Below are 57,671 nucleotides of genomic sequence, written 5' to 3'. Positions count from 1 at the left end.
AACAACTCAGCGACGATTGGAGCAACCTCTGAACTTTCACTGAGAGACCAATTAAGCCAGTTATCTAATACAATTTTCACATCCCCATTTTCTCCTGCCAAAATGAGTTCAAATTGACCAAATAAATAATCAGTAGCAGCAATCAGCATCGCTTCTTTATTTTCAAAGTAGTAGGTCACAGCGCCAGTTGTACAACCTACTTTGGCGGCTACTTTGCGAAAAGAGATACCTTGGCATCCTTCCTCAGACAGTAGCTCAATCACTGCATTAACAAGTTCATTTCGTTTTGAATCATGGTCACCAACAGGGCGGCCTCTTTTTTGTTTCGCAATGGCATTGTTGGGTTCTTGATCACTTTTGCTCATCTAAAGGTGTCCACTCGTTGCTTAGGTTTTGCCACACAGGCTAGTTTGTAATTTTTCATTAAAGTAACAGGTGTTGTTAAAAAAGGGTAGTCATGTGTTGATCTGTGCCGATGATCGATGTTGAGCTAAGTCACTAATGGATAATTGAATTCTTCTGTTTAGTTATGGGTGTTCGTTAACTTCATGATTTTAAATTGATAATTTTGTTGTTTGTCATTTTTATTCCTTACTCGTTTTCATGGTTCATAGTTCATTAATAATTAATATAACAGGTGTTGTGTTAATTAATGATCTTGTAATAGAATCCCCTTAATCAAGGCGAAGTACACAATTTAAACAGCAACATGTATTCGCCAGTAACTGTCAGTTTATTGTGGAGGAATACATGAATGACTTGTGCCAACGTTTAAGGTGGACCGCGCTTGTATTGAGTACTGCGCTTATTATGGCGGGATGCGATCAGCCACAACCACACGAGGGCGTAAAGGTTTCTAGACCCGTTAAGCTTTATACGCTAGGTGGTGATACGCCTCAGATTTTATACAAATATCCCGGCAGTGTTACTGCGGTAAATAAATCGACTCTGGCTTTTGAGGTGCCGGGTAAAGTCACTGATATAAAAGTGAAGGAAGGTGATCTCGTTGTTGCCGGGCAAGTATTAGCCCAACTTGATCCCAGAGATTATCAAGCTCAGTTTGAAAGCGCCAAGATTGAAAAAGATGCCAGTCACAAGGATTATGAGCGATATAAAAAAGCCCTAGAATCCAATGCTGTAACACCTCAGGCATTCGATCAGGCAAAGCGTAATATGGAAGTAGCACAAGCTGCATTCAAACAAGCAAAAAAAGCATTGGAAGATACGTCGTTACAAGCGCCTTTTTCTGGTCGAATTGCACGTAAAGACATTGAGAAGTTTGACACTGTCTACGCAAAACAACCGGTTATTCAACTGCATAGCGACTCTGCTTTGGAGATGGTTGTCGATGTACCAGAGGTTGATTGGGTAAAAGGAGGAAGAGTCGCTTCAGCCAAAGACATTAATCTCTCAGAACAGCTATTTGTTACCGTAAGTGCCTTACCGAATGAACGTTTCCCAGGCGTCATTACTGAGTTTTCTAGCGTTGCTGATCCCATCACTCGTACTTACAAAGTCACCGTTGAGTTTAATGTGCCACAGAATATTTCATTGGGTTCGGGTATGAGTGGTCATGTATTGTATCAACCCAAATCAACGGAGAACGCCAACATATATGTTCCGATAGAGGCGATTGTTGGTAACTCAGACAATAAAGCTTTCGTATGGTTATACGAAGCTGATAAGGGTGTTGTTACAAAGCAAACAATAGAATTGGGCGACATTACAGCGAAGAAAGTCTTGGTGAAATCTGGGTTAAAGAAAGGGGACCGTATAGCTGTATCAGGTGTTCACAGTTTATTCGATGGCTATTCCGTGTATCCGCTGGAGGACTGAATCGATGAATATAGCGTCTATCGCAATTGAGAAGCGAGTTGTTACACTGGTCTTGACCGTCGTTATGTTGATTACGGGTCTTATGGTTTTCAAAGATATGAGCCGATTAGAAGATCCAGAGTTCACGATAAAAGAAGCGCTGATTGTTACGCCGTACAAAGGGGCGACTGCTCTAGAAGTGGAGCAGGAAGTCACTGAATTACTAGAGAAATCAGTTCAGCAATTAGGGGAACTCGATAAAGTCACTTCTAAGTCTGAGCCCGGACTTTCTACGATCACGGTTTCAATCAAAGACAAATATAACAAAGAAACCCTACCTCAGGTTTGGAACAAACTTAGGCAAAAAGTGGGTGATGTTCAGCAATATCTTCCGCCCAGATCTGGGCCTTCTTTGGTTATTGATGATTTCGGTGATGTTTACAGTATCTTCATGGTCATTACGAGTGACGGATACAGTTACGGTGAATTGAAAAAATATGTCGATGATCTTCAACAGCAACTTCTTCTCGTTGACGGTGTTGGCAAGATAAACACTTATGGCGAGCGTACGGAAGCGATTTTCGTTGAGTTTAATCGAGACAGATTAGCGCAGCTAGGCATCTCTTCGAATGTAATTGCACAACAATTGAGTAGTAAAGGTGTTGTGGTAGACGCAGGTAATGCCAAGATCGGTTCCTCCTACGTTGCTATTTCGCCGACGGGAGGTTTGGAATCCGTCGCAGGTTTCGAATCGATGTTGATTACAGACGGTTCAAGCAAACAGTTCTACCTTCGTGATATTGCCAAAATAAAGCGAGGTTACGTTGACCCACCGTCGGCACTTATTCAGTTTGATGGAAAGTTAGGTATCGGTATAGGGATCTCAACCGTAACGGGCGGTAATGTCGTCGATATGGGTGAAGCTGTCCTGAGCAAATTGACTGAGCTAGAAGGTCAGCGACCTGCGGGAATTGAGTTTGGCTTCGTTTCTTTGCAGTCAGAAGCGGTAACAGAAGCCATTTCTGGTTTTATCGCGAGTTTAGTGGAAGCGGTAGCCATCGTAATCGCGGTATTGCTGATTTTTATGGGATTGCGTAGTGGCTTACTAATTGGTTTTATCCTCGTCCTTACCATTGCTGGTTCATTCCTATTTCTAGATCCTATGGGGGTGGCGTTAGAGCGGATTTCTCTTGGTGCTCTCATCATTGCTCTGGGTATGCTGGTTGATAATGCGATTGTGATCGTTGATGGCATTTTGATACGTATGCAGAAGGGGGAAAGCGCACGCAGCGCCGCCCCTATCGTCGTTAGTCAGTCGGCTTGGCCGTTATTGGCGGCGACATTAATTGCAATTTTGGCGTTTGCGGCAATTGGCACATCAAACGATGCCACGGGAGAGTACTGCCGTTCATTGTTTCAGGTAGTGATGGTGTCATTGTTGCTAAGTTGGGTTACCGCAGTGACGGTGACGCCATTGCTGTGTGTTCTTTTTTTAAAACCGCCTAAGCAAGCCTCGGAATTAAACGATCCTTACGCAGGAAGATTCTATTCCAAATACAAACGACTGTTGAAACACTGTATTCGTCATCGATATTTAAGCTCCGCATCCGTTTTGGCGATATTTGCGGTTTCTCTTTGGGGCTTCTCATTCGTTAGCCAGAACTTTTTCCCTGATTCAACACGCGCGCAGTTCATGGTTGATATGTGGTTGCCGCAAGGCACGCACATTGACGATACCAAGCAAAATGCGGGTTCAATTGAGCAGTATTTACGAGAGCAATCTCATGTCACTCATGTAACCACGATGACTGGAGAAGGCGCATTAAGGTTTTTGTTAACTTATGAACCTCAACAGCCTAATACGAGTTATGCTCAGTTTTTAGTAGACGTTGATGACTACAGAGCGATCAAAGAACTGATTCCAAGAGTTGAACAACAGCTAGCCGAGAAATATCCCAATGCTTTGATATACGCCTCTCCGTTTGCACTTGGTACCGCAGCTTTGGGCAAAATACAGGCGAGAGTTAGTGGGCCGGATCCGGAGCAGTTACGAACCATTGCTGACCAAATAACGGAGATATTTTCATCTGCACCTAATGCAAAAGCCATCCGCACGGACTGGCGACAGAAGATTAAAGTGGTCAAAGCGGTGTTGCTGGAAGAGCAGGCGAATCTTAATGGTATATCTCGAACAATGGTGGCTGAAGCAATTAAAGAGTCATTCGAGGGAGTAACGACAGGCGTATTCAGAGAAAATGATCTGCTATTGCCCATTATTGTTCGTGCAGACGATAGTGTTAGATACGATATTGGTAGCTTGGGAAATATTCAGATCTGGAGCCCTTTCGCTCAGCGAATGATCCCTTTAAGGCAAGTAGTACAGTCATTTGAATTGGTTTTCGAAGATGGCTTAATTCTTCGTCGTAACAGAGAAAGAACCATTACAGTGTTTGCTGACCCAGTCGATGGAAATGCCAGTCAACTCTTTGCTCAATTGCGCCCTCAAGTGGAGTCTATCCCGCTTCCCAAAGGCTATAAATTGGAATGGGGCGGTGAGTATGAAGAGCAAAATAAAGCCGAAGCTGGGATAGCAACAAGCATACCGCTGTTCATTCTGGCAATGATATTGCTGACCATTACTATGTTTAACTCGCTGCGACAAACGGCAGTGATATGGTTATGTGTGCCCCTTGCTTTGATCGGTGTGACCGTTGGTTTATTGGCAACGGATCAGCCATTCGGCTTTATGGCGTTATTAGGCTTTTTAAGCCTAATAGGGATGCTGATAAAGAATGCCATTGTTTTAGTAGAAGAGATCAACATAGAAACCAGAGCAGGGAAAGCCCTGATGGAAGCGATTGTTTATTCCTGTGTGAGCCGTTTGCGTCCTGTCGCAATGGCTGCGCTCACCACTGCTTTGGGAATGACGCCTCTTATTTTCGATGCATTTTTTGTGTCTATGGCAATCACTATCATTGGTGGGCTGGTCTTCGCTACCGTACTCACTATGGTTGTATTACCGATATTTTATGCCCTAGTTTTCAGGGCAGAAGATGGACAATAGGTTACTTAAAATACAGCTGGTCGCGCTACTTTGATATCGCGAACATCGTTCAAAGATGACATTGTAAAAAAGCCACAAATTGCTGAACGTTTGTGGCTTTTTGTAGGGAGTAATTATGTTGATGCTTAAAATAGGGCGATTGCCTTGTCGATAGGCATCAATTTTGAGAGATAAAGAGCTAAAAGCTGTAAATACGTTTATTGTGTTACGTAAGTGGACTTTTTGCTCTAGAACCCCGCCTATACTTACATTCGGGTGCACATAATCTGGGGTTCTAGTATGAGCTTACAACTCGCTTTCTTGCTTACCTTCATCGCTGGCGGGGTATCCGTATGGCTCTTGATGAGAGTTTCCAAAGAGTCTGAACGCGAAAGAATGGCTGTCATCAATAACAAAATTCGTTCGATTGGCGGAAGTATCGTTAGTATTGATTTGATAAAACGATCACGTTGTCCTTTTAGTTCTGAATATCAAGATCCTGATTTTGTTTATAAATTCTATAAAGTTACCTACGATATCGAGCTGGAAATAAAAGAGTGTTGGGCTGTTTTGGAGATGAAACAACGCCGCTATGGGCCCGGAAGTGCTATTCATTCGAACTGGATATGGCGAGATTTAGCATAACTTGCCGTACTGAACTAAAGAGAAATTATGAGCAAAATCTATTTTGTATGCGGCTTCATTGGGGCAGGCAAGACCACTTATTCCAAACAGCTTGCTGAAGCCCATGGTGCCTTTCGCTTTTCAATTGATGAATGGATGATTCCTCTTTATGGCGAACATATGGAGAGGGAAGTCTTTGATCGTCGTTTAGCAACACTGAAAGAATTATTTAAGAGCTCCGCGATGCAGCTATTTTCGCTTGGTGTACCCGTGATTTTCGATTTCGGTTTTTGGCGTAATACTGATCGCAGTAGCTTTATCGAGTGGGCTTCGAGCCTAGGGGTTGAGAGCGAAATGCACTATTTGGATGTTCCCTTTGAGGTATGTAAACAAAGAGCGACCGCCCGTAACTCGGAGTTGCAAGGTAAGTCTTACGAAATGACGCCGGAGATGTTGGATTTATTCTGGTCTTGGTTTGAAATTCCGACACCGGATGAAGATGTTGTTTGGGTTCATCGAGAGAATTAACCTCGTTTATCACAGCTGTGATTTGTATCCAGCTTAACCAATTATCAAGTTCTGAATTCCTTTGGTGTTCTAGAACTAGGTTTTTGAGCCTCTACAGATGAACATGACAAAATTGTCATCATCACTGCCCAGTTACTGACAGAAACAGAAGTATAAGATGAGTGTCAGTTAAAAAGACTATAGGCAGGAAAAAGTTATGACGGTTAAAAACAAAAGCAACCCTCGCCATTCTAATCATGGAGGGCATAAAGGGCATGGTTGGATGATGCTGGTATGCGTATTAGTGATGCTGGGTGTCGTTTTCTTGAGTTATTCCGATTCGACGGATGTATTTAGTTTTGCCTTGATGGGTTCAGCATTAATTCCTCTGATTTTGTGTTTGCTTGTGCATGGACTGATGATGAAGTTCATGATGTCAGATTGTTCAAAAGATAAAGCCTCCGATAGTGAGAGTGAGCTTAACAACAGTGAGCAAAATACTATTCAACAAGAGAAATCAGAGCTAAAAACTGACAGTAGCAGGTCGTTTAATGCCTGATTTGTAACAGAAGCACAGATACTCTGATATCAGGCAAAAGGGCATGAATGGCGTTACCATTCATGCCTTAAGGTTTCCTTGAATATAGCCTATTGGTCCAAAGATCTTGCGCAAGGCAAGGTTATTTTGAACTCAGTATGCTGGTCTTTCGATGTCACACTGATGGCACCATTATAGGCTTGGACGATCGATTGAGTGATTGATAGTCCTAACCCCGCACCGACACTCCCGACATGCTGGCGAGATTTATCTATTCTGTAAAAACGGTCGAAAAGATACGCGATGTTTTCCTCAGGGATAGTGTCGCCTTGGTTAACTACAGAGATCGTTATCTGCTCGTCGAGTTCTTGCACTTGAACTTGTATTGTCGACCCAACATAGGCGTGTCTAATCGCATTAGAAAGTAAGTTGCCAATGGCTCGCTCAAACATGTTTTTATCCATGTAGAGTCTCCCTTCTCCCGAGTTCACTAGCTTAACTGAGGCGTCGTCAGCCAATATTTCATAGTAGTCAATCAGATGGGAGAGCTCTTTTCCCGCATCAAGCACTTCATCATTACGATGAATCAATTTGTTCTCGGCCTTGGCGATGTAAAGCAGGTCGTTGATGGTTTTTGTGATTCGATTTAGCTCTTCCAGAGTGGAAGCAATGGCCTCTTGATATTCCTTCGGCGTACGACATGCACCAAGAATGACTTGGTTTTGCGTCGTAATATTGGTTAGCGGCGTTTTTAATTCATGAGCGATATCTGAAGAGAGCTCGCTTAATCGTCTGAACCCCATTTGTAGCCTGTCTAACATTGCATTATGTGTGTTTGCCAGACCTCGCAGTTCACTCGGCAGTGATTCTAGCTTAATACGAATATCCAACTGTTCTGGAGAGACTTGTTGAATATGTTCATTGAGTACCGCGATAGGTTTGAGGCCTCGATGCACAATCAGGCTGCTAAATGCGGACGAAATGAGAAAAGTAAAACCGAGTGACCAAAAAAGAATCCAGTTCAGTTTGTCTAAAAACAAAAGATGATGATTAATGCTCAATCCAAGCACGACTAAATAATTGCCCGTATTGAACGCAAATGCACGAAGCGCTAGGGAGTCTTCATCCCATTCGATGGCATTGCTTGGGTTATAGGCTTGTGGTGAATTTGGGATGAGGGGCTGTGTTTTCGGGAGGGTTAAATTCGAATTTTGATAAATGATATTTTCATTTTCAAACACCCACATCAGAAGAGGGCTGTTATTCGATTGTTCGAATAGGGCTTGTGGTGACTGATTAATTTCTCTGTCGATAGCATTGAATTTACTGGAGACATAGCTGAAATCTTGATTATAGAAATGACGCTCTATAGCGTATTGCAGTACCAATGCGAATGAAAAATAAGTCACTAAAGTTGTGCCGATAAACATCAATACAAGCTTATTTCTCATCGAAAAAGGTTGTGACAGTTTAAGCATTCTCAGCATCTTCCAGTTTGTAGCCCATGCCTCGGACGGTGTGAATAAGTGGCCTGTCAAATGGCTTGTCTACTTTATTCCGCAGACGTTTGATAGCAACATCGATAACATTAGTGTCACTGTCGAAATTCATGTCCCAGACAAGAGAGGCAATGGTTGTGCGTGACAGTACCTGACCTTGTTTACGCATCAACAGTTCGAGCAGCGTAAACTCTTTCGCCGTTAATGACATTGAATGCCCTGAGCGCGTGGCGACTCTTTTCACCATATCGAGTTCTAGATCTGCCACACGGAGCGTTTGGGAGGTGTTGGTCGAGGGAGAGTTTACATGATGGCGGAATACATTTTGGATTCTCGCCAGTAGTTCAGCAAATGCATAAGGTTTTACTACGTAATCATTCGCGCCCAATTCAAAACCACGTACACGGTCTTCAACCTGCTCTTTGGCTGTGAGCATGATAACGGGCGTATAAATTTCACTGTTACGTAGAGTATTAAGAACCTGCCAGCCGTCCAGTTTAGGTAGCATGATATCGAGCAGAATTAGGTCATACTCTTCACTTGTTGCTTGGTAAAGTCCGTCAACACCGTTGTGCACTAAATCCACAATGTATCCCGATTCAATTAACCCTTTTTGCAGGTACTCTCCAGCTTTGCGTTCATCTTCAACTATTAATAATTTCAAGCGTAATCACCTATTTTGTTGGGTGGTACAAGATCGAAAAAAGAGCATGAGCAAATAGCGTCATACTCTTTTCTATTGCGCGACGTTGTTTAGTTATTGCTATCACGCTCTGCGTAATGCACTTTTACGTTCACTCTGCCTATGTATTCGAGCTGACCAGTTTCGTTCATTCGTTCTTGCACTGTGATGTATCCACCTTCTTTTAGATGAGTGTTATTCGAACTAGTATCAAAACGGGAGAGATTCAGCGTTTTGTTCAATTTATTTGCTGGCATTTGTTTAAGAGCGTTGAGTTCTGACAGAGCCTCCTGATAAGCCTGCTGAGTAGAGGTTGCTGGTGCGACAGAAACCGTTCTTACCTCCTCACGAGAGATATAGTTCCCTCCGAGGAAAAGTGGTTGTGCGAATGCTGAAGCGCTAGTCATTGTTAATGCTGTAACAAAAAGGGCGGTTTTAATTGCTTTCATGTTGTTTACCTTTACGATTTGTTTTCAATGACTGCATTATTCTATATCGCCTCTGACTATCCCCTTTCAGGAATATGACAATTTTGTCATAAAGATCTATCCCCTCACGAGGCAGTTTTTTTGTCTTAAATGAAGAATGACTTTTCTCCCTGCTGATCAAGGAGAAAAGTCATGTGGAGAGGAGTTAGGGCTCTGAGTGATAACTAGTTCAGAGACACTTCAACATCGGAATGAATTTGGCAGGAGCATGCGAGTACGAATCCTTCGGCTATTTCTTGTTCCGTTAAGGTTTCGCTACTGGTGCGAGTGAAATCACCATTGGTGACTTTGCATTTGCAAGAGCCACAAATACCGCTGCGACAAGCCGCAATGACAGGCACTTTGGCACTTTCTAACGCATCAATAAGCAGGCTTCCTGTCACGATTTTAGTCTCGGTACCAAACGATGGCACAAATACGGTGGCATGCGCCAATGCCGCAGCTTTACTCTTGGTGTCTTCAACCTCTGGTTGCGTTGATTCAGCAGGCGTAAAGCTTTCTTGATAGAACAACGTCATATCCATGCCCAACGCTGCTAAGTTCTCTTTCATCGCTTGCATAAAGCCCACAGGGCCACACAAAAACGCCGTGCGAGAAGCGATATCCGGGCAGTAATTGGCAAGCGCCGCTTGGGTTAGACGTCCTTCCAAGTAATCAGTATTGGTTGCATCCTCCAACATAATGTCGAGTTTGAAACGAGGGTGGTGCTGCTCCATTTGCTGTAGTTCAGCGTGATAAATTAACTGCTCGGCACAGGTTGCTGCGTGAATGAAATGTATTTCTGTGCGATCTTGGCTGTCTGCTAACAGTGTTTTCGACATCGACATAACTGGTGTTATGCCGCAACCCGCACTGAGCAACAAGATCTTATCGGTATGGGGCTGCTCAATGTGAAATTGTCCAGCGGGTGGAAGTACCTGCAATGATTGACCCACTTGTAAATGGTCATTGAGATAATTCGATACTTTACCGCCAGCAACCCTTTTCACGGTAAATTGCATTTCGGTCTGGTTTGACAGTGAGCTGAGAGAATACGCGCGGTACTCAGTGTTGCCATCAATATCTACCCCTAAAGTCACAAATTGCCCTGCAATAAAACTAAAGGTTTTGTCTTGCTCTTCGCTGGTTAAGGTAAAACTGATGCAATCCGGCGTTTCCTGCCATCTGCTTTTACAGATTAAGCGTGCAGCGCCTTGGTTCGGCCATTGAAATTGTTCCATAGTCGTCTCTTCAATAAGCACAGGTGGGCGATACCCACCTGTTATTAAACACATTTACGCAGCGGCTTTTTCGCCAAGGATTTGCGCAAGATCTTGTTCAACAGTCGAGATGGCTCTTAGGTCGAATTTGTCCTGAATAATGGCCATTAAGTTGTCAGTAAGGAATGCTGGTTGAGTTGGGCCGGTGTAAATACCTTTCACACCCAAAGCGAGTAGGGTAAGTAAAACCACAATAGCCTTTTGTTCGAACCAAGATAATACCAGTGTCAGTGGTAGGTCATTGACACCACAGTCGAATTCTTCTGCCAACGCTAATGCTAACTGAATCGCTGAGTAGGAGTCGTTACATTGACCGACATCGAGAAGACGAGGAATACCGTTAATTTCACCGTGTTGCTCTTTGTTAAAGCGGAATTTACCGCAAGCGAGAGTCAGGATCAGGCTGTCTTCTGGCGTTTGTTTGGTAAATTCGTTGTAGTAGTTGCGCTCTGCTTTGTCGCCATCACAACCGCCTACCAAGAAAAAGTGACTGATATTACCCTGCTTAACTTGATCAATCACAGCCGGTGCCGCTTCCATTAAGGCATTACGACCGAAGCCGACAGTGATCATCTGTTCAATTTCATCATGCTGGAATCCGTCCTGAGCTAATGCACATTCGATCACTGTTGAGAAATCATCACCTTCTAAATGAGATACGCCCGGCCAGCCGACAATGCTGCGAGTGAATAGGCGATCGGCGTATTGACCGACTTCTGGATTCAGTAAGCAGTTTGATGTCATCACAATTGCACCCGGGAAGTTAGCAAACTCTTTTTGCTGGTTCTGCCAAGCGCTACCGTAGTTACCCGCTAAATGAGGATACTTGTTTAATTCTGGGTAACCATGAGCAGGTAACATTTCACCATTGGTGTAGACGTTAATGCCTTTGCCTTCAGTTTGTTGCAGGATTTTTTCTAAGTCATGCAGATCATGTCCAGACACAAGAATGCACTTGCCTTTCTTTGTTTTTACGTTGACTTGCGTTGGCGCAGGGTGACCGAAAGTTTCCGTTTCGCCTTTATCTAATAGGGCCATGATCTTGTAGTTCATTAGGCCAATTTGCATTGAGCAGTTAAGCAGTGCATTGAGATCTTGTGGTTCTGTACCTAACCAAGACATGATTTGATGATATTCAGTGTGGATCTCTACATCACTTTGTCCTAAAACACGGGCGTGTTCTAAGTAGGCAGCTGCGCCTTTTAAGCCGTACAAGCAGAGTAAACGTAAACCCATCACATCAGGGTCAACAGTTTCATGGCCACGGTTTACTGCGGCTAAAGGTGCAAACTTTAACAGTGCTTCACGATCCGTTGGAAGTTCAAACTGAGCCGCTGGGGAAAGCTCAGGAATTGATTTGTCAGCTAACGTTGCTGCGGCTCTGACTCGCTGTTCTATACTTTGTTTGTATTGATAAGCTTGGTTTGCGAACTCAACGATGCGCTTTTCATCAAAGTTTACGTTAGTCAGTGTTGCAAAGAAGGCTTTCGGTGCCCACTCGTCGATTTCAGTGTCGATAATTTGATATTCACGGCCAAGTTGAGCCCAGAATGAAACGCCTTGTAGCGTATAAACTAAAATATCTTGTAGATCAGAAACATCACTTGTTTTTCCACACATACCTTGCGAATACGCGCAACCTTTTGCGATAGGGGTTTGAATGGTTTGTTCACATTGAATACAGAACATAGTTGGGGCTCCAGTGATAAGTATTAAAATTGGCCGCTTAACGCGAAGGGTGCGCTAAGCGGCCTTTAAATTTCATCGCTGGTATTGCAGAGAGTATGCCAGTTTTTATCTTATTGATTTTATAATAATTTTTATTTTGTGAACAAAGTTGTTGTTGTTATAAATACATCGAACGTTGTTTTTAATACAACAACTCACATTTATTTGGAAGATTCACAGGCTTGTACGCCCAGTTTTTTACCCATTTTGAACAAGTTACCTCTGTCCATCTGCAAAAATGCAGCCGCCTGAGACCAAACACCGTTGTTCAGTTGCAATGCATGTTCAATAAGCTGCTTTTGAAACGCTTCTACCGCTTCACGCATGGGTACTGAAGAGTTGGGAAGTTGAGGCGAAGTATTGCTCTTCGTCTTTCCATTTGCGGTTTGTTCAGACAAGTCAAAATCGTTCATAAAGTGGAGAGGTTCAATCAGCTCTGATTGTGTTCTCATGGCGTGTAAGCCCGCACGCATTAAGGTATGTTCCAGCTCCCTGACGTTACCTAACCAAGACTGTTTTTCTAATAATTGCAGTGCTTTAGGATGAATGTGCAGTGTTTTCAGGTGGAACTGGCGGCGAATGTTATCCAGTATGTATCCCACTAAAACCGGAATGTCTCCTTCACGAGAGCGTAAGGGAGGCACCTGAATAGGAAATACATTTAAACGGTGGAAAAGGTCGGAGCGGAAACGTCCTTCAGCCACTTCTTGAGCGAGGTCTCGATTGGTTGCCGCGATGACACGAACATCTACGATGTGGTTTTTATCTGCGCCCACTCGTTGTACTTCACCTTGCTGAATAACACGCAGCAGTTTGGCCTGTAATAGTAACGGCAGTTCACCGATTTCATCGAGGAAAATGGTGCCACCATCGGCCAGTTCAAATTTACCCGCACGCGAAGTATTGGCACCGGTAAACGCGCCTTTTACATGTCCGAATAGTTCACTTTCAGCAATGGATTCGGGTAACGCCGCGCAGTTTACATAAACCATAGGCTTGTCACTGCGTAGGCTCTGTGCGTGAACTTGGTGAGCAACCACTTCCTTGCCTGTACCCGTTTCGCCGCTGATCAAAACCGCGTAATTCGAGTGCGCGACCATCTCAATGTTGGCTCTGAGTCGCTTAATCTGGGGGCTAACACCAACCAGTTTTCCGCCTTTGCTTCTCGCTTCGTCAATCAGCAATTGATTCACGGAATGTTGCTGACGATTGGCTTTATTCAATGCTTCAAACAGACTGATATTGCGAATGATCCCCGCAGCAAGCGCTGCAAAGGTCTCAATGGTTTTGTCTGGGATGCTGTTGAAAGCTCCGGGTTTTGCCGCGTCCAGCGTTAGCGCGCCAACCAAAGTATCGCCCACGTATAAGCTGCACCCCATGCAAGAGTGAACATCAATACTGTGGTGGATATCTTCACTAAGTAAGCCGTCAAAAGGGTCTGGCAGGCTTGAATTCTCAGGGAAACGCACCGGCTTACGGTTGGCTAAGATCATTGCCAAACGCGGATGGACATCAGGCAGAAAGCGGCGTCCGAATACTTCAGATGACAAACCGCTGATGGCAATCGGTACTAAGTGCTTTTCGTTGTCGAGTGTAAATAGAGCGCTGGCATCACAGGGAAGTAGTTGTTGCAGGGCATCAATCAATTTTTGGTAGTGCTGAGTGGAAGGCTCTCCCATATTCAGCTCTACCGCAATGTTCAACAGTACTTGTTCTATGGATGGTTTGATGACATGTGTGTCCATTTGGGCTTCTACGTTAAGACAAAAACGAACCGATGATGTGTTTATTACAACGCAGTTGTCAAGCGCTTAAAATGTAAGTTATTAAAAATCAATAAGTTAAAGTTGGCTTGATTCGTGCAATAACTATTACTTCGTTATTTAGATGTATTGTTAGGAATCGCGCGTTTATGCTCAACATCACCGATAAGAGTGCAGAAGATAAAATCATCCCCGTTCTGCGCTTAGGTTTCAGACCTTTCTTTTTATTTGGCAGTGTATATTCAGTTATCGCGATTGGCATTTGGGTATATGCCTTTCAACACGGTCAGCCCGCTCAGTTAAGAGTTCCCGCTTTGTGGTGGCACGTTCATGAAATGTTTTTTGGCTTTGCCATGGCGATTGTGGCTGGTTTCTTACTAACCGCCGTGCAGAACTGGACAGGTGTGAATGGCACCAAAGACAAATGGTTAGGCGTGCTTGTTACACTATGGATACTGCCGAGAGTGCTGCTTTGGACAGACGTTCCGCTTTGGCTTACCTCTTCCATTGAAGCGCTGTTTCTCGCTTTAGTTGCGTATGAGATTTCGTTTCGAGTGGTGAAAGCCAAAGGCTACCGCAATCTGATCTTCTTGCCATTTTTTGTCTTGGCCATTGCGGCGAACTACGCCAGTTACGCAACCATCAAGGGTATGCCTCCTTTCCCTTCAATTGCGGTCTGGCAGGCGATGCTGTGGTGGTTTGTACTGCTTATTTCAATTATGGGCGGGCGAGTGATTCCGTTTTTCACCGCACGTCGATTTAACTTCGAGAAAGCGAACACTTTGCTTTGGTTGGATGCCGCTGCCAATACGCCGTTGGTTATGCTGTTTGCTTTAAGCTTTTTCCCGTTAACCAGTGAACAAGTTAGCCCAGCTATCATGTTATTCGCAGCGGTGATGCAGTTGGCTCGTTGGCTACGTTGGAAGCCATGGACAACGCTAAAAGAGCCGTTAGTGTGGTCGTTGCATCTGACTTATGCCTGTATTCCTTCAGGGCTGCTTATCAAAGCGTTAGCGGAATTAAATTGGATTCCTAACGGCCTGTTTGTATCCCACAATATGTTACACGTGATCGCTATCGGAGCGATTGGCGGGCTTATCTTATCTATGATCTCGCGTGTGACTATGGGTCATACAGGGCGAATGATTTATCAAGGACCAAACATGTGGCTTGCGTTTGCAGCCATCGTGCTTGCTGCTTTTGTGCGAGGTTTTGGTGTCGCTTTCTGGCCGCAGCACATGTTGCTGATGGTGGATATCGCGGCAGCGCTTTGGATCATCGCATTCACTTTATTCATCCTGAAATTTGGCACCATGCTGTTACGCCCACGCGCTGACGGCCACCCAGGATAACCCCATCAACAGACAAACGTTCATAGCCATTAGTCTTGCTCAACTATTCTTATTTCAATACGACTAATGGCTTGATGCGTTTGTTATTCAACGTTGAGCCCTCAAGTTCTATAACTTGCTTATTATTAATAAATAGATAATTAAAAAAGAAATTGCATAGGAAATTTCAAATGAAAGAAAGTCAAAAGTCATTAGTGTTAGCCACCGTTCCTGTTTTACGAGAGAGTGGTGTCGCACTGACTACCTATTTTTATCAACGGATGCTCAAACATAATCCAGAGCTGAAAAACGTCTTCAATCAATCGCATCAAAAAACTGGCAATCAGCCTCAAGCGTTAGCTATGGCTGTGCTCGCATATGCTGAAAACATTAATGATCCTTCCGTATTATTGTCGGTTGTTGAGCGTATCGCGCACAAACACACCAGTTTAGGCATTCGAGCTGAGCAGTATGGCATTGTCGGTAAACACCTTTTAGCTTCAATCAAAGAAGTGCTGGGTGATGCTGCAAGCGATGAATTGATCGATGCTTGGGCTGCGGCCTATCAACAGTTGGCCGATCTGTTTATTGACGTGGAATCTAAGCTCTATCAGGCGTCTGTAGAAAAGGCGCAAGGCTGGACAGGTTGGCGTCCGTTCCGCGTGCGCAGCAAAGTGGCAGAAAGTGAAGAAATCACCTCTTTCTATCTTGAGCCGACAGATGGCGGCACACTACCGGTATTCAAACCGGGGCAGTACATCAGCGTTCGCGTGTTTGTCAAAGAAACGGGGCTGTATCAGCCTCGTCAGTACAGTTTGTCTCAAGCTCCTAATGAGGAGACATTGCGAATCTCAATCAAAAAAGAGTCTGCGGCAGAACACAAACCTGCTGGGCTTGTGTCTAACCATATGCACGGTGAAATCCAACAGGGTGATGTAATTGAAGTCTCTGCGCCGTATGGCGAATTTGTACTGAATGAACAGAGCGAGCGTCCAATCGTGCTGCTAAGTGGCGGTGTGGGTATTACGCCTATGATGGCAATGAGCAGCTATCTGAATAAGAAAGATGCTTTAGGCTCAGTGCATTTCATTCACAGTGCTCGCAACCCTCAAGTTCATGCATTTAAGTCGGTCACCGATGAGTTTGCTGAAAAAGGGATGAAGGTGAACTATTTCTATGATCACGGAGCCAATCAGGACAACGGCGTACAACAAGCTCCGGTTGAGTTAGCACAAGTTCTGCCTAAAGACGTTACTCAAGCAGATTACTATTTGTGTGGGCCAATGGCATTCATGTCTCATTACATGACGCAGCTTCGTCAACTCGGTGTACCAGAGACTCAAATATACGCAGAAGCGTTTGGCTCTGGTGGCGTAGCCTAAAATAAAAAATCCCCTAAGCTGTTGAGCTTGGGGGATTTCCAACCGATGACAATACAGAATGTAAACGTGTCTATTTAAGTTCTTCCTCAATGTCGGCGTTGACAATCACAATGTCATCATGGTCGCCGTCAATTTCATCGTCTTGGTAATTGCTGTCGTCCTCTTCGCTCTCTTCTTCTGCTTCAAACGAAGGTGTCATTTCTTCCTGAACACTTTCCACATCAACACGAGGGTCAAGTGCTACCGCAAGAGGGGAGGACACTAAGTCACCCGTTGCCATAATGTAGTCTTCCGATACGTATACTTCGGCCTTTTTCTGGCGAGAGTTGATGTATTGCAAACGGAAAAACATTACCAAGGTGCACACAGCCATAAAGCCGTAAAGCATCTCATTGCCAAACCACTGCATGATGGTGGAAGCAATTAATGGCCCGATAGAGGCACCAAGACCGAATGTCAGCAAAATAGTGGCGGACAATCCCACACGCTCACCTTGTTCAACACGGGAGTTTGCCAGAGCTGTTGCCAGAGGATATAAGGTGAATCCCAAAATACCGAACAGGAAAGTCATCACCAGAGATAAATGATCCTGATGTGGCAGAAGCGCGATAGCCGCCGTTAAGCCGCCGAGCAATACACAGTTAATTCGGATCAGGCTGCTACGGGAAATCATGTCTGAGAGCTTACCCATAGGCCATTGAGCCAACAAACCCGCCATGATGGTGGTGGTCATGTAGGTGGCGACTTGATCTGGATGCATACCAAGGTTGCTTGCGTAAGCAGGAGCAAGACCATAGAAAGAACCGACAATCATTCCGCCAATCGCTACTGTGGTCAGTGCCTGAGGCGCTTTTTTCCAGTAGTAAGTAATTTGCAGCGGCGCAGGTACCAATGGATCTGGGTGAATTCGTTTGGTCAACGCAATTGGCACAATACACAAAGCAAAACAGATGGCGATAAGCAGCAAAGGCTCTAAGCCTAGATCTGGGTAGAAGCTGATCGCGCCTTGGCCGAGAATCAAACCTAAGTAAGAAACAATCATATAGCTCGCAAATACTGCGCCACGTTGATTATTATCTGCCTGTTCATTGAGCCAGCTTTCCAACACCATGTACTGACACATCATCCCGACACCGACGATCAGTCTGAGGATAATCCAGATTGATAAGTCGTCCACCAATGCGTGTCCAAGAGCGGACGCCGTGACTATGCCTGCACTGGCGACAAAGGCACGGATATGGCCAACCTGAGCAACCAATCGGTGCCCGATTTTAGAACCTGCAACTAGCCCTGCGTAATACGCAGACATCATGGCCCCAATCCATAATTCAGGGACCTGCATTGCTGAAAGTCTGAGACCTAAATAGGTTGTGAGTAAGCCACTCGCCAAAACGGTGAGAAGTGTTGTGCCATATAGTGCTGTGAAAGTACGTAGCGGGTTTGTCATTAAAAATCCCTAAGGTGCCTACCTGCGTTGAGTTGAGTCGATTATTAGAATTTATGGAGGAAAAAGAGCATCTAGTTCTAAAGAGTCTAACGGTTATCCAACTGTTATTAAATAAGCAATTTTCTGATTTTATTTTCCTGAGTAATTAAATTGTCAGTAAAAAGTCATTGAATTTCTGCCCATTTCTCATTGTTGGAAATCAGTATTTATTTAAGTTCAAACTTTGCTATGAGCGGTAGATGATGCTGACGTTGCAAGAGTTGGAGAGCAATATGATTACTGCGCGTAGTTTCAACATTAATAGCACCACGCTTAAATTTAATAACGACGAATACCCGCTGGCGCAAATAAAACGTTCCAGAGTGAAAACGAATACGCTAAAAGATCATGTTGTCAGACTGATTATATTTGGCTTGATTGCTTCCAGTGTGGTTTGGATTGTCACTCCCAATTATTTCGGTATTTACGCAGGGCCGTTTTCGATTTTTGCGGGAATGGTTTTGGCTCTGTTATCGGTGAGGAAATACGAATTGCAAGTGGAGTTTGAGCATTCTGATGAAACAGGTTTGCAGTGGATTTCGATTGCCAAAACCAACAAACAAAGCGTCAAACTGATCTTCGAAGCACAAGCAGAAAAGATTCAACAAACCGTTCGTTAGCGACTGGAGCATTAGTTATAGAATTATTCCTGACAGTTTAAGAGCTTGGCGTTTGTATTCTATGCACAGTTTCAAGCTTACTCATCTAATAGGTACAAGGGCTTACCTGTTGTTCCACCCAATTTAATAGCATTCATTAATCAGTTGATGTAACAACTGAATCAACGGGCTATGCCGTTTAGTCTGCAAGCAGTAGAACGAGTAAGCTACATCAAAACTCACACCTTTGGGATAAGGGATAACAGAGAAGTCATCATCCAGATAGCGAGTGGGGCACTGTATTGCAGTACGCGAATTTGCAGCGATACTCAGCGCGGAAGCCAGTTTGTCTACCCGCACGCAATAAGTGATGTCCTGTTTGTGCTCTTTCGGCAGAATGTCTTCAAATCGATAACTGAATTCATTCCAGCCCGGAACATCAATAAACACAAAAGGAAGCTGTTTGGTTTCTTGCCATTGCGTTATGCCAAATTGTTTGTGAACGGCGGTAACAATTTGGTCCACTTTTAACGTCTTCTGATAGAAGTCTTTGGAATAGCTGTCGTTTTGTAAGTGCACACCACAATCAATATTTCCTTGAAGCAAATTCTCTAGGCTTTCCTGTTTCCAAGTAACAAAGTTGAATTTTGCTTTGGGGAAATACTTCATTAATTTGGGGTAGAGATGAGAAACAATATGGTCATATTCCGCATCGGCAATCGCGATAGTAATTAAGTCCTGATAAAGATGTGGCTGAAACTCAATCGGTTTATTGACCACGTTCACTAGCTGAAAATACGCTGATTCCAAATCGTCGTAGATTTCATCTAAATAATGAGTCGCTTCGAAGCCATTTTGCGTCTTAATAAAAAGACTATCTGAAAATTCGTTTCGCAGTTTGGACAGATCTTTGCTCACTGCGCTTTCAGACTTACCCAAAACTTTTGCGACTGTCCGCATACTTCGATGTTTTTTTAATAATATCAGCGTATTAATTAGGTTGAGGTTTACCTTGTTTTCCATTTTGTCACACCAAGTATTCCATGCATGATTAATTTTCACAGTCTACACTAATTTCATAATTTTTATGTAGATGAGTACGGCTATGGCAACGGAATCGGCTAATTTTAGTTATATAGAATCTCCAAAGTTACAACTCCCAAAGTTAGACAATGATGTCTACCGCTTTCATGCGGTTTCTAAACCTTCGGCGTCTCGCTGCAACTTAGACTGCAGCTATTGTTTTTACTTACATAAAGAATCGCTTTTAGAGCAACCGTCACATGCTGGTATGAGTGATGAGGCTTTGGCGTTATACATTAAGCAGTATATTGAAGCGCAAACTGGTGATGAGGTTGTGTTTACTTGGCAAGGTGGTGAACCCAGTCTAATGGGGTTGCCATTTTTTGAAAAAGTGATTGCGCTTCAAAATCAGTTTAAAAAGCCTGATCAAACCATACTCAATGATCTGCAAACCAATGGAATTTTGCTCAATGACACTTGGTGTCAATTTCTCAAACAGCATCAATTTTTAGTGGGTATCTCTATTGATGGTCCAAAACATCTGCACGATATCCACCGAGTAAATAGAGCTGGAAAATCGTCGTTTGATAAGGTTATGGCGGCGATCGAACTACTTAAAAAATACCAAATTCCTTTCAATGCTCTGTGTGTTGTTAACCAAGATAACGGAGCTTTTCCTCTGGAAGTTTATCGTTTTCTGCGTGATGAAGTGCAGCCGCAAGTTATTCAGTTTATTCCCTGTGTTGAACCCAAAGATTTTACCGTTACTGCTCCCAATAAATGGCAGTCAAAAGATCTCATCCAAATTGGTAATAAGAGCCTTGCACCACAGAATGAAACTAGCTACCTCACGGCATGGTCAGTCGGTGCGAGTCAATGGGGCGTATTCTTGACCACGATTTGGGACGAATGGTTCAAGCAAGATTTCGGACGAGTGTTCGTTGACCAATTTGAAAATGTTATCTCACAAATGTTCGGCTTTGGTGCACAGAAATGTGTGTCAGCTGAGTTCTGCGGAAAGGCGGTAGCCATTGAACACAATGGTGACGTCTACTCCTGTGACCATTTTGTCTATCCCGAATATAAGCTCGGCAACATCGCTGAGACTCATATGGGCGATCTTGTGTTTTCAAACAAACAGCAAGCTTTTGGTAAATCGAAAACATCGGATTTGCCTTCGGATTGTCGTCAGTGTTTTTTCCTCTCTTTGTGTTTTGGTGAATGCCCCAAAAACCGTTTTACCAAGACAGCGCAAGGAGAATCTGGACTCAATTATTTATGCCCTGGTCTAAAAAAATTCTACGCCAAAGTAGTGAATAGCCAGATTTCTCTCCAACAACGTCTAAGTGCCTAAGGAAACTTAATGAAAACAAAAATAAAGCCGATAGTGGCGATAACGAGTTTGTTGATTTCATCAGCAAGCTACGCTGCCCCTGCACATACTATCGATAGAACCGTCTTACCTATTCAGCAAACCGCGGAGTTTAACGGCAAGATAGGCAAAACGTACGATCAATCTAAGTCTGATTATCCTCAACCGATCAAAGCACCGGAAGGTGCGCCGAACGTAGTGGTCATCATGTTGGATGATTTAGGTTTTGGACAAGCCGGACGCTTTGGTGGCTTAATTCCAACACCTAACATCGACAAATTAGCTGCACGCGGTGTGACCTATAACAACTTCCACACTACGGGGATCAGCTCTCCAACTCGTGCCGCGTTGCTGACGGGACGTAACCATCACCAAGTCGGCTTCGGAACCATCACTGAGCTTTCAACAGGTTTCCCTGCATACAGTACAATTTGGCCTAAGTCAGTAGCCAGCATTGCAGAAGTTTTAAAAGACAATGGCTATAGCACCAGTGCATACGGTAAGTGGCACAACACGCCTGACTGGGAAACTTCACCCGCAGGTCCATTTGAGCAGTGGCCAACGGGTTTGGGATTCCAGCACTTCTATGGTTTCCATGGTGGTGAGACCAGTCAGTGGGAGCCGCAACTATTTAACGATACAACGCCAGTTGAACTAACAAAGAAACCGTCTGATGGCTATCAGTTGAATGAAGATTTAGTCGATAACGCTATTCACTGGATTGACCAACAGAAATCGATCAACCCAGACAAACCTTATTTCACCTATTTCGCTCCGGGTGCAGTTCATGCTCCGTTACACGCGCCTAAAGAGTGGATAGCGAAGTTCAAAGGCAAGTTTGATATGGGCTGGGATAAATACCGTGAAGAGGTATTTGCTCGTCAGAAAAAAATGGGAATCATCCCTAAAGACACTAAGCTGACACCACGACCAAAAGAGATCGAGTCATGGGATAGCTTGAGTGCAGATCAGAAACGACTTTATGCTCGCCATATGGAAGTGTTCGCAGGCTTCCTTGCATACACTGATTATGAAGTTGGTCGCTTGATCGACAAAATCGAAAGTATGCCAGATGCTGATAACACCATGATTATGTACATTGTGGGCGACAACGGTGCGAGTGCTGAAGGTACGCCAACGGGTACAACCAATAACGTAATGACACAAAATGGTGTGCCAGATACTGTTGAATCTCAGCTTAAATATATTGACGAGTTGGGTAACGAGAAGCATGAAAACCACTACCCTGTGGGTTGGGCATGGGCAGGTTCAACGCCTTTCCAATGGATGAAACGCGTACCTTCTCATTTCGGTGGTACACGTAACGGTTTAATCGTTTCTTGGCCTGCGAAAATCAAGAACACTGGCGCGATTCAAAGTCAGTTCCACCATGTGGTGGACATCACGCCAACAATTCTTGAAGCTGCAAAAATCCCAGCGCCGAAATCAGTAAATGGTGTAGAGCAAAAACCAATGGCTGGTACCAGCATGGTTTATTCGTTCAACAATCCACAAGAGAAGTCACATCGTACTGTTCAGTATTTTGAAACAGGTGGCCACCGCGCTATCTATAAAGATGGTTGGATTGCTGCATCATTCCACGGTGTGCCTTGGCAGCTAAGTGGTTCGGTCGGATTTAAAAACTCGACCTGGGAGCTTTACAATGTCGCGGAAGACTTCTCTGAGGCGAATGACCTAGCGAAACAGATGCCTAACAAGTTGAAACAGATGATCAAAGAGTTCGACCATCAAGCTGAGATCAATGAAGTGTATCCTTTGGATGACCGATTTGCAGAACGTGTGTCTAACTCTGAACGCCCTTCTTTGACTAAGGGTAAAACAAAGTTCAGCTATACAGCGAGTGCAAACCGTATTCCTGAAGGTTCTGCTCCGGATGTATACCAACGTGATCACCGCATTGATGCCTACGTAAATGTAGCAAAAGGTCAGAAAGCGGATGGTGTATTACTGGCTATGGGCGGAAGCTCTGCGGGTCTGTCATTCTATACTGACAATGGCAAGCTAGTGTACGGCTATAACTTCTTTGGTAAAGGTTACTACACCATCGAGTCTAGCTCTTCGATTCCTACTGGCGATGTAAAACTTTCTGCAGTTTACAAACAAGAGCCGTTCCGCTTCCTGAAAGACTTCAATGGTGGCACAGTCGAACTGTACATCAATGATAAGAAAGTGGGTGAAGGCAAAGTAGAAAAAGTGGTTCCAGCTCGTTTTTCTGCTACTGAAACACTGGATATCGGTGTTGATTTAGGTGCTCCTGTTATGCCTGTTTACACTGAAAAAGCACCGTTCAAGTTTAGCGGTACTATCAAGAAAGTGGATATGGAAATTGCTCCTACGCAGCCCATAATCCAATAAATACAGAAACCAAAATGCCAACCTTAACCGTTGGCATTTTTTTTATAAAAACGTTGAGACTCCACTTTATAAACTTGCCTTACATGCCAGTAAGTGCCATTTTTAGATATGCATTTTTTTGCATTCATTGTGTGTGTTTTCATTGATTAACAAATAATCGGGGGATTATTGAATGAACACCCGGAAGTTAACCCAAATTGCAGTTGCCATGGCGGCTGGCTGCATTACTCCTTTATTTCTCGTTTCAACCGCTGCAGCTCAAATATCTGAAAAAGACGTTCCTAAGAATCCATTAAAAGAAGCTTATTTTGGTGAACAACATGTCCACACAGGTGTTTCTATGGATGCTTTTATTGCGGGAAACAGACTCACACCTGATGACGCTTATCGCTTTGCTCAAGGCGAAGAGATCATGGTTAACGGTAGCATGCATAAAATTAAGCGCCCGTTGGACTTTGTCGCGGTGACTGACCACTCCGAATTTATGGGTGAAGCTTTCAGCCTCATGAACAAAGGTGCTCCGGGTTATGACAACAAGGTCGCTGTCGCTTTTCGTGAAGCGCCTGATCTTGAAACCGCATTACAACTTTACGGCAAATATGTTCTCGCTCCTTTAGCTGGCGGTGGAGACCCTCACCCTGAGTTCTTCCAAGGTATTGAAGCGATCAAATCCACATGGAAGAAAAACTTCGAAGCGACAGAGAAGAATTATAAGCCGGGCAAATTTACCACTATTCATGCTTATGAGTGGACTTCTGCTCCCGGCGGTTCAAACCAGCACCGAAATGTGTTTTTCCGTGATACCAATGTACCGGACATGCCCTTCTCCTCAAACGATGGTGCCGATCCGGAAATGCTTTGGGCGTGGATGCAAACCCAGCGAGATGAAGGTAAAAAAGTATTTGCTATTCCTCATAACTCCAATGAATCAAAAGGGTTATTGTTCGCAGAAGCAAGTCTAACTGGCGTACCGATTAACAAAGAATATGCGAAAACGCGCGCCAGCATGGAACCTCTAATCGAAATGATGCAGGTGAAAGGCAACTCCGAAGTGGTGCCGAATTTCTGGCCGAACGATGAGTTTGCGGACTTTGAAAATGCGACTTCAATCCAAAAATTCAATGGCCGTGGCTATGTGAAAGAAAACTTTGTTCGTTATGGGTTAGGGCGAGGCATTAAGTACAATTCTGAGCTGGGAATCAACCCATTCAAATACGGCTTTGTTGGTGGTACAGACAGCCATAACGGTACACCAAGTAATGTTGAGGAAGACAACTACACCGTGGGTAGCCATGGTTATGCAGATCGAAACGCTGAAGTTCGTTCGAAATCGATGCTCGAAGGGGAGATGTTGATTGCGGACTCTAATCCGGGTTCGTTAACCGCCGTTTGGGCGGAATCGAATACCCGAAGCGCTATCTGGGATTCAATGTTAGCCAAAGAAACCTACGCCACAAGTGGCCCAAGAATGAAGGTGCGTTTCTTTGCCGGTCAAGGTTTTGCCAGCAAATATGACAGCTATGAGACGATGGTTGCTGATGGCTACAAAAAAGGTGTGCCTATGGGTGGTGATTACAAAGGCAAAAAAGCACCGCAGTTTCTTGTTTGGGCGATGAAAGACCCAATTGGACCTAACCTAGATCGCATTCAGATTATCAAGGGTTGGTATGAAAATGGTGAAATGAAAGACACCATTTATAACGTGGCTGCTTCTGGCAAACGTTTGAAAAAAGATGGTTCGGTAACGCCAATTGACGCTCCAATTAACCTCAAAACTGGTGAATTCAACGCCAAAAAAGGTGATCCGGAGCTGATGACTGTATGGACTGACCCGAACTGGGATCCTAAACAGGAAGCATTTTACTACGTACGGGTGTTGCAACTGCCAACTGCACGCTGGACTTTATATGATGAGCTACGTTCAGGTGTGAAATATCCTGACGACGTTAAACGAGAGATTGTTGAACGCGCGTGGGCTTCACCAATTTGGTATGAGGCAAAGTAACAGCAGTATGATTAAAAAAATGATTAGAGAGCCGCTGGTTCACTTTGTTGTATTGGGTGGATTACTGTTCTCAGCTTGGTCTTGGGTTAATCCTTCGGATTCAGCAGAGAATGATCAGAACACCATTGTTATTGATCAAAGCCGTCTCAACCACTTAGAGACACTTTGGAAGGCACAGTGGAAGCGAGATCCAGCGCCAGAAGATGTGGCGGCGATTATTGATCGCCATTTGCGCCAAGAAGTCTTTTATCGTGAAGCATTACGTATGGGGTTAGATCAAGACGATGACATTATTCGCACTCGTTTAGCTCAGAAAATGGAGGCCGTTGCGAGTGATTTAAGCACTTTGATGAAGCCGCCGACTGAGGATGATCTCAAAGCGTTTTATAAGCAACGTTCAGATCTTTTTACTTTGCCTTCGGCGTTAGCGTTTGAACAAGTGCTGTATCTACCTTCTGAAGCGAATAAACAGCAGATGGACAGTACGTTGGTCAAACTGAATGCTGGTGGTGAAATACCACAAGATAGGTTGAGAAAACTGGGTGTTCCCGCTGAATGGCAGCTTACTTCTGTGCGGGCGTTAGATAATGCATTTGGTGGTGAATTCTCTGCATCTCTAATGGAGCAGCCTGTTGGTGAATGGGTGGGGCCTATCCATTCTGGGCTAGGATTTCATTTAGTGAAAGTGACTGAGAATGAGCCTTCACATGTCGCGCCCTATGAGGAGATAAAAGAATATGTAGCGCAGCAATATCAATACTACGCCGTAATTGATGCTCAAAAAAATATGTTTCAGGAGTTGTTGAATAAGTATCAGGTTCAAATCAGCGCTAACAATGTTCCTGAGCAAGTAATGCAGGAGTATGGCCAGCCATGATTTTACGCATGATGCTTAAATTTTTGGTTTGCTTTGCCTTGTATATTCCATTTGCACACGCGCATGAGATTCGCCCTGCTTATTTGCAAATTGATGAACAGAGCGCAAACCAATATGAGCTACTTTGGAAGGTTCCAACCAACAACGGTATGGTACAGAACATACGTCCGGTTTTTGATGCGGGATTTACGTTGACACCGATGCCCGGCGAAAACGTCATTAATGGTTTTGTTCTGTTTCGCTATCGTTTAACAGGGGAGACAAGCCTTGCTGGTTCTACGATTAGCATCGAAAACCTTAACCGCACTGCGATGGACGCGCTGGTTAACATCTCATTACTTGACGGTTCGCACTACAGTTTGTTGTTAAAGCCTCGCGAGAACTCAGCAGAAATACCAAAAGCAGAGACAGGTTGGCAGTTGGTTTTCTCTTACACTCGTTTAGGTGTGGAGCACATACTTGCAGGCTGGGATCATTTAGCATTTGTTGCGGCATTAATGTTGATTGTCAGTGGTTGGCCGATGTTGTTTAAAACCATTACGGCTTTTACTGTTGCACATTCGATTACTCTGGGACTTGCCACATTAAACTATGTATCTCTCCCGCCGCCACCTGTTGAAGCTTTGATCGCGTTGAGTATTGTTTTAATTGCTGCGGAAGCTATTCATCTCCGTAAGGGGAAACAGACACTGGCGAGTCGTTGGCCGTGGATTCTGGCTTTTACTTTTGGCTTGTTGCATGGCTTTGGTTTTGCTGGTGCGCTGAAAGAGATCGGCCTGCCACAGAGCGATATTCCATTAGCATTACTGTTTTTCAATGTTGGTGTTGAGATGGGACAGTTGTTGTTTATTGGAGCGTTGTTGTCTTTGATTGCGATTTATCGACGATTCCGAGACTTGCCACAAAGAGCGCCTGTGTTTACCGCTTATTGCATCGGAACACTAGCAACATTTTGGCTAATTGAACGTCTGGATATCATGTTTATCAGTGGGTAATCGGCTGAACAAGCAACTTATATAAACGTATTAAAAAACATAGGGCTGCATGATGCAGCCCTTCTTTTGTTCACAAAATCAATCGCTTATAAGATGTATAACTCAGAAGACGAAGCTAAACACCTTCTTTCACTATCAATCTGTTCTTATTGTCTCGGTTTGCCAACACTTGCTGGTGGTGATCGATGTTACCCATGGTTTTTGCCATACGGTCATACAGCACAACATTGACTGTCGCAGCAAGGTTCATGCAGCCCGTAGTCGGAACATAGACCACATGATGGGCTTTATCGACGACCTCTTGCGGCAACGAGCCGTCTTCTGGACCGAACACGTATATCGCTTTATCTGGGTGAGTGAAGTGAGGGAGTGGGACGGCGCCAAGCGCCAGCTCAACACATACGATCTCGACATCATCAGCAAGCGCTGAAGTGAGATCTTCCATCTCCACCAATCCAATTCGCTCATGGGCATGTTTGGTATCGGTTTGGAACTTTGCAGCTCGGTTATAGCGTGTTCCGTTGTAACGAACTTGAGTTGCGTTGTAGCAACCTGCTGCGCGCAATACCGCGCCTACATTGGTTGGGTTCTTAGGATTATGCAGTCCAATAATGGCTGTCGACTCTGTTGTCATTACTGTCTTTCTACTTCTGATTTCTTAAGGTGAGAGTTTACAACTCACGAGTTGGTCGAATTATGGCTCTAAATGGTCAGAAGTACTATTGCTGGTTGATGGTTTTCTTATAAATAAAATTGATTGCTTTCAGAGAAAGTGCGATGGTCGGTTTCATTGATTAGTAATGAGTTGCATATTAAATTTTTACTATTAAAAGGGAAAATGAGAAATGAACAAAGTAATCGTACTGGTGTTGTCTTTTATGTTTATAGGTTTTGCGCATGCGTATACTGATTCACAAATAGAAACAGCAGAAAAATTGTTAGTCACGATGAAAGTAGATGAACAAATGTTGGGTGGATTTGAAAGCATGCTTCCTATCGTCAATCAACTGGCTGACAATCTACGACTCAATGACGAAGAAACGGTTGAATTGAAGAACATTTATCGCGATTGGTTTAATAATGATTTAGACAGAGAAGGTCTCAAAAGACAGATTGCCGTTGTATATGCACAAACGTTTACTGTCGATGAAATGGAAGATGTTATTCGTTTCTTTGAAAGCCCAACAGGAAAAAAACTGGTGGAGAAATCGCCATCGTTGACGCAGAAAGGCGCTCAGTTGGGTATGAACGAAGCGCAAAATAAACAGCACTTATTGCTGGAAAAGCTGACGCCTTTCATTGAAAAACATCAGGCGAAATAGTCTAGTTAGTCATCAACAGAACGACATGGAGACAATATGAAGTCATTAGGAAAACTGTTCTTTTTCTGCGGAAAAATGGGTGCAGGTAAATCAACCTATTCCAAAGTTGTCGCTGCTGAAAACAGGGCGGTACTTGTCTCCGAGGACGAATGGTTATCTGCTCATTATCCTAGTCAAATTCAAACCTTTGATGACTACATTCAGTTTTCCACGGCAATTAAACCCTTCATCAAGATCCATATTCAAAGCATTTTGGAAGTAGGGACGAACGTGGTAATGGATTTTCCAGCCAACACAGCCCGACAGCGACAATGGTTTAGTTCTATGTGCTCAGAATTGGGATGTGAGCATGAGCTGGTTTACTTGGTCTCTCTGACAGTCAGTGTTTGTCTCAAATAGCAAAGCGACGAAAAGAGCAACCTGAGAGAGCACAGTTCGATACAGAGGCGGTATTTCATCATGTGACTCAGTATTTCGAACCCCCAACCAGCGATGAGAATTTGAATATCGTGCGAGTGGAAAGAAGCTAATTTAATCGCGTTTTTAATGGACTATTACGGGAGCAAAAATGCAGCTAGCAAAAGCATTTCAATACAAACAATGGGCAAACGCTGAGTTACTAGCGTTAGGTGAGCAGCAGTTTGACAAACTACCGCAAGATGACGCGATTTTCTTTGTCCGAATTCTCAACCATACCACTGTGGTCGATAGCCTTTTTATCAGTCGGATTCTGGGGGAGCCAGAGAAATACAGTGCTGATAATACCGTTGAAACACCTACGATCGCAGAACTTCGTCAGACAATGGAGCAGAATGATTCATGGCTAGTGAATTTCGCTCAGTCGCTGACGCCTGAAGAGCTTGAGAGAAGTGTCGTATTTAAATTTGTTGATGGTGACTTAGGAACACTGACGGTGGAAGAAATTCTTTTGCACTTGCTAACACACGGCAGTAATCACAGAGGTATGGCTTCCAGAACATTGGCAGCGAACGGTCTTGAGCGTCCGAAAGATACCTTCACTCGTTACCTGCATCAGGCCGAACCTTCACGCAGACAAAGCGAGTTTCAGTTCTAACTATCACACATCTAAAGGTTGAAGATGGTTCTGTCTTCAGCCGATAGAGAATCGAAACGGCACCGAGTCGGAAAGCTGATCTACTTTGCGGACAAATCATAACACTCTGAGTAACTGGCGCACTCTTCGCAACTTGGTGAGCGGCACACATAGTCGCCTCCGTTTTCACACAATTGGCGATACAAGAAGCGTTTCCAGCGCATGTTGTTGACGTTTTTGGCATGAAGTGACGGGAAGTAGTCTCGAAACAGAGCCGTTAGGCGAGGACGTTCCGGCATGCCTAAATCTCGCCATAAATGTTGGCTGCCCAAACAAGCACTGGCTAAGACGGTGACCATTTCGCTGCCAAAAGTAACGTCTGGATTAAGCGACTCAACTAACAGCTTTTCTAGTTCTTCCAACTCACCGATCCGCATATTCATCAGCTCTAATCGTAGCCGGAGTTTCTCTTCCGCCTCTCGTGAAAGAGGAAGGGATTCTAAGCCCATGGCTAACAATAGAGCGTCGTATCCGTTCTGGTTTAAACCCATGTAGAGAGGCAGGGCGGTTTCACCCCGTTTATAGCTCTCTAGTATTGGTTGCCAATACTCTTGAATGACGTTATCCATCATGCGTTGCCTCTCTAGTCTCTTAGATAGACTGACTACGTTAGCTATCAGCGATACTTTGCTGCTGTGACAGTTGACTTGCAACGATAGCAGGCATCAAGCTGCCTATCGGATTCAGCGGATTTCTAGATCTATCAAGAATCGCTTCCTCCACAGGGCAGATGCTTGCGCATTGAGGATTGTTGTAATGCGCAGAGCATTCATCACAGCGTTTAGGATGGATATGGAACTGATTGGCGAGCTCCGCATCTGGGTAGACGGCTTGATTTGGACACACCACCATACATGCATGGCAACCGACACATTTATTGCTGATGACAAAGCTCATAGTCCACCTCCTTGCTTTGGTTCGCGATAAGATCTTTCGCAATACTGTCCAGGCTTGCTGCGACAGACTGAAAAGCAAAATCGACATTGGGTTGAACGCCGAGTTTTTCTAACTCTCGCCATGGAGTGATCCCCATTCTGGCACTCAGTACCATTTGGCAGTCAGCGATGGACTGAATCAGAGCTTGTTTATCGATATCACCACCATCATCACAGTCATCTTTGCCATTACAGTACAACTCAACATGACGCGTTTCCTGATAGAGAAACTGCTGTGATTGCTCACTGAACAGGTAAATTTCAAAGCGTGTCGCATGACCAAAATGAAGTTGAATATGCTCACTTTCGCTACCATCACTGGCAATTGCGACACGGAATGTATTTTTGGTCGACGGCTTATTCATATTCGATAGCTTGCCCATATTCGCCTGATCGTGATCATTCGATTGGGAAGCGCTAGAGCATGGTGATTCACCGTTGCCTAACATTCCGACGGCATCTGCTCGACACTGTTGGCAGTGAGTCATTTGTGGCATGTGCCCGCCGCATTGCTCTCGGGCAAGTGCGACTTCTTCTTCGGTTGGTCCCCGTAGACCACTCAGACCAAAATAGGTGCCGTGACTTGGGTCTGAAATCAAAGGCATGATGTTGTGCAGCAGCGCGCCACGTTTTTTGACTTCTTCAGAGACGGCCGCCACGTGATGATCATTGATACCGGGAATCAGTACCGTATTTACTTTCACCAGCATGCCCGCTAGAGCAGCCATTTCAAGACCAAGCAACTGCCTCTCGATTAAGGTTTTCGCCGCTTCTCTGCCGCGTAATCGTTGATGATTGAAATAGATCCAAGGGTAGATTTTCTCACCCACTTCAGCGTCGATGGTGTTTATGGTGATCGTAAGATGGTGAACGCCTACTTCCGCTAGCTGATCCACATGATCGGCCAAAGCCAAGCCATTGGTTGAAATACACAACTGAACATCAGGCTGAGCTTGTTTCAATAAACGAAGCGTTGCGAAGGTCGCTTTGGGGTTGGCTAATGCATCACCCGGCCCTGCAATTCCCGCCACGGTTAAATTTGGTGCACGCTTTTTAATTGCGTTGAATTGTCGTAGCGCACTACTGCTGTCCATCACTCTTGAAACGACTCCGGGACGGGACTCGTTGCTACAGTCGTATTTGCGGTTGCAGTAGTTACATTGAATATTGCAGGCAGGCGCGACAGGCAGATGCATCCGAGCATACTGGTGCGCTTCTTTGGAGTAACAAGGGTGCTGCTGAATTTTTTCTTGTACCTGTTTGGTGAAGAAATGGTGCACCTTATCTTGGGTTGAATGTTGCGGCCCGACAGCGCGAGAATGACTTTCCATGTCTACCTCTTGTTTACTGCTGAAATCAAACGATACGGTTGTTCTGCAAGCTTCGTTCCGCTGTAAAAATACTTATATTCAAAGGGTTAGGAGAGTGGTTGGAGTGGTTTGTCTGCCACAATGTCTGAAAGCAGACAAACCTCCCCGCGGTTGTTCGCTCTCCTCGCTAAATTTGCTTCATTTCAATGTTCATGATCTGAATGCGATAGGCGATTTGACGCGGAGTCATATTCAGCAGCCTTGCAGCCTTTGCTTTTACCCATCCTGACCGCTCAAGTGCATCAATCACCATGTCTCTTTCATCTCCCGTTGGCATCTCTTGGGATGAATGAGGATAGTCCGGCATTGATGATCCGTTCATCGGCGAGGCATGTGCAGCCGTATGATGAGCGGATGGACTATGGTTATGAACGGGATGGTGAAGCGCAGGCTGAGCTGGCGCTTGGAAAACTGGCTGAGACTTGTTGAGAGAAATCAAATCTGGGCCAATCACGCCGGATTCACACAACACCGAAGCTCGCTCTAATGTATTTTCCAGCTCACGCACGTTACCCGGCCAATGATGAGACATCATCAGACGAATCGCTTCATCGCTCAGTGTCAGCTTACGTTGCTGAGCTTTACTCAGGTTTTGCATCATGTGCTCGGCGAGTTCAGGGATGTCTTGCAGACGCTCACGTAGTGGTGGCAAATACATAGGCATAACGTTAAGGCGATAGTAAAGATCCTCACGGAAATTGCCTTGCGCCACCTCCTGTTCAAGGTAGCGGTTGGTTGCCGCTATGATGCGCACGTTAACTGAAATGGTCGAGGTTCCACCTACGCGTTCAAACTCTTTCTCCTGCAACACTCGTAACAATTTCGCCTGAAAAGCCGGACTGGTTTCGCCAATTTCATCAAGAAAAATGGTGCCGCTGTCCGCCATTTCAAAGCGTCCTTTGCGTTGTTTCACCGCGCCGGTAAATGCGCCTTTTTCGTGTCCAAACAGCTCAGATTCAAGCAAGTTATCTGGTAAAGCTGCACAGTTCAGTTTTACAAAAGGCAAGTTGGCTCTTGGCGAGTTGTAGTGAATGGCATTGGCAACCAGCTCTTTACCTGTGCCGGATTCACCACGAATAAGCACGGTAGAATCCCAGCGCGAGACCAGCCTGATCTGCTCAAAGATCTGACGCATGGATTTAGTATGTCCAACCAGATTGCGGAAGCTGTAGTTATTGCGAACTTTACGTCGTAAGTTGTCGCGCTCGTCCACCAATTGTTGTTGGTGAGTTTCTACCTTGTATGCCAGTTGAACGTTCTTGGCGATCAAGTTGGCAATCATGTTTAGGAAATTGGTTTGTAAGGTAATCACGCCTTCAATAAACTTTAACGGTTGGGCTGACAATGCACCGATTACTTTGCCATTGGCGTCTTTCAAAGGGACGCAGATAAACGGTTTTTCGTAGTCATACAGTGCCAGCTTGTCCGCAAAGCGTTGGTCGCTGCCAAGATTATGCAGCACGATGGAGCTGCCTTGGCGTAGAACTTCGCCCACCAATCCTTCGCCGATTTTGTAAGACACCTGCTTGTGCTGCGCTGCCGAATTCGGTTGCGGAGAGTGAACCGATTTGATCAGTAGTATGTCTCGTGTACTGTCGAGAATGGTCAGCATACCGCACTGCAAAGCACATTCATCGTGTAGCACTTGCAGGATTTTATCGGACGATTCCACATAGTTGAGGCTGGTATTCAGCACACTGGAAATTTTGTACATGGCCGCCAACAATTGACGTTCCAAGTTCAATAAAGTCATTTCGTCTGTCATAGTCGATCACCATTGGCTGATGGGAAAAGTAAGACAGATGTGTGCGCCACGTAAGCGCTCACTATTGCTGACATTAATGGTGGCTGAGTGTTCATTGAGAACCTGCTGCACAATCGAAAGCCCGATACCTCGGCAGCCAGTTTGGTGTTTTGGTTTGGTGCTGAAAAATGGTTGGAAAATTTTGAGTCGTTGCGACTCTTCAATACCAATACCGCTGTCTTCGACAATCACCTTAATTTCACCGTCACTTTCGTACGTGCAGATGATGATGGTTCGGTCGCTGGTTTTCGCCGCCTGAATCGCATCAATTGCATTATCAATCAACTGTTTCAGTGCCAGAATCAGTCGGTGTGACATGCCGTTAATGGTTGAAAGACGGGGAGCCAGTATCAGTTCCAAGTTAGACGATGACTTGAGCAGTTCATCGGTGCTGATGTCACTGACATCACGAATTACCTGATTGAGATTAACCGGTTGAAACGCTTCGCTGGTGCGTTCAGGAATCGCTAGTTTGATGTCTTGCATTGCATCTAATGCAGTATCCATCGCTTCATCCATCGCCACTAAGCCTGGGCAAGCGGGGTTGGTACGTTTAAGAATACGAACCGCGGATTCAATCATGTTGAATGGACCTTGCAATTGATGCAGCGTACCCATCAGGGCTTCCTGCATGGCATGCACGTATTTGTTATCGCGCGCCATCAGTTTCATGGCGTTAATGCGGCGTTCTTCCACCAGTTGTTTTTCACGGGTTCTTTCTGAAATTGCGATAACGGTATAGTCGTCATCTTCAGGTAGGAAGTAGGAATCCACACTGCTGGCTGCTACTGGTGTTTTCACCAAAGCGTACTCAAACCAACGTTCACGAACGGGTTCATTGGATTCGATATAAACCCCTTTATAGCGGTTGTCCTTTTTACCAAGGAAATCTGCGACCGAGTCATGCCCGTAGTCGTTGAGCAAACTGTTGAGCAGAGCATCAATTGGAGACTGTCCAATGCTCTTTTCAATATTAATAAACTTCTGATTACTAAACAGAACACGGTGTGAGCTATCAACAAGTGCGATGGCGATAGGCGCAGCGTTAAGCACTGCCTGAAACATCGCAAACTGGTTTTTTTGCTCGGTTATAAGTTGGTGACGCTCGGTAATGTCTTTGTGAATCGCGTAGTAACAGACTTCGCCATGAGGGTGTGATAGTCGAGAGATAGAGATTTCAGCAATATAAGCTTCGCCACATTTTTTGCGGTTAACCAACTGTCCTTGCCAGTGATTCCCTTCCGATATGGTTTTCCATAAGTTTTCGTACACGCTTCTTGGTGTGGCTTTGTAAGAAAGAAGAGAAGAGTTTCTGCCGATGAGCTCACTAAAACTGTAGCCTGTGATGTCCGAGAATGTTTGGTTCACAAACAGAATAGTGCCTTTGTGGTCGGTGATGCTGATCGCGACTGGCGCATGCGAGACGATTTGTTCAAATGCTTGATAATCGAAAATAGGCGGAGTTGCGCCTTCTAAGAGTGTGTCTACTTGTCCCATAAGTGCCATCCTTTGCTCTGTTTGGTCCTTCGTCATAGGCAACAATGCATTTCTTATTCCATATAAAAAGCATGGGAATGGTTGGGCTCAGCTAACACCTCCTTGTTTGATTTAAGACAAACGAAAGAGAAATTTTGAACTTTGTCACCTTCCTGACAAAGAAAAAGTGGGCTTAAAAATAGCGCTTAATCGCGCGTTAACATCTGTATTTTCAGGGCTGTGTGAATCAATTTAGTGCAAAAAAGACGGCTGGCATAACGTATGCACCAAGCTAGGGAGAGGTCAAATGACCCTAGTAGAAAAGGAATGAAGTTATGTCTGAAGGATTGATTATTTTGCTCAGTGCCGCGTTCGTCAATAACGTGGTATTGGCTAAGTTTCTCGGTCTGTGTCCGTTCATGGGGGTATCGAGCAAGATAAGTAGCGCTGTGGGAATGGGGGTGGCGACCACATTCGTACTTACCATCGCGACGGTCTCAACTTGGCTGCTGGAGTTTTATATTTTGCGCCCTCTGGGGCTCGAATTCATGCGGATTATCGCGTTCATTCTTGTCATCGCTGCTGTGGTTCAGTTTACCGAGTTGTACGTAAAGAAAAGTTTCCCCGCGCTGTATCAGGCTTTGGGTGTCTATCTTCCGCTGATCACCACTAACTGCGCTGTATTCGGTGTTGCGCTGCTCGCTGTTCAGGATGATCTCTCTTTTATCGATACCTTGATGTTCAGTGTCGGTTCGGCAGCGGGTTTCTTAATTGTGATTACTTTGTTCGCAGGATTACGTAGCCAACTGGTACTCAGCCGTGTTCCCGCTGCATTCAAAGGTACACCCATCGCATTTATTACCGCAGGGTTTCTATCCATGGCTTTTATGGGCTTTTCAGGAATGGCTTAGGTCTGACCCAAGCTTAAGTAGCTGTTGAGCGAGGTAAAGGTCAAAGAAGGTAGCGGTCAAGGAGGACTGTCGATGTTAATCATAGCTTTGGTGTTTTTTGTCTGTCTGGGGGCTTTACTGGGTATCGCACTCGGTTATGCAGCCATTTTGTTTCGCGTAGAGAGCAATCCATTGGTTGACCAAATTGAAGCTATTTTGCCCGGAGGTCAATGCGGGCAATGTGGTGAGGCGGGTTGTCGACAAGCGGCTGAAAAAATGGTGGCAGGTGAACTCAATCCGAATGCGTGTCCTCCGGGTGGGTCGAATTTGGCAGTGTCAGTTGCTGAAATGCTGGGTGTATCTATTGATGTCGCTGACCAAGATAAGCCGTTAGTAGCGTACATTGCAGAAAGCGAGTGCACTGGGTGTAACCGCTGCTATAAAGCGTGCCCGTTTGATGCCATTGTCGGTGCTCCAAAGCAACTGCATACCGTTATCAAGGATGTGTGTACCGGATGTCAGTTATGTCAGAAAGCCTGTTCTCAAGGCTGTTTATCTATGGTTGAAGTTCAGCCAGATGCAGCGAGTTGGTACTGGCCAAAACCAACATTACCGGTCGCGGTGTAGGAGTAGATTATGTTGAGTTTAAGCGGCCATCCGTTTCGTGGTGGGATCCATCCAAAAGCTTATAAAGAGCTAACCAGTGATAAGAAAATTGATACTGGCTTTTGGCCTCGTAATGTTTTCTTGCCTTTGCAATTACGCAATGGCGCACGTTTAAAATCGCTGGTGGCTGTGGGTGAACACGTCTATCGCGGTCAGAAAATTGCAGTCGGGCATACCGATATGGTAGCTCCGGTTCATTCGCCAGTGAATGGTATTGTGACAGCGATTACTGAGCATTTGACTACCCATCCTGCCAAAGTGAAGTGCGATACCATCATCATTCGTGCAAACGAAGATCGCCAATGGGGAAAACCAGCATCCAGTGGCAGTATCACTAACCTCGACCCTGAAACAATTATCGAGCGAGTAAAAGACGCGGGGATTGTTGGTTTGGGTGGTGCAGGTTTCCCAACCGCCGCCAAACTGATGTTTGCACGCAAAGCGAATGTTGAAACACTCATTATTAACGGTGGCGAGTGCGAGCCCTATCTCACCTGTGATGATCTCACTATGCAGTCGTATCCGGCTGAAATCATTGCTGGCATAAAGCTAATGATGACCGCAAGCGGTGCGAAAAAAGCCATCGTCGGTATTGAAGACAACAAGCGCGATGCTTTTGATGAGATGTTCCATGCGGCGAATGCCGAACCGGATGTTGAGATCCGTCTGGTGCCAAGTGTTTACCCTATGGGTTCAGAGAAGCACATGATCAAAACCCTCACTGGTCATGAAGTACCGGCGGGTGGATTATCGACGCAAATCGGCATTCTGGTTAACAACATTGCCACCGCTCGCGCTGTGTATCACGCGGTGCGTTTTGAACGACCTTTGGTTTCGCGCATCGTGACGGTTTCGGGCAAAGGTATTGATCAGCCATGCAACATAGATATACCTATCGGCACACCCGTCAATGATGTGATCAACTATTGTGGCGGTTTAAGTGACAGTACCGAACGCTTGATCTTTGGTGGACCGATGATGGGGCAAGTGATCCCGTCACTTCAGGCGGCGATAGATAAAACGGTCGGCGGCATTCTCGCTCTGACAGAAGATGAAGTGATCGATGAATACAAACATCAGGAGTGTATTCGTTGTGGTCAATGTGTGCGTGCATGTCCGATGAATCTAATGCCGTTTCAGATGGCCGCGTACACACGAGTCTCTGATTTCAAACGCACTCAAGAACTTGGTGTACAAAACTGTTTGTCTTGTGGTGCGTGCAGCTATGTTTGTCCATCTTCCATTCCTTTAGTGCAGTACTTTATGCACGCCAAAGGCGTGATTAATTCTAATGCTCAGCAAGAGAGAAAATCAGCGCAAGTGAAAGCGCTCAATGAAGCTCGCAAGCAACGCTTAGAACAAGAGGCACTTGCTGTTGCTGCTGCGAAATCGGCACCACGTCCGTCACGGCCATCTCGCAAGGTTGCATCTTGTGAAAGCTCAAACACAGCAAAAGCTGATAAACCCTCAAGACCTACCAGAGTGGCTCGTAATCAAGTGGCTGACACGGTTAAAGATACTGAACAGACAACTTCAGAGAAGCCCGTTCGCCCAGCAAGACCACCCAGACCTCAACGACAAGCGAAGGAGGAGCAAGCATGATTAAGTATGACGCTGCGATAGGGCCATTTGCCCACAATGCGAATTCCAGCACTCGTATCATGTACACCGTGATTTTGACCTTGCTGCCAGCCTGCATTTTTGGCTTCTTTCAGTTTGGTTTAAACAGCGTGGTGCTAATGCTGGCAACCTGTGTTGCTGCTGTGGTCGCTGAGTGGCTATGTTTGATGGCGATGAAAAAGAACCCAATTGCCTGTATGGACGGGTCGGCATTGCTTACGGGCATGTTACTGACCATGAGTTTGCCACCCACTTTTCCGGTCATGCTTGGGGTATTCGGTGCTGTTTTTGCTATCGCTTTGGGTAAACATATCTATGGTGGATTAGGGCAAAACCTTTTCAATCCAGCGATGTTAGCGCGCGTGATGTTGTTGGTCTGTTTCCCTGTGGAAATGACGCTTTGGGCAGACCCAACTCCCATTGATTTAAGCCATAACTTGGTTTCAGTACCCGATGCTTGGTTTCATTTTGATGGTGTCACTTCCGCGACCGCTCTGAGCACCGAGCGCACCGAACCTATCGTATTTATTGACCTATTGCTGGGTAAGCAATCAGGCAGTTTTGGTGAAACTAACGCACTGTTTATCTTGCTTGGCGGTTTGTATCTGCTCTATCGCCGCATTATTCATTGGGCAATTCCAACCAGTTTTATGTTAGGGCTGGGCGCACCTGCACTGGTGGCGCATTTTATCTCTCCAGAGAGCTACCTTCCGTTTTGGGTTCAATGGACCAGTGGTGGCTCTATGCTCGGCGCGTTCTATATCGCGACCGATCTCGTTACATCACCAACCAGTGTTCGAGGTCAGATGCTGTATGGATTGGGTTGCGGATTCTTAGTCTGGTTAATTCGAACATTTGGTAGCTATCCCGAGGGTGTGGCATTTGCGGTATTGATGATGAATGCTGCCAGTCCGCTCATTGATTACTACATGCGTCCGAATGTGTTTGGTCGTCGTTCTGCGGTGGAGAAATCGTCATGATGGAGCAGATTGAAAAATGGAAAGAACAGGTTGGCTACCAAGCAGGTTTGCTTGCGGTGACATGCGGTCTGGCTGCCATATTTTTGGTGCTGACTCAGTGGATTACCCAGCCTTTGATCGAACAGCGTATCGCAGAAGATCAGAATGCGCTTCTGAGCGAAGTACTGGCGGGTCAGGAGTACAGCAACGATGTGTTTGCCAGCGGAAAAGTCATTGAGTATCAAGGTTCACAGTTTGATTTATTTGCGGTTGAGAATAGCCAACACCAAGTGATCAGTTGGGTTATTCGTGGCGTGCAAGATGGTTATAGCGGCCCTATCAGCTACTTGGTAGGGACTACACCACAAGGCGAAATTCTTGGAGTTCGGATTATCAGCCACAGTGAAACGCCGGGGCTGGGTGACAAAATCGAATTAGGGAAAAGCTCATGGATTTTGAGTTTTGCCAAACGTTCACTAGAAAGCACTCCACTTTGGGCGGTGAAAAAAGATGGCGGTGACTTTGATCAGTTCAGTGGCGCGACTATCACGCCACGCAGTGTGGTGAAGGGTGTTCATAAAGCACTACTCGCATTAGCACAAGAGCAGGAGGCTAGCCATGAGTGATTGTTCTTCAAGCAATAAGTCAAATGGTGAGTACAAAAATATCATTCAGCAAGGGCTTTGGAGTAACAACATTATCCTCAGTCAGTCGTTAGCGTTATGTCCACTGCTGGCGGTTACCAGCAGTGCCACCAACGGTTTAGGTTTGGGGCTGGCGACAATGGTGGTGATGGTGCTCTCGAATGCTCTCAATTCCCTAGCAAAAGGCGTGATAAGTAAAGCGGTTCGGATCCCCGTGAACGTTATCATCATCGCGACTCTTGTGACTGTTATCGATGCTTTACTTAACGCCTATCTGCATCCACTGCATAAAGTGCTGGGGCTTTTTATTCCACTCATCGTAACCAACTGCGCAATTTTAGGACGGGTTGAGTCCTATGCCAGCCGTTCTCCCTTAGTGCCTTCCATTATTGACGGCGTGTTCATGGGTTTAGGTTTTACTTGGGTGCTGACCGTACTTGGCGGTATTCGGGAAGTAGTTGGTAGCGGCACTTTGTTTAGTAATGCGAGCTTGTTACTCGGCAAGAGTTTTTCGTTTTTGGAAACCACTGTGATTGCTGATTATCACGGCTTGTTGCTGGTGATCCTGCCACCCGGAGGCTTTCTCGCACTGGGCTTGGTTCTGGCTTTGAAGCAGAAACTGCTTGCGGTTTTAGAAAGCAATCGCCTTGAGAAACTGGATATGCAAGGAGAGCAAGGATGAAAGTAAGCGTTGTGTATGCCTTGCCAACTGAGCAAGTGTGGCTTCCCGTGACTGTGGATGAACAGGCGACCGTTTTAACTGCCATTCATGGTTCGAAGATTTTAGAAATGTATCCGACCATTGAACTCGACAGCCAGAAGGTTGGCATATTTGGCAAGATCACGACTCTCGATGCACCGTTGAAAAATGGTGATCGAGTAGAAATTTATCGTCCTCTGATATGGAAACCCGAGGACGACGACGACGACGATTGATGTCGGCTTTGTGACAATTTGTCGTTTGTACGTTTTAGGGAGTTTATAACCTATTGAATTTAATAGACCCAACTCAGGAACGGCGATTGCACTACAGATAAAGGTCAATCGATGTCACTGAAACGATTTAGGAATGGTCAGGACATATTTTTCAAAGGAGTGATGTATGGCTAAAGTAGGCATTTTTTTTGGTACCGACACAGGTAGCACTCGCAAAATGGCGAAGCTGATTCAAAAGCAACTGGGTGATGAAATTGCGGATAAACCAAAGAACATCAACCGAGTCGATGTGGAAGAGTTCACTAGCTACGAATGTTTGATTCTCGGTACGCCGACATTAGGGCAGGGGCAGCTTCCAGGCTTGTCAGTGGATTGCCAAGAGGAGAGCTGGGAAGAGTTTCTTCCTAACTTTTCTGATATGGATCTGACAGGCAAGAAAGTTGCGTTATATGGCTTAGGTGATCAAGTGAGCTACAGCAATGAGTTCGTCGATGCTCTTGGTGAACTGTATGATTACGTGGCGAACTGTGGCGCTGAGATGGTTGGGTTTTGGCCAACGGAAGGTTACGAGTTTAATGCGTCAAATGCTGTGGATGGTGATGACTTTGTGGGCTTGGTGCTGGACAAAGACAACCAAGCGAGCCTAACAGAGCAGCGCATCGCAGGCTGGGTAGAGCAAATTAGTGCCGAGATGAACCTCTGATACTTTTGCGTAGCAATGAAAGTGACCGATATTGAACACAAACACGCATAAACCCATCCTTGGGGCTCCAATTTGCCATCCATGGCAAATTGGGTTTGTTTATCAATATCGGTCAAATCTCTAAACCAACGATAAATGTAATAAGTAATACCAGTTTCTTAACGGTGGCTGGTGCGTTCCCACATTACGCAGACTTACAGGCAGTCAGGATGTTTAGCTCTTAGTCTTTGATTGAGCATTTAAACAAGAAAGCAGCCACCGTTAAGTTTTTTTATTGTCTCTTCGTGTTAGAATCCGCGGCTCAATTTAGAGTGGCTTAGAGCAGAGGTTCAAAAGCTGTTCTATCTTTTTCGTAAATTAATCTTTTCAGAGTCGATTCATGTCATTTGCAAAACTAGGATTGAGTGAAGCACTGTCAAAAGCAGTGGCGGATCTTGGTTATCAGAAACCTACATCTATTCAAACCAAAGCCATTCCAGTGATTTTGCAAGGGCAGGATTTGATCGCCGCTGCACAAACGGGTACGGGTAAAACCGCCAGTTTTGTGCTGCCAATATTGGAAAAGTTACAACGCGGAAAAACACAGAAGAAAAAACGTGTTCGTGCACTGATTCTTGTACCGACTCGTGAGTTGGCAATTCAGGTTGCAGACAAGGTAAAAGAATACGGTCAGTTTACTGAGCTGACTTCGCTTGCGATGTACGGAGGCGTAGACGAAAAGGCGCAAAAGCAGGCGTTGATTGATGGCGTAGATGTGCTGGTGGCGACACCGGGACGTCTGCTCGATATGTATGGTCAACGCGCAGTGTATTTCGAAGAGATCGAAATGCTGGTGTTGGATGAAGCTGACCGTATGTTAGACATGGGCTTTATCGAGTCTATTAACAAGATCATTGACCGTGTGCCAAGAGATGCACAAAGTTTACTCTTTTCGGCCACGCTGTCTCATAAGGTTCGTGATTTAGCGAAAACGGCGGTTAACGATCCGTATGAAATTTCAATCGCAGCGAATCAGGCTTCGAAGTCGAACATTGAACAGTGGTTGATTACCGTCGATAAAGACATGAAATCAGCACTACTCAGCCATCTGATTAAAGAAAATCAGTGGGATCAGGCTTTGATCTTCATCGAGACAAAACACGGTGCAGCGAAGCTAGTATCACAGCTAGAAAAGCGTGAAATTGCCGCTGAAGCGTTCCACAGTGGTCGTAGTCAGGAAGTGCGTACACGCTTACTGGAAGATTTCAAAAACGGCAAGATTAAGTACCTCGTAGCGACGGGTGTGGCTGCGCGCGGTATCGATATTGAAGAGCTTTCTCGCGTGGTGAACTATGACTTACCTTTCCCAGCAGACGAGTACGTTCACCGCATTGGCCGTACCGGTCGTGCAAACGCAAGCGGTGAAGCGATTTCCTTCGTATCGAAAGATAACTTCAAGAACCTTTGCATGATTGAGAGCCGTTTAGGCCATCTGATTGAGCGTCGTGAAGTGGAAGGTTTCCAACCTCGTAAACCTGTGCCTATTTCTATTCTGAACTATGTGCCGAAGCACAAGCGCCAGAAGGAAGAGCAAGAGAACCAAGACCAGTAATCTTGTTGACGAAAAACGAAAAACGAAAAAGCGAGCTTGTTAGCTCGCTTTTGTGTTTCTTGGACTTGAGTTTATCAACTCAAAAGTTCGCTTATTAGCAAGCTTCGAGCTCACCATTGCGCCACGGTTCAATAACAACTTTGATGTGTTCGTTTGGTTGGAGTAACGAATCAAACGCTGCTGGTGTGCCGTCTAAACCGACTTTGCCCGTCAGCATTAAGCGCCAGTCAATTTTCTCATCAACAATGTTTTGCAGAGACTGTGCAAACTCTTCTGGTGAGTAGTAGTAAGAGCACTTGATGTCCATCTCTTTCACTGTAGCGTAAGCAAAATTCACTTCTGTCGGTGTGGTGTGAATACCTGTAATGATGAGCTGTGCTTTTGCGGGAGCACGCATAATGAAGTTGTTGATGAGCTTATGCACGCCAACACATTCAATGATGATGACCTTATTGTTACCCGCCAGTTCAGCAGCGACAGCTACTTCATCTTCTCTCGCTGGGTTTGCAAAAACGGTAGCACCAAATTTGAGTGCGATCTCTTTCTTGCTCTCTTGCAGATCAGAAGCGACGATATGTTTCACGCCCTTCAGTTTTAAAGCAGCAATCGCGGCTAAACCGATAGGGCCACAGCCCGCAACCAAAGCTACATCATTTTCACCGATGTCTGCGCGGTTTACCGCATGAAGACCAACCGCTAAAGGCTCGCTGATAGCGGCAGCTTCGGAAGGTAGTTGCTCAGGAATTGGCAGCAGAAGCATTTCGTCAACAATGAAGTACTCAGAATAAGCACCATGAACCCCCGGTGTTACACCTACGCCCACACCGCCTTGGCTTAATAGAACAGGAACACTGGTGACACGAGTGCCTACTTCAAGAGTTTTGTTGGTTTCAGGGCCGAAAGCGACGATTTCAGCTGCGAATTCGTGACCAAGCAATACTTCAGATTCGTCGTTTGCCTGCTCATCAAGAATTCCCAGTTTTTTATAAATATTCATCACGTCTTTAGTGTGGCGTGCAATGTGCAAATCTGAACCACAGATACCGCATGCCAAGCTTTTTACAAGCACTTGTCCAGGACCAGGAACAGGCATGTCGATCTCTTTTACAGTGAGCTTGCCGTTGAGCATAGCGATTGACTTCATTTGGCTCATGTTCTTCTCTTCCTCGTGAGTTAACTTTAAATACCCGCCCTACTCGGAGTTGCAGGAGACCGCGTCTAATCTCGTGACAAACTCCGAGTAGATAGGGTGAGTCAGCTTTAAATAATGGTTATATGCTGATTGTTTGTTGTGGAGTCTTTAAAATTATGTTGCAGAGGTTAATTGAAGGTATTTTTGTCGTCATGACGATTTGCGATGAAGGCATGATGGAATGCGACATGCTTTAATTGCTATCACCAGTATGACAGTAACGAAAGACCAAACAAAAAAGCCAGCGGCAAACTACGGCTGGCTATAGAGGAAGGTTTGGTGTGTGAAAAATAGAAGGTTTTTGAATCAGCTATTTTCTGCCGCGACAGACGCCGGTTTGGATTTCACTCTGAACAATTTTGACCACTTCACTGGCATCATCGGAACCACAATCAGTAAGATGCCAACGGCGGTCAGCCAGTCTGGCACTTCGTCAAACCACATCATTCCAAACCAAGTGACGAACACTAAGCCAGAGTATTCCGCCAGTGCAATACGGTTTGCTTCAACCTTCTTATACGCAATCACGACTAAGGCATGATAAGCCAGAACCAATAGGTTAATGATTACTATCCAGCCTAAGTGGGTCCAAGAAATAGCCGACCAACCCGGAATCGCAAGTATTAATGCCAGTGGAAGCGTCATAACGTTTGTCCAGAACAAAGTGCTGACCAAAGGTTGATCCGCTGGCAGACGACGAATCAGGATGTTGCCTAATCCCATCGATAACGCACAGCCCAAACCCGCAATACCTGCCCAGTGAAACTGCTCAGGACGCAGCACCACTAACACGCCGATAAACCCAATAATGGTGGCAATGATCTGCTTTAGTGCGGGTTGTTCACCCAATAAAAACACAGACAGCGGCAGCATCAGTATTGGGCCGACATAGAAAATCGCATTGGCAGTCGCAAGCGGAATGTAGGTAATGGTGATCATGGCACAAGCACTGCCGAGCAGGATGAGCTGTGCACGAGTAAAGGCCACTTTGCAGCGACCTTGCTGTCGTTGTTCTTTGGGCAGCTTCCACCACAACGGCAGTAGAATAATCGTACCAATGAATTGACGAATAAATACGTATTGGAAAGTAGGCACTTCGCCGTTAAGTATTTTTAGTGATACATCGGAAAACGATGCCACCAAGTTTGCGAGAACCAACAATATGATGGATCTCGTAATGGTATTCGACATGAAAGAGTTGCCTGCTTATTTAAGGTCACTAGACCTTGGTTTGGAATGCGCTCGGAAGTGTCGCTATTGTAGAGTAATTTTGATAATTGAAAAGCTGTTTTAGAACGAGAAGGATAGAGAACTTCATCGTGTTGAATCGATCCATCCAACACGATGAAAATAGGCTTATTGAAACTATTTAAACTAGAAGCTGTGGCTGAATTGCATCGCAAACAACAGCGCATCAGAACGCGTGGTTGCTTCAATGCGGGGAACAGCAACGTGTTCTTCCAAATATTCAGTGATTGCTACATCTTCACCAATCAGATAAGTCATACCGAAATCAATGCTGGTATTGGCTGACCAGTGATAAGTGGCTCCTGCAGATAGCCATTGACGGTTTGAATCGGGAATTGAAATCGATGCCAGTTGGTCGACCGGTGTTTTGTCGAACATATATCCGGTGCGTAGGGCCCAATTGTCGGTAGCATACCAAGTTGCGCCCAGTGAGTAGTGGTAAGAGTCCTGCCATTGGAACTCTTTCAGTGCGACATCGTCTGCTTTGAGTGAATCAAATTTAGACCAACTGATCCATTGTACCGAGTAGTGCAGGGCAACTTCTGGTAGTACACGGTGATAGCCAGAAAACTCAGCAATATCAGGCAGCGCTAAATAGAGGTTTTCGAATGTCTGGCCGACGTAGTGAATGTCGCCTTGTGCTTGGATTTCAGGGCTGTATTTGTAGCTCAGACCAAAACGGTTGTTGTCATTCACTTCATACATCATGCCGATGTTCGCACCCACACCCACGCCTGATGCTTCAACACTTAATGCGTTGCCTTGCACGCCACTGCATCGTTCGGAGGTGCCTGAGCCGGGCACGGTTGCGCTCAAACACAACTCTAAACCCATGTCTCTATACAGCGTACCGATACCGTAAATCACATCGATACCACCACCAAAACTCAGGTGGTCATTCATTTTGTACGCCAAGCTGATACCCGCATTCATGCTGGTGACCTTAGTTGTGCCACCAAACACAGCCGCTGCGTAATCCGGTTCAAATTCGATATCCGTACCGAAGTTTGAATAAGCCGAGAGACCGAGATACCAGTCGTCGCTCAGGCGATGAATGTAATAAATATTAGGTACCACAGCTTGCTTACCGATACCTTCAACATCATCGACATCGGTGACGGTTGAGGTCGCGTAAGGTGTGACCTCAAGAGATAGACTTGGATTGAGGAAAGTGCCGTTATTAACGGCATGTATATTTCCACCAACTTGAGCTGAATGGTATTGCGCATCTTTGATGGTTGAATCTGGACGAACATAGGTCAAACCCATAGACATAGCGTCGCGTTTAAACAGCGTCATCGCAGCTGCGTTACGACTGAGCACCGAAGCGTTATCACCAATAACGGCATCACCAGCAAAAGCACGACCAAGACCTGTCGCTGAATGTTCATTGATCTGGAATCCAGCTGCGCCAGCGCTAGCGGAGATCAAGCTTGCAGATGCAAGAGTAGACAACGATGTTATCAGTGGAGCTTTTTTCATTGGTGTAATACCTCGATAAATTGGAGGCTGGATTTAAGCCAATGAAAGTTCAGAAACAGATCAGTCCAGTGGGATCCTGACACCCTGCTGACGGGGTCTGACTTTGTTTTTACACAAACATGGTTTTTGCGTAGGAATGGGCTGACTTTCGCTAGCCGGCTTTTGTTTACTAATCAAAGTTTACTAATCAAAGTTTACTAATCAAATCAAAGAGTGACTCTACAAATTCGACGGATTGTGTAAGAATGCACCATCGATAGGATCGTTCGATCTTGGCAAAGCTTCTCACAATTAGGGTCTTTTAAGGCAGCATGATGGAATATTTAAGTAGTACCACTCTTATTGCTATGTTTTTGATATTTGTTGGTTCGTATGTTCAAACGGCAATAGGATTTGGTTTAGCCATCGTGGCTGCGCCACTTTTATTTTCGGTTTCTCCTGACTACGTGCCTGCCCCCATCGTTATTTGTGCGCTGTTTATCTCATTGCTGAATGCCATTAAGTTACGTTCGGACATTTCAATTGGTGGATTGAAAATGGCGCTGATTGGCCGCGTGCCGGGTTCTATTGCTGGTGGTATTTTGCTGGTGATGGTATCAAGTGATGTTCTGGCTTTGTGGCTGGGTCTATTGGTGTGGTTTGCGGTATTAGTGAGTTTGCTGCCGTACCGTATTGAACCAACTCCGGGGCGAATGGTTGTTGCTGGTTTCTTCTCTGGCTTCTTTGGTACCAGCAGCTCTATTGGCGGTCCACCAATGGCGTTACTGCTACAACACCAAGAAGCGAATCAGTTACGCGGGAATCTCTCGGCTTTCTTTTTATTTAGTTCGATCATCTCATTGGTTATTCAAGTGCCAGCGGGATTCCTCAATATGCATCATGTCATGTTGAGTATTCCTTTGTTACCAGCCGCTTGGCTAGGTTATGCACTGGCGCGTAAGACAACCCATGCGTTGCCTAAAGAGAAAATTCGTATCGGTGCATTAGCGCTTTGTGTGATCAGCGGTACTACCGCAATTTGGCGCAGCTTCATGTAAATACCTTTGCAGTTCTGCATCTTTCAGTGGAATTCATCTTCTGTTAAGAAAGGTTCGACAATACTCTTTTCAGTAAATCTTATGGGAAAACGCTGATTCATGCGCCAACCGCAAGTCTTTTCTTGCTGGCTCTAGTAGCATTAGCGGTCAGCCTTTAAGGTCTGAGGTTTCTTTTTTTATATGGGGCGCTTATTAACGTGTTGCTTCTTCTAGCTGAGTGGTGAAATCGCCCTTAGTCATTATTGGACACAGAAGCTTAGCGAATAGCGTCTCAAGTCAGAGGTTTTAATGAGAACGATCGGCAATATTATTTGGTTTTTATGTGGCGGTGTCGTGATGGGACTGGCGTGGTGGCTGGTTGGCCTGATTGCGTTTGTCAGCCTGATTGGTATTCCATGGGGACGCGCATGTTTCGTTATCGGCACTTTCTCATTCTTCCCGTTTGGTAAAGAAGCGGTTTATCGTAACGAGCTGACGTTCCGTGAAGATGTTGGTACCGGCATCTTAGGCAAGATAGGTAATGTTATTTGGTTCTTTCTTGCAGGTATCTGGTTGGCTATCGGTCACGTGCTGTCAGCGGTGGCGTGTTTTGTCACCATCATTGGGATTCCGTTCGCGTTGCAACATCTGAAACTGGCGGTAATTTCATTGGCTCCTATTGGCCAAACGATTGTGCCAAAAGAAGTGGCTTACGGTGCAAGATACGGCGGCCGCCGTTAGTCAGTTCTAGTTTGTTATAGTCAGTTTGGTATCCGGCCAGTTAATACGCTTTGATACCGAACTGGCGCAATTTCTCAGGCAACACATCATCCAACTGATGGACTTCATCTGCCGAAATTTCAATTAAATTGAATTCATGAGCAGCGTAAAGCTGACGTGTTTTTTCCTGCTGTTTTAAAGAAATCTCTCCGCTATCAGTTCCCCAGTATTGTATGTAGACCTTACCTAAGGGCAGGTAAAAGTCGCTCATGACAAGCTCTTCAATAGGAAGAGGACGTTGATATGCGTGTATCACGCCTGCCAGATAAAGCCAGTTATCGATAAGCAATTCGCCGGTAGAACGTACGTAATGACCGTCTAATGTTCGGTGTTTAGCTTCGAATTTTTGGCGGAAACTGGAATAGGATTTATCCGTTGCGTGCGTTTGTGCATCTTGCCCTAGAAACTCGACCACGGACTGACGCAGGTGAGGGTTGTGACGAATAGAGTCATGCCACACCACAAATTTTTGTTGAGACGATTTATCTTCACGCTGTTTCGCGCCAACACGAATGCCTGATGGGGTAGCGATCCAGCCTTCATCTTCTTTCTTTATCCAACCCAGTTCGCTCAATAGTTGATTGACTTTCTTAGGGTTAAGTTTGAAATACTCACCCACTTGGGTTGCCGTTAAGGTGTTGCCACCTGTGGCCATCAGGTCGATAAGTAAGTTTTCCGGCCAAACGACAAATTTACCGAATTTAGGATGTTCAACGTATTCTCCACCGAATTTTGCACCGAGATCAGTCAGCAGCCATTGACCTTCATGGCGACTGAGATAGCCTGCCTTGGATAGGTCAGAAAATAGCTGTTTCGCATCGACATTACGCAGTTTCGCTAACGCAGAAGTGGAGAGTTTGTCGGACATAGCAATTCCTTTCAGTGATTTATGCCCATTCAATCAGCTTCAAAGCAAATGCTCAACACCGTTATTCGCTGCTGGCTTGAAACTGTGATTTACAATGTAAATGAGCGAGTTAGCAAGGGAGCGAACAGTGCGGCTAGGATTAACGGCGCTGACAAGAAGTACAGCCGCGGCATGCAGAGCGAGTATGGGGATCTAACCTTCCTCGTTGTACTTTACAGTAGGCATTTTTCAAAGCGCGTCTTGCCGCAAACCAGTCTTCGGGTTTTTGCATGATCAAATAGCCGTTAAATATCTTTGTTACCTGCACTCGGTATTCATCGATAAAACGGCTGTCAAACTCGATTTCAAAATGATCGAGAGCCTGCTCGATAGAGGTAAAACTCGCGATGGTTTTAAGGATGTCTGGCTGGCTCATAGGTATAGTCGAGAGGTGCATGTTGAGTCATGGTAAAAGAGTTTGCGTGAACATGCTTTGATATAAGCTAAAACGAATGGCATCAAACTTTTATCTCCCGTATGTTGTTAATCATTCATTTAATCGCTACATAATCTTCAAAATATTCTAAGTTAAGATGAAGAAGTCAGTTCAGCTTTAAGGGTTAAAAATGTCTAAACAAGTAGTAATTCTGCTCCACGGGGTAGGAAGTAATGGTGAAGACTTAAGTTCATTAGGGGATTTTTGGCATCCATTGTTGCCAAATACTTTGTTCTTATCACCTAACGCGCCATTCGCTTTTGATCAAGCCAATGTGGGTTATCAATGGTTCAGTCTGATTGGCGTGACAGCGGAAAATCGCCCGCAGCGCATTGTCGAGGCGAGAAGAGCATTTGATAAGACGATTAAAGCGCTGCTTGCTGAAAACAACATAGATTTCGCCACAGACAAAGTGGTGTTTGTCGGCTTTTCACAAGGCTCAATTATGTCGTTAGATGCGTTGGTGAGTGCGAGATACCCGCTAGCCGGAGTGGTGGCTTTTTCAGGTCGGCTTTCTTCGCCACAACCTTATGCAAAGAATTCGGATACTCCTGTGTTATTGATTCACGGTCAGAGTGACCCTGTCATTCCTTGGACTGAAAGTCAGAACGCGGCGAAGCTGCTTACCAAGTCAAACTTCAATGTTGAAGAGAGTTATGAGCCAGAGACAGAGCATACGATTTCTTCCGAAGGCGCAATACTCGCAGCTCAGTTCATCCAAAGGTGCTTTGCGTAGTTGCTTTGTTCTTAGCAATACGGTTCTTAGCAATATTGTTCCAAGTAATAAAGCGAGTCAGTAGAAACAAATGCCCCTTATTGGGGGTGATGTCTATCACAAAAGCTGCTACTATTGCCCCAGTTTGAAAAGTTGGCTAATTGCCAACTTTTTTCTTGTTTACTACTTAGGAATTTTACGTGCTAACAACTGCAAACATCACCATGCAATTTGGCGATAAGCCATTATTTGAAAATATCTCGATCAAATTCGGTAATGGCAACCGTTACGGCCTTATTGGGGCGAATGGTTGTGGTAAATCTACATTCATGAAGATCTTAGGTGGTGAACTTGAACCATCTGCAGGCAACGTTTCTGTCGATCCTAACGAGCGTATGGCGAAACTGGGTCAGGATCAGTTCGCGTTCGAAAAATACACCGTTGTTGATACCGTTATCATGGGTCACAAAGAGCTTTGGGCAGTGAAAGAAGAGCGTGACCGCATTTACGCACTTCCTGAAATGACTGATGAAGACGGTATGCGTGTAGGCGACCTAGAAACTGAATTTGCTGAGATGGACGGTTACTCTGCAGAAGCTCGCGCAGGTGAGTTGCTGTTAGGTCTGGGTATTCCAGAAGAGCAACATTTCGGTTTAATGAGTGAGATTGCACCGGGCTTAAAACTTCGTGTGTTATTGGCTCAGGTTCTATTTGCTGAACCAGAAATCATGCTACTAGACGAACCAACCAACAACTTGGACATGCACACTATCGCGTGGTTGGAGCAGGTTCTGTTATCACGTAACTGCACAATGATCATCATTTCGCACGACCGTCACTTCCTGAATACTGTGTGTACTCACATGGCGGACTTAGATTACGGTGAACTGCGTCTATTCCACGGTAACTACGACGAATACATGATCGCCGCTGAACAAGCGCGTGATCGTCTGCATGCAGATAACGCGAAGAAGAAAGCTCAAATGGCTGAACTTCAAACCTTCGTAAGCCGCTTCTCTGCAAACGCATCGAAAGCAAAACAAGCGACTTCTCGTCAGAAACAGTTAGACAAGATCCAACTTGAAGATGTGAAGCCTTCAAGCCGTCAAAACCCGTTTATCCGTTTTGAACAGGAAAAAGAGCTGTTCCGTAACGCGTTAGAAGTGACTGACCTAAAACAAGGCTATGGCGAAAACATCCTGTTCAACGGCGTTAACCTGATGGTTGAAGTGGGTGAGCGCATTGCGATCATCGGTGAGAACGGTATCGGTAAGTCGACACTGCTTAACACGCTAGCGGGCGCTATGGCTCCGATGGATGGTGTGATTAAGTGGTCTGAAAACAACAACATCGGTTTCTATGCTCAGGATCATGCGCACGATTTTGAACAGGATATGAGCCTGCTTGACTGGATGGGTCAATGGAAAAAAGATGGCGACGATGAGCAAACTGTTCGCGGTATCCTAGGTCGTATGCTGTTCTCACAAAATGACATAAAGAAATCGGTAAAAGTGATTTCGGGTGGTGAGCAAGGTCGTATGTTGTTTGGTAAGTTGATCATGCAAAAACCAAACATCATGCTAATGGACGAACCGACCAACCACATGGATATGGAATCGATCGAGTCTTTGAACTTAGCGTTAGAGAACTACAAAGGTACGCTACTGTTCGTTTCTCATGACCGTCAATTCGTATCGTCTATTGCTACGCGTATCATCGAAATTACGAAAGATGGCGTTAATGACTTCCACGGCACTTACGATGAGTACTTGGCGAAGCAAGGCTTAACAGGCTAATTCCTTAAGAATTAGACAGACACAAGCATTAGCGAAGGGGGACAGAGGTTTATCTGTCCCCTTTTTTATCTCTTTTCATCGTTGAGGCTGTTTTTACATCGCCGTTTGCGGTAGCATCTCCGGCCTTTTTCAAGTTGGAGGCTTAAGATGTATATCGGTTTTGACTACGGTACCGCGAACTGCTCTGTGGCAAGTATGGATGGCAACGACCCGAAGTTGCACCTATTAGAGAAAGACAGTTTCTACATCCCTTCAACATTAGCCGCTCCTACGCGTGATTCGGTTGCAGAGCATCTGTTTCGTCATCGTGATCTTGCGCCTTTAGATGCAGCAGGGGAGCAACGTCTTCGTCGTGCCATTGCGGCAAACCGCGAAGAAGATATTGATCTTCAGTTTGATGATGTGATGTTTGGTCAGGCTGCGCTTGATCTGTATTTGTCTGATCCACACGAAGTCTATTACGTAAAATCACCAAAATCTTTCCTTGGTGCAATGGGGCTGCGTGAGGCTCAATTGGGTTTCTTCGAAGACTTAGTCTGCGCCATGATGGCGAATATCAAATTACAAGCAGAAAAGAGTGCACAGCAAGTGATTACCGATGCGGTAATTGGTCGCCCTGTAAACTTCCAAGGTAGAGGCGGTGAGGCTTCTAACTTACAAGCGGAAACTATTTTGCGCCGCGCGGCAACCCGAGCTGGTTTCCGCAATATTGAATTTCAGTTTGAGCCTGTTGCGGCTGGCTTAGAATATGAAGCGTCACTAACCGAAGACAAAACCGTGTTAGTTGTGGATATCGGTGGTGGTACTACCGACTGTTCGCTGATTAAAATGGGACCGTCTTGGGCTGGCAAAGCTGACCGTACTGATAGCCTGATTGCGCATACTGGTCAGCGTATCGGTGGTAACGATCTTGATATTCATATGACCTTCAAGCAACTGATGCATCCTTTTGGTTTTGGCAGTAGAACGCTTTCAGGGCTCGAAATGCCACTGACCCAGTTCTGGAATCCGATTGCGATTAACGATGTTAGCGCTCAGGCCAAGTTCTTTGCCAAAGAGAACCTAAAAGATCTCAAGCATCTGCATAAAGAAGCGGCCGAACCTGAAAAGCTGGCGCGGTTACTGTCGGTTTACCACGATACTTTGGGCTACAGCCTTGTGAAGAAAGCAGAAGAAGCGAAAATCGCGCTTTCCGATTCACAGGTGTTCACGGCGCAGCTCAAGGTCTTGTCAGAACTGATTGATGTTGATATTCGCTTAGAAGAAATGATTGAAGCGATTGAAGTGCCAAAAAGCAAAATGGTGGAACTGGTGTCTGAAGCGGTAACACTTGGCGGGACTATGCCGGATGTGATCTTCATGACTGGTGGTTCAGCTCGTTCACCAATCCTACGTAGCGCAGTAGAACAAGTGCTGCCGAATATACCTGTGGTCAGCGGTAACTACTTCGGTTCGGTAACGGCTGGTCTCGCTCGTTGGGCGAAGGTCTGTTTCGAGTAATAAGTTACTTGGTTTTCTGAGAAATATTGTCATGTTTAACAGCCTCTATTAGAGGCTGTTTTGTTATTTAATCTTCATGATTGTAATGAGTTACCAATCAGAGCTATCGAAATTCTCTGCTCGTGTTTATGCTATCTGGTTAGTATCATAGCGAAGTCTTATCCCCTAGAAGGAACAGAACTTGATGAGCAAAACCCGCATTCTAATCTCAGATTCCACTAACCCTTGGTTTAATTTAGCCGTCGAAGATACCATTTTTCGATCTATGCCTTCTGACCAAAGGGTGCTGTTCCTTTGGCGCAATGCCGATACTGTGGTAATTGGCCGCGCACAGAACCCGTGGAGGGAGTGTAAGACAGACAGAATGGAGCAAGACGGTGTAAAGCTCGCTCGTCGTCAGACAGGGGGAGGTGCGGTATTTCATGACCTAGGTAATACCAACTTTACTTTTATGGCCGCAAAGCCTGAGTATGACAAAGAAATCTCAACCAACATCGTGCTAGCAGCTTTAGCGAAGCTGGGCATTAACGGTGTGGCGAATGGTCGTAACGATTTGGTGATAGAAGATGAAGCTGGAATTAAGAAGTTCTCGGGGTCGGCGTACCGTGAAACCTTAGACAGAGGTTTTCATCACGGCACGTTATTGCTCAGTGCAGACTTGAACCGCCTTGCTGATTACCTCAATCCTGATGAGAAAAAGCTGCAAGCGAAGGGCATTACTTCCGTGAAATCTCGTGTAATCAACCTCAATACGGTTAAGCCAGATATCAATCATGAGCAAGTGTGTGAAGCGATTATCGAAGCGTATTTAGAACATTATGACGAGTCAGTTACTGCTGAATGGATCACGCCAGAAAACTTCCACGATTTACCAACATTCAGTGATAAGTTCGCTGTACAACAAAGCTGGGATTGGAATTTCGGACAAACACCACCGTTTACTCATCGCTTGGATGAACGTTTTACATGGGGTGGGGTAGATGTGTACCTAGATGTAGAGAAGGGGACTATCCTCGAAGCGAAGATCTTCAGCGACATGTTAGACCCACTGCCGATGGAGCTATTAGCGCAGAAACTGGCGAATTTGAGTTATAACAGATCAAGCATTGAGCCGTGTATTACCACACTGGCTTTGCAAATGCCTCAATACTCAGAAGTGCTGAATGAGTTTAAACCGTGGTTTATCAATCAAATTGATTAGCGTGTGCCGTTTCAATTCTAAAGGATAAAGATGAAAACCGAGCCTAGCAGCTCGGTTTTTCGCTATTCTTCAGGATAGTCTCGGCGTTGGTTGTGTTTATCTTGCTGAACCTGCCAGTGTTCGTTTGGGTCGTAGGCTTCATCACATAAGTCGATGGTGAATCCCATATCCTGAACTTCTTTTAAAGTGAGGTTGTCAGCCAGTTGAGTGACTTGCCCAGCTTTGTTTCTTAATTCCATATACCCTCCCGTTGTGCAGTCTAGGAATAGAGTGGCAACGAGTTAAGTATAGGCGATACAGATCTTTTTAGAGCGAACTGTGAATTTTATTATAAAGAGCTTCTGCTAGCTGGTGGCTGGCAAGATTACGCTCGATGACGGATGTTGAAATTGAGCCTTTCTCCACAACGCTTATCCAGTCTTTAATCATGTGTGCAAAGCCTTTGCTTTCTAACATGGGTGTCCAGTCTTTGAGTGACAGTGAGGTTTGTTGGTTGTTCGCCCAGCGAGTACCTGAAACGAAGGAGTCAAACTCATACGCTTCGTTGACCAAATGAGCCTGTATACGTTCGCCTGTGATGCCATATTGACGATTCATTGATGCATGCAATAGTGTTTCGCCATGCTGCCATTGCACATCAATACGCGCCAGTTCATTACCAGACATTTGATGCGTGACATACACATCTTGCAGATCGGCTTTTGCGAACAGGTTTACGCTGTCCAGGGGGTGGATAAAGTCATCGAAAATAAAGGTTCGAATATCGCCCGTTAAGTTGTAGCGATGTTTTTCCCAACGAAGGGCGCGCAAGTTGTCGAGAGTACCCTGATGCAAGCCTGACAAATGTTGATTGAACAGCGGTATATGGCGGCGGTTAAAACCGACATACAGAGGCTGATTGTGCTTTTGTGCTAACTGGTAAAGTGTTTCGCATGCTTGAGCGCTGTCAGCCAATGGTTTATCTACAAATGTCGGGATTCCGTGGCTGAGAAAGAAACTGGCGATTTCAGGATGAATGGCCGTTGCTGCATGGATCATTACGGCATCAACATTAAAGCCAAGCAGCTCTTTGTAATCACGACAGTATGAAGAAACGCGGTATTGATTTGCGAGTGTCTTAAGCGCCTGTTCGTTACGAGTACAGAATACGAGTTCGATGTCAGGAATGGATGTGATTACAGGGAGATAGGCCTTTTGTGCGATATCACCTAGGCCAATAATACCGATTTTCATTGCACGTTCTCATTTAACGAATAATGGTCAGAAGGCTAACATGCTGATGAAAAAACGGTAGTGTCATGATTTAAAAGTGGGAATGTGAGGGCATTAACTGTAGACAGTTGTTTAAAAAGGGCTCTCTTTGTTGAGGTCATTGCATATTTCAATGATCGCTAGAGATAAGCCGGATTTAATCATCTGTTGCTGGCGTTGAAGCTGCAGATGGTAAAAGTCTAAGTCGATGTCTAAGTCTGGGTCCATTGCGTCAAAAGGAACCATGCCCGACTTTTTCACTAGGTTCAGTTCTTTGATTTGAGCAACGATGTTTGGATCGGTAAAGGTATACTCTGAGCCGTCTTTATTCAGTTGATTGCGAATTTTGATAAAGCACTCAATATCGTGGTACACATCATCCGCAACAACACCCAAACCATAAAGCAGTTTGAGTCTGACAGAACGATTTCCTAATGGACCTGTATCGTGCAGTAGTGGACCTACTACAGATTGAACAGCGAAATTATCTTTACGAAAAATCCTTTCCATCAGATCGTTTATGGCATCACTGAATATCTCTACGGCAGCAATGAAATAACCACGAACGGAAGGAGCATCATTCAATCGTTCTAATATTTCAGTTTCGTTAATTGTGTTTACCATATAATGTTCTAATCGAATTTTGGGCTAGAGGGCTGAACGCCAGCCCTCTAAAGTTGTCGCTTTATATAACGTTCACTCTTTCTTTTAGAGTTGAGCGTATA

At 45.1% G+C, this 57,671-nt stretch carries 55 protein-coding genes (2 of these 55 cut by a window edge); 31 read left to right on the top strand and 24 right to left on the bottom strand.

Features of this window, described 5'->3' with window-relative positions; genetic code table 11:
• Positions 1-365: the 5' portion of a TetR/AcrR family transcriptional regulator gene (locus tag L3V23_RS09360; RefSeq protein WP_102965124.1), read on the bottom strand. It extends 262 nt beyond the left edge of the window; the window shows 365 of its 627 coding nt (coding positions 1-365); the start codon lies at positions 363-365; its stop codon lies off the left edge, out of view.
• A 385-nt stretch (positions 366-750) separates the two neighbouring features.
• On the opposite strand from L3V23_RS09360, the gene L3V23_RS09355 reads away from it, so the two are divergent.
• The 5 genes from L3V23_RS09355 to L3V23_RS09335 all read left to right on the top strand — a co-directional run bounded on the left by L3V23_RS09355 (position 751) and on the right by L3V23_RS09335 (position 6,548).
• The gene (locus L3V23_RS09355; RefSeq protein WP_102965125.1) at positions 751-1,836 is read left to right on the top strand and encodes an efflux RND transporter periplasmic adaptor subunit; all 1,086 of its coding nucleotides are present in this window, start codon (positions 751-753) and stop codon (positions 1,834-1,836) included.
• 4 nt (positions 1,837-1,840) lie between these two features.
• Positions 1,841-4,879: an efflux RND transporter permease subunit gene (locus tag L3V23_RS09350; protein ID WP_237292250.1), complete on the top strand. Its 3,039-nt coding sequence runs from the start codon at positions 1,841-1,843 to the stop codon at positions 4,877-4,879.
• Positions 4,880-5,158: 279 nt separating this feature from the next.
• Positions 5,159-5,503: a hypothetical protein gene (locus tag L3V23_RS09345; RefSeq protein WP_237292249.1), complete on the top strand. Its 345-nt coding sequence runs from the start codon at positions 5,159-5,161 to the stop codon at positions 5,501-5,503.
• 27 nt (positions 5,504-5,530) lie between these two features.
• On the top strand, positions 5,531-6,010 hold the full coding sequence (locus tag L3V23_RS09340) for an ATP-binding protein (RefSeq protein ID WP_237292248.1): 480 nt from the start codon (positions 5,531-5,533) through the stop codon (positions 6,008-6,010).
• Positions 6,011-6,206: 196 nt separating this feature from the next.
• The gene (locus L3V23_RS09335) at positions 6,207-6,548 is read left to right on the top strand and encodes a hypothetical protein (RefSeq protein ID WP_237292247.1); all 342 of its coding nucleotides are present in this window, start codon (positions 6,207-6,209) and stop codon (positions 6,546-6,548) included.
• Between the two features lie 89 nt (positions 6,549-6,637).
• Here L3V23_RS09335 and L3V23_RS09330 read toward each other — a convergent pair whose 3' ends face one another.
• The 6 genes from L3V23_RS09330 to norR all read right to left on the bottom strand — a co-directional run bounded on the left by L3V23_RS09330 (position 6,638) and on the right by norR (position 13,913).
• Positions 6,638-8,005, bottom strand: coding sequence for a heavy metal sensor histidine kinase (locus L3V23_RS09330; RefSeq protein WP_102967553.1), 1,368 nt, complete (start codon positions 8,003-8,005; stop codon positions 6,638-6,640).
• The gene (locus tag L3V23_RS09325; RefSeq protein WP_102953211.1) at positions 7,998-8,690 is read right to left on the bottom strand and encodes a heavy metal response regulator transcription factor; all 693 of its coding nucleotides are present in this window, start codon (positions 8,688-8,690) and stop codon (positions 7,998-8,000) included. Before L3V23_RS09325 ends, L3V23_RS09330 begins: the two co-directional genes overlap by 8 nt.
• An 89-nt stretch (positions 8,691-8,779) precedes the next feature.
• Positions 8,780-9,157 (bottom strand): DUF3316 domain-containing protein, encoded by a 378-nt coding sequence (locus tag L3V23_RS09320; protein ID WP_102967554.1) that lies wholly within the window; start codon positions 9,155-9,157, stop codon positions 8,780-8,782.
• A 203-nt stretch (positions 9,158-9,360) separates the two neighbouring features.
• Positions 9,361-10,416 (bottom strand): hybrid-cluster NAD(P)-dependent oxidoreductase, encoded by a 1,056-nt coding sequence (locus L3V23_RS09315; RefSeq protein ID WP_237292246.1) that lies wholly within the window; start codon positions 10,414-10,416, stop codon positions 9,361-9,363.
• 54 nt (positions 10,417-10,470) lie between these two features.
• Positions 10,471-12,144 (bottom strand): hydroxylamine reductase, encoded by a 1,674-nt coding sequence (gene hcp / locus L3V23_RS09310; RefSeq protein ID WP_237292245.1) that lies wholly within the window; start codon positions 12,142-12,144, stop codon positions 10,471-10,473.
• Positions 12,145-12,344: 200 nt separating this feature from the next.
• On the bottom strand, positions 12,345-13,913 hold the full coding sequence (norR, locus tag L3V23_RS09305) for a nitric oxide reductase transcriptional regulator NorR (RefSeq protein WP_237292290.1): 1,569 nt from the start codon (positions 13,911-13,913) through the stop codon (positions 12,345-12,347).
• A 182-nt stretch (positions 13,914-14,095) separates the two neighbouring features.
• Here norR and L3V23_RS09300 point away from each other — a divergent pair, with 182 nt between their 5' ends.
• Together L3V23_RS09300 and hmpA are read left to right on the top strand one after the other, a co-directional pair.
• Entirely contained in the window at positions 14,096-15,298 is a 1,203-nt protein-coding gene (locus tag L3V23_RS09300) for an NnrS family protein (protein ID WP_237292244.1), read from the top strand.
• Between the two features lie 170 nt (positions 15,299-15,468).
• Entirely contained in the window at positions 15,469-16,659 is a 1,191-nt protein-coding gene (gene hmpA / locus L3V23_RS09295) for an NO-inducible flavohemoprotein (RefSeq protein WP_237292243.1), read from the top strand.
• A gap of 70 nt (positions 16,660-16,729) precedes the next feature.
• Here the strand turns inward: hmpA and L3V23_RS09290 are convergent, their stop codons facing one another.
• The gene (locus tag L3V23_RS09290) at positions 16,730-18,106 is read right to left on the bottom strand and encodes an MFS transporter (protein WP_237292242.1); all 1,377 of its coding nucleotides are present in this window, start codon (positions 18,104-18,106) and stop codon (positions 16,730-16,732) included.
• A 239-nt stretch (positions 18,107-18,345) separates the two neighbouring features.
• Between L3V23_RS09290 and L3V23_RS09285 the strand changes: the two genes are divergently transcribed.
• Positions 18,346-18,765: a hypothetical protein gene (locus tag L3V23_RS09285; RefSeq protein ID WP_237292241.1), complete on the top strand. Its 420-nt coding sequence runs from the start codon at positions 18,346-18,348 to the stop codon at positions 18,763-18,765.
• 123 nt (positions 18,766-18,888) lie between these two features.
• Here the strand turns inward: L3V23_RS09285 and L3V23_RS09280 are convergent, their stop codons facing one another.
• Positions 18,889-19,767, bottom strand: coding sequence for a LysR family transcriptional regulator (locus tag L3V23_RS09280; protein ID WP_102953207.1), 879 nt, complete (start codon positions 19,765-19,767; stop codon positions 18,889-18,891).
• 82 nt (positions 19,768-19,849) lie between these two features.
• Here L3V23_RS09280 and L3V23_RS09275 point away from each other — a divergent pair, with 82 nt between their 5' ends.
• From L3V23_RS09275 to L3V23_RS09255, 5 genes are all read left to right on the top strand, one after another.
• Positions 19,850-21,121: an anaerobic sulfatase maturase gene (locus L3V23_RS09275; RefSeq protein ID WP_237292239.1), complete on the top strand. Its 1,272-nt coding sequence runs from the start codon at positions 19,850-19,852 to the stop codon at positions 21,119-21,121.
• A 9-nt stretch (positions 21,122-21,130) separates the two neighbouring features.
• Positions 21,131-23,515, top strand: coding sequence for an arylsulfatase (locus L3V23_RS09270; protein WP_237292238.1), 2,385 nt, complete (start codon positions 21,131-21,133; stop codon positions 23,513-23,515).
• Between the two features lie 172 nt (positions 23,516-23,687).
• On the top strand, positions 23,688-25,520 hold the full coding sequence (locus tag L3V23_RS09265) for a DUF3604 domain-containing protein (protein WP_052404523.1): 1,833 nt from the start codon (positions 23,688-23,690) through the stop codon (positions 25,518-25,520).
• Between the two features lie 7 nt (positions 25,521-25,527).
• Positions 25,528-26,397 carry a peptidylprolyl isomerase gene (locus tag L3V23_RS09260; RefSeq protein WP_180980246.1) on the top strand — a complete coding sequence of 290 codons (870 nt, stop codon included), beginning with the start codon at positions 25,528-25,530 and terminating at the stop codon, positions 26,395-26,397.
• A complete protein-coding gene (locus L3V23_RS09255; protein WP_217995489.1) occupies positions 26,394-27,392 on the top strand; it encodes a HupE/UreJ family protein in 999 nt (332 codons plus the stop codon). Before L3V23_RS09260 ends, L3V23_RS09255 begins: the two co-directional genes overlap by 4 nt.
• 115 nt (positions 27,393-27,507) lie before the next feature.
• On the opposite strand, the gene L3V23_RS09250 is transcribed toward L3V23_RS09255, so the two are convergent.
• Positions 27,508-28,026 carry an RNA methyltransferase gene (locus tag L3V23_RS09250; RefSeq protein WP_102965139.1) on the bottom strand — a complete coding sequence of 173 codons (519 nt, stop codon included), beginning with the start codon at positions 28,024-28,026 and terminating at the stop codon, positions 27,508-27,510.
• A 211-nt stretch (positions 28,027-28,237) separates the two neighbouring features.
• On the opposite strand from L3V23_RS09250, the gene L3V23_RS09245 reads away from it, so the two are divergent.
• From L3V23_RS09245 to L3V23_RS09235, 3 genes are all read left to right on the top strand, one after another.
• Positions 28,238-28,714, top strand: a complete 477-nt coding sequence (locus tag L3V23_RS09245) for a DUF2059 domain-containing protein (RefSeq protein ID WP_237292237.1) — start codon at positions 28,238-28,240, stop codon at positions 28,712-28,714.
• 36 nt (positions 28,715-28,750) lie between these two features.
• On the top strand, positions 28,751-29,113 hold the full coding sequence (locus tag L3V23_RS09240) for an ATP-binding protein (protein WP_237292236.1): 363 nt from the start codon (positions 28,751-28,753) through the stop codon (positions 29,111-29,113).
• A 169-nt stretch (positions 29,114-29,282) separates the two neighbouring features.
• Entirely contained in the window at positions 29,283-29,789 is a 507-nt protein-coding gene (locus tag L3V23_RS09235; protein WP_042479356.1) for a DinB family protein, read from the top strand.
• An 80-nt stretch (positions 29,790-29,869) separates the two neighbouring features.
• Here L3V23_RS09235 and L3V23_RS09230 read toward each other — a convergent pair whose 3' ends face one another.
• The 5 genes from L3V23_RS09230 to nifL all read right to left on the bottom strand — a co-directional run bounded on the left by L3V23_RS09230 (position 29,870) and on the right by nifL (position 35,434).
• On the bottom strand, positions 29,870-30,400 hold the full coding sequence (locus tag L3V23_RS09230; protein WP_102965141.1) for a nitrogen fixation protein NifQ: 531 nt from the start codon (positions 30,398-30,400) through the stop codon (positions 29,870-29,872).
• Between the two features lie 37 nt (positions 30,401-30,437).
• Positions 30,438-30,725 carry a 4Fe-4S binding protein gene (locus L3V23_RS09225; protein ID WP_102965142.1) on the bottom strand — a complete coding sequence of 96 codons (288 nt, stop codon included), beginning with the start codon at positions 30,723-30,725 and terminating at the stop codon, positions 30,438-30,440.
• A complete protein-coding gene (nifB, locus tag L3V23_RS09220) occupies positions 30,703-32,094 on the bottom strand; it encodes a nitrogenase cofactor biosynthesis protein NifB (RefSeq protein WP_102965143.1) in 1,392 nt (463 codons plus the stop codon). The genes L3V23_RS09225 and nifB overlap by 23 nt, the downstream gene beginning before the upstream one ends.
• Before the next feature lie 166 nt (positions 32,095-32,260).
• Positions 32,261-33,898 (bottom strand): nif-specific transcriptional activator NifA, encoded by a 1,638-nt coding sequence (gene nifA, locus L3V23_RS09215; protein WP_102965144.1) that lies wholly within the window; start codon positions 33,896-33,898, stop codon positions 32,261-32,263.
• 6 nt (positions 33,899-33,904) lie between these two features.
• A complete protein-coding gene (gene nifL, locus L3V23_RS09210) occupies positions 33,905-35,434 on the bottom strand; it encodes a nitrogen fixation negative regulator NifL (RefSeq protein ID WP_102953194.1) in 1,530 nt (509 codons plus the stop codon).
• 314 nt (positions 35,435-35,748) lie between these two features.
• Between nifL and rsxA the strand changes: the two genes are divergently transcribed.
• From rsxA to L3V23_RS09165, 9 genes are all read left to right on the top strand, one after another.
• Positions 35,749-36,324 (top strand): electron transport complex subunit RsxA, encoded by a 576-nt coding sequence (gene rsxA, locus L3V23_RS09205; RefSeq protein ID WP_042479343.1) that lies wholly within the window; start codon positions 35,749-35,751, stop codon positions 36,322-36,324.
• Between the two features lie 72 nt (positions 36,325-36,396).
• Entirely contained in the window at positions 36,397-36,930 is a 534-nt protein-coding gene (locus L3V23_RS09200; protein ID WP_102965145.1) for an RnfABCDGE type electron transport complex subunit B, read from the top strand.
• Positions 36,931-36,939: 9 nt separating this feature from the next.
• Complete coding sequence (gene rsxC, locus L3V23_RS09195) at positions 36,940-38,571, top strand: electron transport complex subunit RsxC (RefSeq protein WP_102965146.1); 1,632 nt, start codon at positions 36,940-36,942, stop codon at positions 38,569-38,571.
• Entirely contained in the window at positions 38,568-39,569 is a 1,002-nt protein-coding gene (locus L3V23_RS09190; protein ID WP_102965147.1) for an RnfABCDGE type electron transport complex subunit D, read from the top strand. Before rsxC ends, L3V23_RS09190 begins: the two co-directional genes overlap by 4 nt.
• Positions 39,566-40,174: an RnfABCDGE type electron transport complex subunit G gene (locus tag L3V23_RS09185; RefSeq protein ID WP_102965148.1), complete on the top strand. Its 609-nt coding sequence runs from the start codon at positions 39,566-39,568 to the stop codon at positions 40,172-40,174. The genes L3V23_RS09190 and L3V23_RS09185 overlap by 4 nt, the downstream gene beginning before the upstream one ends.
• Positions 40,167-40,874, top strand: coding sequence for an electron transport complex subunit E (locus L3V23_RS09180; protein ID WP_042479334.1), 708 nt, complete (start codon positions 40,167-40,169; stop codon positions 40,872-40,874). Before L3V23_RS09185 ends, L3V23_RS09180 begins: the two co-directional genes overlap by 8 nt.
• Entirely contained in the window at positions 40,871-41,128 is a 258-nt protein-coding gene (locus L3V23_RS09175; protein WP_102965149.1) for an RnfH family protein, read from the top strand. The genes L3V23_RS09180 and L3V23_RS09175 overlap by 4 nt, the downstream gene beginning before the upstream one ends.
• Positions 41,129-41,294: 166 nt before the next feature.
• Positions 41,295-41,831, top strand: coding sequence for a flavodoxin (locus tag L3V23_RS09170; RefSeq protein ID WP_042479329.1), 537 nt, complete (start codon positions 41,295-41,297; stop codon positions 41,829-41,831).
• A 379-nt stretch (positions 41,832-42,210) separates the two neighbouring features.
• Complete coding sequence (locus tag L3V23_RS09165) at positions 42,211-43,422, top strand: DEAD/DEAH box helicase (RefSeq protein ID WP_237292235.1); 1,212 nt, start codon at positions 42,211-42,213, stop codon at positions 43,420-43,422.
• 94 nt (positions 43,423-43,516) lie between these two features.
• Here L3V23_RS09165 and L3V23_RS09160 read toward each other — a convergent pair whose 3' ends face one another.
• The 3 genes from L3V23_RS09160 to L3V23_RS09150 form a co-directional block, all read right to left on the bottom strand.
• Positions 43,517-44,575, bottom strand: coding sequence for a zinc-binding dehydrogenase (locus L3V23_RS09160; protein WP_237292234.1), 1,059 nt, complete (start codon positions 44,573-44,575; stop codon positions 43,517-43,519).
• Positions 44,576-44,920: 345 nt separating this feature from the next.
• Positions 44,921-45,805: a DMT family transporter gene (locus L3V23_RS09155; RefSeq protein ID WP_102953184.1), complete on the bottom strand. Its 885-nt coding sequence runs from the start codon at positions 45,803-45,805 to the stop codon at positions 44,921-44,923.
• Between the two features lie 183 nt (positions 45,806-45,988).
• On the bottom strand, positions 45,989-47,344 hold the full coding sequence (locus L3V23_RS09150; protein WP_102965152.1) for an outer membrane protein transport protein: 1,356 nt from the start codon (positions 47,342-47,344) through the stop codon (positions 45,989-45,991).
• Between the two features lie 314 nt (positions 47,345-47,658).
• Between L3V23_RS09150 and L3V23_RS09145 the strand changes: the two genes are divergently transcribed.
• Positions 47,659-48,381 carry a sulfite exporter TauE/SafE family protein gene (locus L3V23_RS09145; RefSeq protein ID WP_102965153.1) on the top strand — a complete coding sequence of 241 codons (723 nt, stop codon included), beginning with the start codon at positions 47,659-47,661 and terminating at the stop codon, positions 48,379-48,381.
• 288 nt (positions 48,382-48,669) lie between these two features.
• A complete protein-coding gene (locus tag L3V23_RS09140; RefSeq protein ID WP_042479311.1) occupies positions 48,670-49,101 on the top strand; it encodes a YccF domain-containing protein in 432 nt (143 codons plus the stop codon).
• Positions 49,102-49,141: 40 nt separating this feature from the next.
• On the opposite strand, the gene L3V23_RS09135 is transcribed toward L3V23_RS09140, so the two are convergent.
• Together L3V23_RS09135 and L3V23_RS09130 are read right to left on the bottom strand one after the other, a co-directional pair.
• On the bottom strand, positions 49,142-50,008 hold the full coding sequence (locus L3V23_RS09135) for a glycerol kinase (RefSeq protein ID WP_102965154.1): 867 nt from the start codon (positions 50,006-50,008) through the stop codon (positions 49,142-49,144).
• A gap of 139 nt (positions 50,009-50,147) precedes the next feature.
• Positions 50,148-50,423: a nitrogenase-stabilizing/protective protein NifW gene (locus tag L3V23_RS09130; protein WP_237292233.1), complete on the bottom strand. Its 276-nt coding sequence runs from the start codon at positions 50,421-50,423 to the stop codon at positions 50,148-50,150.
• A 190-nt stretch (positions 50,424-50,613) separates the two neighbouring features.
• On the opposite strand from L3V23_RS09130, the gene L3V23_RS09125 reads away from it, so the two are divergent.
• The 4 genes from L3V23_RS09125 (at position 50,614) to L3V23_RS09110 (ending at position 55,695) form a co-directional block, all read left to right on the top strand.
• A complete protein-coding gene (locus tag L3V23_RS09125) occupies positions 50,614-51,219 on the top strand; it encodes a dienelactone hydrolase family protein (protein WP_102965156.1) in 606 nt (201 codons plus the stop codon).
• A gap of 179 nt (positions 51,220-51,398) precedes the next feature.
• Complete coding sequence (locus L3V23_RS09120; RefSeq protein ID WP_102962382.1) at positions 51,399-52,994, top strand: ABC-F family ATPase; 1,596 nt, start codon at positions 51,399-51,401, stop codon at positions 52,992-52,994.
• 147 nt (positions 52,995-53,141) lie between these two features.
• Positions 53,142-54,494: a molecular chaperone gene (yegD, locus tag L3V23_RS09115; RefSeq protein ID WP_237292232.1), complete on the top strand. Its 1,353-nt coding sequence runs from the start codon at positions 53,142-53,144 to the stop codon at positions 54,492-54,494.
• Between the two features lie 184 nt (positions 54,495-54,678).
• On the top strand, positions 54,679-55,695 hold the full coding sequence (locus tag L3V23_RS09110; protein ID WP_237292231.1) for a lipoate--protein ligase: 1,017 nt from the start codon (positions 54,679-54,681) through the stop codon (positions 55,693-55,695).
• A 62-nt stretch (positions 55,696-55,757) separates the two neighbouring features.
• On the opposite strand, the gene L3V23_RS09105 is transcribed toward L3V23_RS09110, so the two are convergent.
• The 4 genes from L3V23_RS09105 to L3V23_RS09090 all read right to left on the bottom strand — a co-directional run.
• Positions 55,758-55,934, bottom strand: a complete 177-nt coding sequence (locus L3V23_RS09105; protein WP_180980392.1) for a hypothetical protein — start codon at positions 55,932-55,934, stop codon at positions 55,758-55,760.
• Positions 55,935-56,001: 67 nt separating this feature from the next.
• Complete coding sequence (locus tag L3V23_RS09100; RefSeq protein WP_102967585.1) at positions 56,002-56,928, bottom strand: Gfo/Idh/MocA family oxidoreductase; 927 nt, start codon at positions 56,926-56,928, stop codon at positions 56,002-56,004.
• 111 nt (positions 56,929-57,039) lie between these two features.
• Positions 57,040-57,570 carry an MltR family transcriptional regulator gene (locus L3V23_RS09095; protein ID WP_042479288.1) on the bottom strand — a complete coding sequence of 177 codons (531 nt, stop codon included), beginning with the start codon at positions 57,568-57,570 and terminating at the stop codon, positions 57,040-57,042.
• Positions 57,571-57,654: 84 nt separating this feature from the next.
• A protein-coding gene (locus L3V23_RS09090; RefSeq protein ID WP_042479285.1) for a mannitol-1-phosphate 5-dehydrogenase crosses the window boundary here: on the bottom strand, positions 57,655-57,671 show its final stretch. Its footprint extends 1,129 nt past the window's final position; only the last 17 of its 1,146 coding nucleotides appear in the window; its start codon lies beyond the right edge, outside the window; the stop codon is at positions 57,655-57,657.

It is taken from the genome of Vibrio sp. A1-b2 (genome assembly GCF_021726015.1).
GTDB lineage: Bacteria > Pseudomonadota > Gammaproteobacteria > Enterobacterales > Vibrionaceae > Vibrio > Vibrio diazotrophicus.
This window is presented reverse-complemented; position numbering and strand designations above follow the sequence as displayed.

What these genes read in the sequence shown, in the direction of transcription:
- L3V23_RS09355 (WP_102965125.1), top strand. Translation starts at nt 751, where the DNA reads ATGAATGACTTGTGCCAACGTTTAAGGTGGACCGCGCTTGTATTGAGT.
- L3V23_RS09350 (WP_237292250.1), top strand. Translation starts at nt 1,841, where the DNA reads ATGAATATAGCGTCTATCGCAATTGAGAAGCGAGTTGTTACACTGGTC.
- L3V23_RS09345 (WP_237292249.1), top strand. Translation starts at nt 5,159, where the DNA reads ATGAGCTTACAACTCGCTTTCTTGCTTACCTTCATCGCTGGCGGGGTA.
- L3V23_RS09340 (WP_237292248.1), top strand. Translation starts at nt 5,531, where the DNA reads ATGAGCAAAATCTATTTTGTATGCGGCTTCATTGGGGCAGGCAAGACC.
- L3V23_RS09335 (WP_237292247.1), top strand. Translation starts at nt 6,207, where the DNA reads ATGACGGTTAAAAACAAAAGCAACCCTCGCCATTCTAATCATGGAGGG.
- L3V23_RS09330 (WP_102967553.1), bottom strand. Translation starts at nt 8,005, where the DNA reads ATGCTTAAACTGTCACAACCTTTTTCGATGAGAAATAAGCTTGTATTG.
- L3V23_RS09320 (WP_102967554.1), bottom strand. Translation starts at nt 9,157, where the DNA reads ATGAAAGCAATTAAAACCGCCCTTTTTGTTACAGCATTAACAATGACT.
- L3V23_RS09315 (WP_237292246.1), bottom strand. Translation starts at nt 10,416, where the DNA reads ATGGAACAATTTCAATGGCCGAACCAAGGCGCTGCACGCTTAATCTGT.
- hcp (WP_237292245.1), bottom strand. Translation starts at nt 12,144, where the DNA reads ATGTTCTGTATTCAATGTGAACAAACCATTCAAACCCCTATCGCAAAA.
- L3V23_RS09300 (WP_237292244.1), top strand. Translation starts at nt 14,096, where the DNA reads ATGCTCAACATCACCGATAAGAGTGCAGAAGATAAAATCATCCCCGTT.
- hmpA (WP_237292243.1), top strand. Translation starts at nt 15,469, where the DNA reads ATGAAAGAAAGTCAAAAGTCATTAGTGTTAGCCACCGTTCCTGTTTTA.
- L3V23_RS09290 (WP_237292242.1), bottom strand. Translation starts at nt 18,106, where the DNA reads ATGACAAACCCGCTACGTACTTTCACAGCACTATATGGCACAACACTT.
- L3V23_RS09285 (WP_237292241.1), top strand. Translation starts at nt 18,346, where the DNA reads ATGATGCTGACGTTGCAAGAGTTGGAGAGCAATATGATTACTGCGCGT.
- L3V23_RS09280 (WP_102953207.1), bottom strand. Translation starts at nt 19,767, where the DNA reads ATGGAAAACAAGGTAAACCTCAACCTAATTAATACGCTGATATTATTA.
- L3V23_RS09275 (WP_237292239.1), top strand. Translation starts at nt 19,850, where the DNA reads ATGGCAACGGAATCGGCTAATTTTAGTTATATAGAATCTCCAAAGTTA.
- L3V23_RS09270 (WP_237292238.1), top strand. Translation starts at nt 21,131, where the DNA reads ATGAAAACAAAAATAAAGCCGATAGTGGCGATAACGAGTTTGTTGATT.
- L3V23_RS09265 (WP_052404523.1), top strand. Translation starts at nt 23,688, where the DNA reads ATGAACACCCGGAAGTTAACCCAAATTGCAGTTGCCATGGCGGCTGGC.
- L3V23_RS09260 (WP_180980246.1), top strand. Translation starts at nt 25,528, where the DNA reads ATGATTAAAAAAATGATTAGAGAGCCGCTGGTTCACTTTGTTGTATTG.
- L3V23_RS09255 (WP_217995489.1), top strand. Translation starts at nt 26,394, where the DNA reads ATGATTTTACGCATGATGCTTAAATTTTTGGTTTGCTTTGCCTTGTAT.
- L3V23_RS09250 (WP_102965139.1), bottom strand. Translation starts at nt 28,026, where the DNA reads ATGACAACAGAGTCGACAGCCATTATTGGACTGCATAATCCTAAGAAC.
- L3V23_RS09245 (WP_237292237.1), top strand. Translation starts at nt 28,238, where the DNA reads ATGAACAAAGTAATCGTACTGGTGTTGTCTTTTATGTTTATAGGTTTT.
- L3V23_RS09240 (WP_237292236.1), top strand. Translation starts at nt 28,751, where the DNA reads ATGAAGTCATTAGGAAAACTGTTCTTTTTCTGCGGAAAAATGGGTGCA.
- L3V23_RS09235 (WP_042479356.1), top strand. Translation starts at nt 29,283, where the DNA reads ATGCAGCTAGCAAAAGCATTTCAATACAAACAATGGGCAAACGCTGAG.
- L3V23_RS09230 (WP_102965141.1), bottom strand. Translation starts at nt 30,400, where the DNA reads ATGATGGATAACGTCATTCAAGAGTATTGGCAACCAATACTAGAGAGC.
- L3V23_RS09225 (WP_102965142.1), bottom strand. Translation starts at nt 30,725, where the DNA reads ATGAGCTTTGTCATCAGCAATAAATGTGTCGGTTGCCATGCATGTATG.
- nifB (WP_102965143.1), bottom strand. Translation starts at nt 32,094, where the DNA reads ATGGAAAGTCATTCTCGCGCTGTCGGGCCGCAACATTCAACCCAAGAT.
- nifA (WP_102965144.1), bottom strand. Translation starts at nt 33,898, where the DNA reads ATGACAGACGAAATGACTTTATTGAACTTGGAACGTCAATTGTTGGCG.
- nifL (WP_102953194.1), bottom strand. Translation starts at nt 35,434, where the DNA reads ATGGGACAAGTAGACACACTCTTAGAAGGCGCAACTCCGCCTATTTTC.
- rsxA (WP_042479343.1), top strand. Translation starts at nt 35,749, where the DNA reads ATGTCTGAAGGATTGATTATTTTGCTCAGTGCCGCGTTCGTCAATAAC.
- L3V23_RS09200 (WP_102965145.1), top strand. Translation starts at nt 36,397, where the DNA reads ATGTTAATCATAGCTTTGGTGTTTTTTGTCTGTCTGGGGGCTTTACTG.
- rsxC (WP_102965146.1), top strand. Translation starts at nt 36,940, where the DNA reads ATGTTGAGTTTAAGCGGCCATCCGTTTCGTGGTGGGATCCATCCAAAA.
- L3V23_RS09190 (WP_102965147.1), top strand. Translation starts at nt 38,568, where the DNA reads ATGATTAAGTATGACGCTGCGATAGGGCCATTTGCCCACAATGCGAAT.
- L3V23_RS09185 (WP_102965148.1), top strand. Translation starts at nt 39,566, where the DNA reads ATGATGGAGCAGATTGAAAAATGGAAAGAACAGGTTGGCTACCAAGCA.
- L3V23_RS09180 (WP_042479334.1), top strand. Translation starts at nt 40,167, where the DNA reads ATGAGTGATTGTTCTTCAAGCAATAAGTCAAATGGTGAGTACAAAAAT.
- L3V23_RS09175 (WP_102965149.1), top strand. Translation starts at nt 40,871, where the DNA reads ATGAAAGTAAGCGTTGTGTATGCCTTGCCAACTGAGCAAGTGTGGCTT.
- L3V23_RS09170 (WP_042479329.1), top strand. Translation starts at nt 41,295, where the DNA reads ATGGCTAAAGTAGGCATTTTTTTTGGTACCGACACAGGTAGCACTCGC.
- L3V23_RS09165 (WP_237292235.1), top strand. Translation starts at nt 42,211, where the DNA reads ATGTCATTTGCAAAACTAGGATTGAGTGAAGCACTGTCAAAAGCAGTG.
- L3V23_RS09160 (WP_237292234.1), bottom strand. Translation starts at nt 44,575, where the DNA reads ATGAGCCAAATGAAGTCAATCGCTATGCTCAACGGCAAGCTCACTGTA.
- L3V23_RS09155 (WP_102953184.1), bottom strand. Translation starts at nt 45,805, where the DNA reads ATGTCGAATACCATTACGAGATCCATCATATTGTTGGTTCTCGCAAAC.
- L3V23_RS09150 (WP_102965152.1), bottom strand. Translation starts at nt 47,344, where the DNA reads ATGAAAAAAGCTCCACTGATAACATCGTTGTCTACTCTTGCATCTGCA.
- L3V23_RS09145 (WP_102965153.1), top strand. Translation starts at nt 47,659, where the DNA reads ATGGAATATTTAAGTAGTACCACTCTTATTGCTATGTTTTTGATATTT.
- L3V23_RS09140 (WP_042479311.1), top strand. Translation starts at nt 48,670, where the DNA reads ATGAGAACGATCGGCAATATTATTTGGTTTTTATGTGGCGGTGTCGTG.
- L3V23_RS09135 (WP_102965154.1), bottom strand. Translation starts at nt 50,008, where the DNA reads ATGTCCGACAAACTCTCCACTTCTGCGTTAGCGAAACTGCGTAATGTC.
- L3V23_RS09130 (WP_237292233.1), bottom strand. Translation starts at nt 50,423, where the DNA reads ATGAGCCAGCCAGACATCCTTAAAACCATCGCGAGTTTTACCTCTATC.
- L3V23_RS09125 (WP_102965156.1), top strand. Translation starts at nt 50,614, where the DNA reads ATGTCTAAACAAGTAGTAATTCTGCTCCACGGGGTAGGAAGTAATGGT.
- yegD (WP_237292232.1), top strand. Translation starts at nt 53,142, where the DNA reads ATGTATATCGGTTTTGACTACGGTACCGCGAACTGCTCTGTGGCAAGT.
- L3V23_RS09110 (WP_237292231.1), top strand. Translation starts at nt 54,679, where the DNA reads ATGAGCAAAACCCGCATTCTAATCTCAGATTCCACTAACCCTTGGTTT.
- L3V23_RS09105 (WP_180980392.1), bottom strand. Translation starts at nt 55,934, where the DNA reads ATGGAATTAAGAAACAAAGCTGGGCAAGTCACTCAACTGGCTGACAAC.
- L3V23_RS09100 (WP_102967585.1), bottom strand. Translation starts at nt 56,928, where the DNA reads ATGAAAATCGGTATTATTGGCCTAGGTGATATCGCACAAAAGGCCTAT.
- L3V23_RS09095 (WP_042479288.1), bottom strand. Translation starts at nt 57,570, where the DNA reads ATGGTAAACACAATTAACGAAACTGAAATATTAGAACGATTGAATGAT.